Source organism: Clostridium cavendishii DSM 21758 (assembly GCF_900141845.1).
Taxonomy (GTDB): Bacteria; Bacillota; Clostridia; order Clostridiales; family Clostridiaceae; genus Clostridium_AG; species Clostridium_AG cavendishii.
Map to the genome: position 1 here is coordinate 1 of NZ_FQZB01000023.1, position 57,671 is coordinate 57,671.

General features: G+C 27.9%; 43 protein-coding genes, 2 tRNA genes, 1 pseudogene and 1 riboswitch (1 of these 47 running past the window's edge). Of the genes and pseudogenes, 7 read left to right on the top strand and 39 right to left on the bottom strand.

From position 1 onward, the window contains the following. From BUB01_RS20780 to BUB01_RS20795, 4 genes and pseudogenes are all read right to left on the bottom strand, one after another. A partial coding sequence (locus BUB01_RS20780; RefSeq protein WP_072993065.1) for a TIM-barrel domain-containing protein occupies positions 1-3,429 on the bottom strand: 3,429 nt, incomplete at its 3' end. A gap of 445 nt (positions 3,430-3,874) precedes the next feature. Continuing rightward, positions 3,875-5,889: pseudogene (gene ptsG, locus BUB01_RS20785) on the bottom strand (glucose-specific PTS transporter subunit IIBC). Positions 5,890-6,055: 166 nt separating this feature from the next. After that, on the bottom strand, positions 6,056-6,907 hold the full coding sequence (licT, locus tag BUB01_RS20790; RefSeq protein ID WP_072993067.1) for a BglG family transcription antiterminator LicT: 852 nt from the start codon (positions 6,905-6,907) through the stop codon (positions 6,056-6,058). Positions 6,908-7,141: 234 nt separating this feature from the next. Beyond that, entirely contained in the window at positions 7,142-8,059 is a 918-nt protein-coding gene (locus BUB01_RS20795; protein ID WP_072993069.1) for a metal ABC transporter solute-binding protein, Zn/Mn family, read from the bottom strand. Between the two features lie 391 nt (positions 8,060-8,450). On the opposite strand from BUB01_RS20795, the gene BUB01_RS20800 reads away from it, so the two are divergent. Next, a complete protein-coding gene (locus BUB01_RS20800; protein WP_072993071.1) occupies positions 8,451-8,846 on the top strand; it encodes a hypothetical protein in 396 nt (131 codons plus the stop codon). 131 nt (positions 8,847-8,977) lie between these two features. Here the strand turns inward: BUB01_RS20800 and BUB01_RS20805 are convergent, their stop codons facing one another. Continuing rightward, entirely contained in the window at positions 8,978-11,755 is a 2,778-nt protein-coding gene (locus tag BUB01_RS20805; RefSeq protein WP_072993074.1) for an ATP-binding protein, read from the bottom strand. Beyond that, the gene (locus BUB01_RS20810; RefSeq protein WP_072993076.1) at positions 11,745-12,887 is read right to left on the bottom strand and encodes a metallophosphoesterase family protein; all 1,143 of its coding nucleotides are present in this window, start codon (positions 12,885-12,887) and stop codon (positions 11,745-11,747) included. Before BUB01_RS20810 ends, BUB01_RS20805 begins: the two co-directional genes overlap by 11 nt. A gap of 262 nt (positions 12,888-13,149) precedes the next feature. On the opposite strand from BUB01_RS20810, the gene BUB01_RS20815 reads away from it, so the two are divergent. Next, the gene (locus BUB01_RS20815; protein ID WP_072993079.1) at positions 13,150-16,074 is read left to right on the top strand and encodes a C1 family peptidase; all 2,925 of its coding nucleotides are present in this window, start codon (positions 13,150-13,152) and stop codon (positions 16,072-16,074) included. Positions 16,075-16,352: 278 nt separating this feature from the next. Here BUB01_RS20815 and BUB01_RS20820 read toward each other — a convergent pair whose 3' ends face one another. The 6 genes from BUB01_RS20820 to BUB01_RS20845 form a co-directional block, all read right to left on the bottom strand. Continuing rightward, a complete protein-coding gene (locus tag BUB01_RS20820; protein ID WP_072993081.1) occupies positions 16,353-16,535 on the bottom strand; it encodes an alpha/beta-type small acid-soluble spore protein in 183 nt (60 codons plus the stop codon). Between the two features lie 153 nt (positions 16,536-16,688). Continuing rightward, positions 16,689-17,519: a polysaccharide deacetylase family protein gene (locus BUB01_RS20825; RefSeq protein WP_072993083.1), complete on the bottom strand. Its 831-nt coding sequence runs from the start codon at positions 17,517-17,519 to the stop codon at positions 16,689-16,691. A gap of 239 nt (positions 17,520-17,758) precedes the next feature. Further along, positions 17,759-17,834: transfer RNA gene (locus BUB01_RS20830), tRNA-Trp, on the bottom strand. Between the two features lie 142 nt (positions 17,835-17,976). Continuing rightward, positions 17,977-18,052, bottom strand: a tRNA-Trp gene (locus BUB01_RS20835). Positions 18,053-18,277: 225 nt separating this feature from the next. After that, complete coding sequence (locus BUB01_RS20840) at positions 18,278-18,898, bottom strand: CBS domain-containing protein (protein WP_072993086.1); 621 nt, start codon at positions 18,896-18,898, stop codon at positions 18,278-18,280. 74 nt (positions 18,899-18,972) lie between these two features. Further along, the gene (locus BUB01_RS20845; RefSeq protein WP_084109094.1) at positions 18,973-19,890 is read right to left on the bottom strand and encodes a metal ABC transporter substrate-binding protein; all 918 of its coding nucleotides are present in this window, start codon (positions 19,888-19,890) and stop codon (positions 18,973-18,975) included. A 201-nt stretch (positions 19,891-20,091) separates the two neighbouring features. On the opposite strand from BUB01_RS20845, the gene tsaE reads away from it, so the two are divergent. Genes tsaE through BUB01_RS20865 form a run of 4 tightly spaced genes read left to right on the top strand, consistent with a single transcriptional unit; the run spans position 20,092 to position 22,170 of the window. Beyond that, positions 20,092-20,556 (top strand): tRNA (adenosine(37)-N6)-threonylcarbamoyltransferase complex ATPase subunit type 1 TsaE, encoded by a 465-nt coding sequence (tsaE, locus tag BUB01_RS20850; protein ID WP_072993089.1) that lies wholly within the window; start codon positions 20,092-20,094, stop codon positions 20,554-20,556. Continuing rightward, positions 20,550-21,254: a tRNA (adenosine(37)-N6)-threonylcarbamoyltransferase complex dimerization subunit type 1 TsaB gene (gene tsaB / locus BUB01_RS20855; protein ID WP_072993092.1), complete on the top strand. Its 705-nt coding sequence runs from the start codon at positions 20,550-20,552 to the stop codon at positions 21,252-21,254. Before tsaE ends, tsaB begins: the two co-directional genes overlap by 7 nt. Further along, positions 21,254-21,694, top strand: a complete 441-nt coding sequence (gene rimI, locus BUB01_RS20860) for a ribosomal protein S18-alanine N-acetyltransferase (protein ID WP_072993097.1) — start codon at positions 21,254-21,256, stop codon at positions 21,692-21,694. The genes tsaB and rimI overlap by 1 nt, the downstream gene beginning before the upstream one ends. Before the next feature lie 56 nt (positions 21,695-21,750). Continuing rightward, the gene (locus BUB01_RS20865; RefSeq protein WP_072993100.1) at positions 21,751-22,170 is read left to right on the top strand and encodes a VOC family protein; all 420 of its coding nucleotides are present in this window, start codon (positions 21,751-21,753) and stop codon (positions 22,168-22,170) included. A gap of 165 nt (positions 22,171-22,335) precedes the next feature. Here the strand turns inward: BUB01_RS20865 and BUB01_RS20870 are convergent, their stop codons facing one another. The 4 genes from BUB01_RS20870 to tex all read right to left on the bottom strand — a co-directional run bounded on the left by BUB01_RS20870 (position 22,336) and on the right by tex (position 28,233). Then, positions 22,336-23,721 (bottom strand): LPXTG cell wall anchor domain-containing protein, encoded by a 1,386-nt coding sequence (locus tag BUB01_RS20870; RefSeq protein ID WP_072993103.1) that lies wholly within the window; start codon positions 23,719-23,721, stop codon positions 22,336-22,338. 496 nt (positions 23,722-24,217) lie between these two features. Beyond that, on the bottom strand, positions 24,218-24,829 hold the full coding sequence (locus BUB01_RS20875) for a hypothetical protein (protein ID WP_072993106.1): 612 nt from the start codon (positions 24,827-24,829) through the stop codon (positions 24,218-24,220). Between the two features lie 319 nt (positions 24,830-25,148). Then, positions 25,149-25,739, bottom strand: a complete 591-nt coding sequence (locus BUB01_RS20880) for an ECF transporter S component (RefSeq protein WP_072993109.1) — start codon at positions 25,737-25,739, stop codon at positions 25,149-25,151. 135 nt (positions 25,740-25,874) lie between these two features. Further along, positions 25,875-25,994: riboswitch (FMN riboswitch) on the bottom strand. Between the two features lie 73 nt (positions 25,995-26,067). After that, positions 26,068-28,233 (bottom strand): RNA-binding transcriptional accessory protein Tex, encoded by a 2,166-nt coding sequence (gene tex, locus BUB01_RS20885; RefSeq protein ID WP_072993112.1) that lies wholly within the window; start codon positions 28,231-28,233, stop codon positions 26,068-26,070. Positions 28,234-28,372: 139 nt separating this feature from the next. Between tex and BUB01_RS20890 the strand changes: the two genes are divergently transcribed. Then, positions 28,373-29,731, top strand: a complete 1,359-nt coding sequence (locus BUB01_RS20890) for a M28 family metallopeptidase (RefSeq protein WP_072993115.1) — start codon at positions 28,373-28,375, stop codon at positions 29,729-29,731. A 128-nt stretch (positions 29,732-29,859) separates the two neighbouring features. Here the strand turns inward: BUB01_RS20890 and BUB01_RS20895 are convergent, their stop codons facing one another. From BUB01_RS20895 to BUB01_RS21005, 23 genes are all read right to left on the bottom strand, one after another. Further along, positions 29,860-30,213, bottom strand: coding sequence for a PqqD family protein (locus tag BUB01_RS20895; protein ID WP_072993118.1), 354 nt, complete (start codon positions 30,211-30,213; stop codon positions 29,860-29,862). Positions 30,214-30,233: 20 nt separating this feature from the next. Next, positions 30,234-32,177 (bottom strand): OPT family oligopeptide transporter, encoded by a 1,944-nt coding sequence (locus tag BUB01_RS20900; RefSeq protein WP_072993121.1) that lies wholly within the window; start codon positions 32,175-32,177, stop codon positions 30,234-30,236. 143 nt (positions 32,178-32,320) lie between these two features. Further along, entirely contained in the window at positions 32,321-33,163 is an 843-nt protein-coding gene (locus tag BUB01_RS20905) for a carbohydrate ABC transporter permease (protein WP_072993124.1), read from the bottom strand. Continuing rightward, entirely contained in the window at positions 33,163-34,023 is an 861-nt protein-coding gene (locus BUB01_RS20910; RefSeq protein WP_072993128.1) for a carbohydrate ABC transporter permease, read from the bottom strand. The genes BUB01_RS20905 and BUB01_RS20910 overlap by 1 nt, the downstream gene beginning before the upstream one ends. A gap of 77 nt (positions 34,024-34,100) precedes the next feature. Further along, a complete protein-coding gene (locus BUB01_RS20915) occupies positions 34,101-35,408 on the bottom strand; it encodes an ABC transporter substrate-binding protein (protein WP_072993131.1) in 1,308 nt (435 codons plus the stop codon). A gap of 322 nt (positions 35,409-35,730) precedes the next feature. Next, positions 35,731-37,422: a flavin monoamine oxidase family protein gene (locus BUB01_RS20920; protein WP_072993134.1), complete on the bottom strand. Its 1,692-nt coding sequence runs from the start codon at positions 37,420-37,422 to the stop codon at positions 35,731-35,733. A gap of 128 nt (positions 37,423-37,550) precedes the next feature. Further along, positions 37,551-38,294: a CPBP family intramembrane glutamic endopeptidase gene (locus tag BUB01_RS20925; protein WP_072993137.1), complete on the bottom strand. Its 744-nt coding sequence runs from the start codon at positions 38,292-38,294 to the stop codon at positions 37,551-37,553. A gap of 191 nt (positions 38,295-38,485) precedes the next feature. Then, positions 38,486-38,764, bottom strand: a complete 279-nt coding sequence (locus tag BUB01_RS23025; RefSeq protein WP_072993140.1) for an STAS domain-containing protein — start codon at positions 38,762-38,764, stop codon at positions 38,486-38,488. 3 nt (positions 38,765-38,767) lie between these two features. Beyond that, complete coding sequence (locus tag BUB01_RS20935; RefSeq protein WP_072993143.1) at positions 38,768-40,807, bottom strand: methyl-accepting chemotaxis protein; 2,040 nt, start codon at positions 40,805-40,807, stop codon at positions 38,768-38,770. A 27-nt stretch (positions 40,808-40,834) separates the two neighbouring features. Beyond that, positions 40,835-41,221: an ATP-binding protein gene (locus BUB01_RS20940; protein WP_072993147.1), complete on the bottom strand. Its 387-nt coding sequence runs from the start codon at positions 41,219-41,221 to the stop codon at positions 40,835-40,837. 11 nt (positions 41,222-41,232) lie between these two features. Then, on the bottom strand, positions 41,233-42,678 hold the full coding sequence (locus BUB01_RS20945; RefSeq protein WP_084109097.1) for a SpoIIE family protein phosphatase: 1,446 nt from the start codon (positions 42,676-42,678) through the stop codon (positions 41,233-41,235). A 340-nt stretch (positions 42,679-43,018) separates the two neighbouring features. After that, positions 43,019-44,848: a tetratricopeptide repeat-containing diguanylate cyclase gene (locus BUB01_RS20950; protein WP_072993153.1), complete on the bottom strand. Its 1,830-nt coding sequence runs from the start codon at positions 44,846-44,848 to the stop codon at positions 43,019-43,021. Positions 44,849-45,075: 227 nt separating this feature from the next. Then, on the bottom strand, positions 45,076-46,296 hold the full coding sequence (locus BUB01_RS20955; protein ID WP_072993155.1) for an NAD(P)/FAD-dependent oxidoreductase: 1,221 nt from the start codon (positions 46,294-46,296) through the stop codon (positions 45,076-45,078). Between the two features lie 3 nt (positions 46,297-46,299). Further along, a complete protein-coding gene (locus tag BUB01_RS20960) occupies positions 46,300-46,743 on the bottom strand; it encodes a 4Fe-4S dicluster domain-containing protein (RefSeq protein ID WP_072993158.1) in 444 nt (147 codons plus the stop codon). A gap of 188 nt (positions 46,744-46,931) precedes the next feature. Beyond that, complete coding sequence (gene cooS, locus BUB01_RS20965; RefSeq protein WP_072993162.1) at positions 46,932-48,830, bottom strand: anaerobic carbon-monoxide dehydrogenase catalytic subunit; 1,899 nt, start codon at positions 48,828-48,830, stop codon at positions 46,932-46,934. Between the two features lie 269 nt (positions 48,831-49,099). Beyond that, entirely contained in the window at positions 49,100-50,263 is a 1,164-nt protein-coding gene (locus tag BUB01_RS20970) for an alpha/beta hydrolase (RefSeq protein ID WP_072993165.1), read from the bottom strand. A 127-nt stretch (positions 50,264-50,390) separates the two neighbouring features. Then, positions 50,391-51,164 (bottom strand): helix-turn-helix domain-containing protein, encoded by a 774-nt coding sequence (locus BUB01_RS20975; RefSeq protein WP_072993168.1) that lies wholly within the window; start codon positions 51,162-51,164, stop codon positions 50,391-50,393. Between the two features lie 29 nt (positions 51,165-51,193). Further along, positions 51,194-52,210, bottom strand: a complete 1,017-nt coding sequence (locus BUB01_RS20980; protein WP_072993171.1) for a sensor histidine kinase — start codon at positions 52,208-52,210, stop codon at positions 51,194-51,196. Beyond that, complete coding sequence (locus BUB01_RS20985; RefSeq protein WP_072993175.1) at positions 52,207-52,878, bottom strand: response regulator transcription factor; 672 nt, start codon at positions 52,876-52,878, stop codon at positions 52,207-52,209. The genes BUB01_RS20980 and BUB01_RS20985 overlap by 4 nt, the downstream gene beginning before the upstream one ends. 100 nt (positions 52,879-52,978) lie before the next feature. Next, positions 52,979-53,365, bottom strand: a complete 387-nt coding sequence (locus BUB01_RS20990) for a carboxymuconolactone decarboxylase family protein (protein WP_072993178.1) — start codon at positions 53,363-53,365, stop codon at positions 52,979-52,981. Positions 53,366-53,448: 83 nt separating this feature from the next. Further along, positions 53,449-55,440 carry an ABC transporter permease gene (locus BUB01_RS20995; protein WP_072993181.1) on the bottom strand — a complete coding sequence of 664 codons (1,992 nt, stop codon included), beginning with the start codon at positions 55,438-55,440 and terminating at the stop codon, positions 53,449-53,451. After that, positions 55,430-56,197: an ABC transporter ATP-binding protein gene (locus BUB01_RS21000; RefSeq protein ID WP_072993184.1), complete on the bottom strand. Its 768-nt coding sequence runs from the start codon at positions 56,195-56,197 to the stop codon at positions 55,430-55,432. The genes BUB01_RS20995 and BUB01_RS21000 overlap by 11 nt, the downstream gene beginning before the upstream one ends. Positions 56,198-56,653: 456 nt before the next feature. Beyond that, positions 56,654-57,671, bottom strand: partial view of an acyltransferase family protein gene (locus tag BUB01_RS21005; RefSeq protein WP_072993189.1) — the 3' portion only. 230 nt of this gene lie beyond the right edge of the window; only the last 1,018 of its 1,248 coding nucleotides appear in the window; its start codon lies off the right edge, out of view; it ends in the stop codon at positions 56,654-56,656.

The window sequence follows — 57,671 nt, forward strand, 5'->3', positions numbered from 1 at the left end:
TGGTATTATTGATTCAAATGCATAAACATCTGCTAAATTATCTCCATATAGCTGAACTGTAACTTGGTCTCCAGCTTTTACATCTTCCTTATCATATTTAGCATATAAATTACCCGCTACTTGTTTTCCTGATGAAGCAAGCTTTGGTTCTATTTTTGATGCTACTTTTGCAACATCAAATATTCCAATTAGATTATCCTTATTAAAATCACCCTTTGATACGTAATTCCAATCATTATCCCCTTGTTTAACTCTATAATAGTTAACCATAAAGTTTAAATCATTAATATCTACTTTTTTATCCGCTGTAACATCTTCTTCTGGTGCTACTACTTCTCCATTAGCTTTAAAGAATTGTAATTCTACAGCAGATGCAAATCCTCCATTACCTTTTAAAATCTCAACCTTGAATGATTTAGCGCCTTTTACAGTTTCAAACTTTAATTCATGAGGTAACCCTGTATCTTGTAATTCTAAATTTTCAAATATCTTTGTATAATTTTTTCCATCTGTGCTTGCATATAAATTTATATTTCTCCAAACACCATTGCCGCCCTTATCTCTTGGATAATAAATTATCTTATTAATGTCATAAGGTTTAGCTATATCAACTTTTAATTCATATTTATTTTCTTTTTTGAACCAATCTGTATGCCATAAACTTCCTAAATCTCCATCTACAGCCTTAAAAGCGTCTTCTCCTGGCTGTTCACTGTTAGCTGTTGCACTTAATTCTTCTGGATTTACAGAGTTTTTATTTCTATCTTCTTGAGTTTCTCCAGCTATTTCATTACTCCATTCACCAACTTTAGTTTTATTTACAGCCCTTACTTTATAACTGTGTTTTGTAACTGGATCTAATCCTTTATGAACATAAGGACTCTTCACATTTTCATATATTGCTCCATCAACCATTATGTCATATGAAGTAGCATTTTGTACGGCATCCCATTTTACTGATATTTCATTATCCTTAATATCTGTTAATGCAACATTTTGTGGAACATCTGGAGTTACTAATGATTCATCAGCCTTTTCCACATCATTATTAAATTTGTCTAATTCTATTTGTAATGGTTGGTTAACAGCTGTAGCTTTAGTTTTTATTCTAACTACTCCCCCTTGTTCATTTGGATCAAAGTACCATGAACAACATGCTGTCTTTTCCCATTCTTCTTTGTTTGCAACTTTCTTTAATTCACCTTGTCCACAATTTCCATCAAGATCACAAGTATCACTATTAGCTAATTTTATAGCAACCTTTTCTGGATCAACTTTTGTATGAACTACAAATTCATGTTTTCTATACTCTGCCATTCCCTTGTAACTACCTTGAGTTTCGTTAACTCTTATTATAGCTTTATCAGTTCCTTCTGTTGGAGCACTAACTTGAATTTTAGTTGTAGCATATTTACCTGACCTGTGCTCTTTTGTATTTCCATCATCTTCATATAGAGTATATTCAGAATGTCCATATGGATAAACATTTAATGTTAAAGGATATTTATCACCTGGCATTTTTTCCCCATCATAATTTGCTTCTGGATACATAGGTATTATTGCTCCAGCTTTTACAAACACAGGTAATGTATTTATATCTGCCTCATATCCATTTAAGAATTTTCCTCCTTGATACTGTTTTCCAGTCCAAAAATCTATCCATCTTGTATCTTTAGGGAAATAGATTCCATTTCTTATATCAGGTTTTGTTATATCATCTTCATTTCCTTCATAAATAGGTGCAACTAAAAGGTTTTCACCTAACATAAATTGATATTGAGTATCTTTTCCTCTAGTTATAGGATCATTTGGATACTCCCAAACCATAGCTCTATCTATTGGTGCACCAGTTTTATAACTCTCTGCTGCTGTAGTATACATATATGGAGTTAAAGCTTGTCTTAGTTTTAAATATTTTCTATTTATGCTTGTATAAGGTTCTCCATATATCCAAGGTTGTTTGTCTTTTTGAGCCCAACCGGACATATTTATCATGGTTGGTATAAATGTCTTCCATTGAAGATCTCTTGTATACGTTTTAGCTTTACCACCAAATATTCCATCAGTATCTGAACTTACATATGGCATACCTGATAATCCGCCACCTATAACAGAAGGAATATGGAATCTTATATACTCAAAATTACCACCTGTTTGGTCTCCAGTCCATACTGTAGAATATCTTTGAGTTCCAGCCCATCCACATACAGCCCATACAAATCCTCTCGAATCAGAATTATTTTCAATTCCTTCGTAAGCTGATTTTGTAGCATCTAAACCATATTCATATCCAGGTCCTACCCATGCAACATCAAGTTTACATACTCTTGTACCTATCTTTCCAACTTCCTCTTTTATCTTATCAACACCATTTTGTGTCCATAATCCAACTTTAAAGCCTTGTTTTCCAGCCTCTTGTACAACTTTATCTAAATTTTCATATCCACAACCATATCCATCATTAGGTAATATCCATCCACCAGGCATATCTAAATCCCTATATTTTTTTGTAACATTTAAAACATCAGTTGTTGTTACTTTACCTGGCTTATTTTTATCACCTGTATAACTAGGATTTTGAGTGTTATAACAGTCTGCATCACCTACTCCAAACCCCCATCTTGGAAGTAAGCTTGGTCTTCCAGTTAGCTCTGTGTAACTATTCATAGTCTTTTTTAAATCTCCAGCAAAATAAAACGCATCGAATCTATTTTCATCGTGTTTCATTATACCAGTCTTTTTAAAACTATAATCACCAGCTTCAAATGTATTTCTAAATACACCATAACCTGCTGTACTCATATAAAATGGAACTGGGTTTGAAACTGATCCATCATTCCAATGTGAAATTTTTAATCCTATATGCATATCTTTATTTTTATGTGAGAAGTAACCATTTTGAACTCCACACCCATAAAAATCTTCATCATCTTTATTATCTAAAGTTTGCTCTGTAGCTTGTCCGTTATATTTTAATGGTTCTTTTTCTTTCCATATTTCTTTTTTATCATCTTTATCATACATTGCAAATTTTAATGGCTTTTTATATGCACGAAGAACTGTTGATTCTGTAGCTATTTTGTAATATTCTCCCTTATCCTCAACCTTTGGTTCTACACCTTTATAATCTTTCTTTGCTATTATTTTTTCTTGTGTTGGATCTTTAAATTCTCCTTTTGGGTCCATCCAGATTCTAAATACATCATCTTTTAGAAAAGTAACTTGTACTTTTTCTGGATTTACAGAAATATCTACTTTATTTCCATCCGTTTTAACATCCTTGATGTCACCTAAAGAAGTATATCCCTCACTAGAAACTTCATTCTCTGCCGCCATAACGTTTACACCGCTAGTAACAACTAACGATGTTACAAAAGTAAATGTTGATAGAGTAGCGACTATTCTTTTCAAGAATAATCTCTTTTTCATAATAACTTCCCCCTTTATTTTTCAAATAACATATAAAATACCAATGGTAATGTCGTCATTACCAGTTAAAATATAAAAAAGTATTATTTATATTTTATTCCAATATTTTATACATTAATTATATAATATACCTATATTTCATAAATTGTCAAAATATTTTTTTATTTTCTTAAAAATATTTTTTATTATTTATTTTTGTCATTTTTACTATATTTTAATTATAAAAAGTATATTTTTGAATACTTTTTATAATTAAAATAAATATTTACCCGAAATATTATTATCATTTTTTCTTTTCAATAATAAGCATACTTAATATTATAATTTCACATTATCTTTTTAACTGGTCATTACAAGTTTCTTTTTATAGTTACATTTTATAAATTTCTATTTTATTATAAATAAAAAAAGCAGATGAATAACTTACTATCCATCTGCTTTTTTGCTATTTATTCTTATGAATTTGAACTACATTTTCTTTACATGCCTTAACTTTTTTATGTGTTTTAAAATATATAAACTCATCTTCATTAAGATTTGTAAAGATTATCGGAACTGCTATGGACTTATTATTTTCTTTTATAAAATCCAAGTCCATCTTAGCTATTAACTGTCCTTTATCTACTATATCTCCTGTATCTATAAAAGCTTCAAAACCTTCACCTTTTAGAGATACAGTATCTATTCCTAAGTGTATCAAAATTTCTCTTTTATCTTTTGTTTCAATCATTATTGAATGCTTTGTACTAAATATATTTTTAACTACTCCATCTACAGGAGAAAACACTTCCCCATTTTCAGGAAGAATCATAAATCCATCTCCCATAATTTTTGTAGAAAAAATATCATCTGGGACATCTGACAAATCTCTTATTTCACCACACATTGGTATAAGTATATTATCTTTTTGTCTTTTCCCCGATTTTATCTTGAGTTTTTTAACTACTTTTTTTCTGTATTCATTCCTGACATTACATCTCTAATTTGAGATTTTAGTGTATCTGACTTAGGTCCAAAGATAGCTTGCATGTTGTCCCCAACTTGCATAACTCCTGCAGCTCCTAATTGTTTTAATCTTTCTATATCAACCGCTTCTTTGCTATTAACTGTAATTCTTAATCTTGTAATACAAGCATCTAAGTTTTTTATGTTTGAAGGACCACCAAAAGCTTCTAAAACTTTTTCAGCTAATTCTGTTCCTTCAACATTTATATTAGTATTTTCTTCTTCATCTTCTCTACCAGGAGTTTTTAGATTGAATTTTCTTATCATAAATCTAAAACCAAAGTAGTAAATTACTGCAAACACTAGGCCCACAACTATTACTAAATACCAAGGTGTTCTATTTGGTAATATACCAAATATGAAATAATCTATAAGACCACCTGAGAATGTCATACCAATTTTAACATTTAATATATGCATAGTCATGAATGAAAGACCTGCAAATATACAGTGAATTCCAAATAATACTGGCGCTACGAATAAGAATGAAAATTCTAATGGTTCTGTTATACCAGTTAAGAATGAAGTTAATGCTGCTGATGCCATTATACCTGCAACATATTTTCTCTTTTCTGGCTTTGATTCATGTACCATAGCAAGTGCTGCTGCTGGAAGACCAAACATCATGAATGGGAATTTACCAGTCATAAATGTACCTGCTGTAAATGGTACCCCATCTCTTAATTGAGCAAAGAATATTTGATTATCACCTTGAACTAAATTTCCTGCTTTATCTATATATTCTCCAAATTGGAACCAGAATGGATTGTAGAATATATGATGTAGTCCAAATGGTATTAATGATCTTTCTATAATACCAAATATAAACGCTGCTAAAGTTTTATTTGTGTCTATCATACTGCTTGATAGATATAATAAGCCATGTTGTATTGGTGGCCAAACAACTGTAAGCGCTGCCCCTACTAATATAGCAGCTGCCGCAGTTACTATTGGAACGAATCTTTTACCTGCAAAGAAACCTAAATATTGAGGCAATTCTATAGCATGATATTTTTTGTAAAGAGAAGATGCTACTATCCCTATAATTATACCACCGAAAACCCCTGTTTGAAGTGTCGGTACTCCCATTACACTTGCATAGTTTTTACCATCTACTAAATTAGGAGTAATTCCAATAATAGCTCCCATAGTCTTATTCATAACTAAAAAACCAACTATAGCTGCAAGTCCTGCTGAGCCTTCTCCATCACTAAGACCAACTGCAACACCAACTGCAAATAATAGTGCTAAATTACCAAATATAACGTCTCCTGATTGTTCCATAATTTTAGTTATAACATGTACCCATGCTACATCTAACGAAGGGAATTTAACTAATAATTGAGTGTTTATTGCATTACCAACTCCTAATAATATCCCTGCTACTGGTAACAACGCAACAGGAAGCATAAGTGCTTTTCCTACTCTTTGTAGTACTCCAAATACTTTTTTCATCTTTGAATCTCCTTTCAATTTTTAATAACTAAAATATAATTGCTTTTTTATAAAATAAAGACCTAAACTTATTGTTTTAATTACTTGTTATAGGTATCTCACCTATAACAAGTAATTAAGTTTCAATAAGCTTAGGTCTTGCCTGCATAACCAGTAACAATCCTGTCTATTTACTTTTAATTACTGAAATTACCCTATGTATATGTAAGCTCAAATAAACAAGCTCATCATCAGTAACTTCATATTTATATTTTGTTTTTATAAAACCTTTTACCTTTAGTGCACATTTAAATGCTTCTTCATATTTTTCTTTTATTAAGTCTATAAAATTATTATCATCTGCCACATGCTGATTACCTGAAACCACTCTTTTAGCAAAGAACTTTAAATGAGTAAGTAACCTTTCATAATTAATATCATCTTCTTCATCATTAAATTCAACTGAATAGTGATATCTTATAATATTCAAAACACCTTTCACAACGTTTGTCATAAGCACTGATTCTTCCATAGTGTCATTATAACTTGCATTTATAATATGAAAAGCTATAAAACCAGCTTCATCAATAGGTAACTCTACCTTAAATTCAGAATTTATAAAATCTAATGCCCATTTACCTATCTCAAATTCTTCCCTATGAATTCTTTTTATTTCAATAAGAAGATTATTTTTTATAACTATATTTTGTGATAATCTTCTAAGTGCAAAAGCTATATGATCTGCTAATGATACATAAATATGTTTATCAAGCTTTTTATTTAACATTTTTTCCGCATAATTTACTATATCATCAGTTATTTCTATTATTTCCATAGGAATTTCACTCATAAGTTTTTTAAATTTATTTCCTATATCTTCGTTATCCACAATGAATCTTTTTTCAATTCTAGTCTCGTCTACCTCTTCGCCTGCTTTTTTCTTAAACGCTATACCACATCCCATAAGTATAGTTTCTTTATTAGTCGTAGGATCTAAGGTTACAACGACATTGTTATTTAAAATTTTTTCAATTATCATAGCAACACCTATCTCCTAACCTAATTTTATAGTTATCAAAAATAAAAAACCTAAATTAAAATCAACCTACTAAAAAGTAGTTATCTTAACTTAGGTATTGCCTGCAAATCAGTAACAATCCATACATTGTTTATACAGTAATAATATCATCCTCATACGCACAAGTCAACATATTTTTCATGAATGTTTTGATAATTGTTTATTAATTTAAAAAATTTATTGAGTTTTGTTTAATTATTTTAAACTTTCATAAATGTTATCTAAATTATTCTTCATTGCTTCAATATAATTTTTGTTATCCTCTTTATTTTCTAGTGTATATATCTTTTGAACCTTACCTCCAACTTCCTTTGCCAATGTTTCTGAAACCTTAGCACTATCTGAGTTTTCCATAAAAATAGTCTTTATGTTATATTTTTTTGTAAACTCTACTATTTCCTTAAGCTTTTGAGGTGTTAATTCACCTTCGCCAAATACATCCTGAGCACTTTTTTGTTCTAATCCAAAATCCCTACAAAGATATCCAAAAGCAGCATGACTTGTAACAAAATCTTTGTTATTAAGATTATTAAATCTTGAAGTATTTTTTTCAATAACTTCATCTATTGATTTTGTAAACTCTTTATAATTTCCTTCATAAAAGTCTTTATTTTTTGCATCTACCTTTACAAGCGCATTTTTTATGTTTAAAGCTTGAATCTTTGCTTCTTTTAAACTTAACCATATATGCGGATCTAATTTACCATCTGTTTTTATAGTATTCACACTTAAAGATGAATCTACTACTTCGGTTCTAACAATTCCATTATCAACGTGATTTACAGAATTTTTATTTTCAATTGTACCTAGAACTTTATCTATCCACTCCTCCATGCCTAATCCATTATAAACAAATATTTCAGTTTTATTTAGAGCTTCTAAATCTTTAGGCTTTGGATCAAAATCATGAGGTTCACTGCCTTCTGGAACGAGCGCTTTAACTTCTACCTTATCTTTACCTATTGCCTCTGTAAATTCTTTTAATGGATATATACTAACCATAACTTTTACTTTATCATTATTACTATCACTAGCTTCCTTCTTCTTCGTACATGAAAGTACAGTAAAAGAAAGCATTATAACCATACCTATTATTAATATTTTTTTGCTCATTTAAGCCCTCCAATTTGCAAATGACTTGCATTTTCTACATTTAGAATACTCCTCTTGTGAAGTTTTGTCAATATATTAAAATATTATTCAAGAATTTAACATTTAATATTATATATAAACCTCTCCTAACCCAATTATCTTAATCTTTAATTTATATATATTAAAAATCAGAAGAATTACTTATTTTTAAAATTATTTATATTTTTCATTAAACTTACAATAGTTTTTTGAAACATCTTAAAACTTAGAGTATTATTGCGAATTTCAGAGAAAACTATGTATTTTGTATACTTAACCTTTTTAGAACAATATAACTATTTGTTGAAAAGTTTACCTTTATTTGAAATGATTATAATTGTAGAATTATTAAATATATTAAGGGGGGAAAAAAATGAGTTTATCTATAAATAATGATTATGCAAAAAAAACTTATACACCTATTCCAACATCAACACAAAAACGCACTAATGATGATGAAGAAAAGATACAAAAAAAGAAAAAGCAACAAATTGTATCAGAAAAAGAAGGAAAATACTATTCTACATATGCTATTGATGAAAATGGAAAAAAGACCTTATTAAATAAGATTCCTGTCGAACAAGTTGAAAAAAAGAAAACTTCAAAAATTTCAATGAAATCTAACAAAACAAAATCTTGCGATTATAAAAAAGTGGGGAACACTATTATTGCTGCATTAAAATATAAACAAAATCTTCATGCAGAAAATAATAATGAAAAACCTTTCCAAGACTTAATGGATATTCTAAAATATTCAAGGGAATTTTAAACTAATATAAAAAAAAGAAAATGTAAGTAGATTTTTGTAATTTCAAATCTATTTACATTCTCTTTAAAATTCTCCACAACCATTCACATTGTCCACTTACTTACCTTGTATAAAACTCCTAGTGTTTATAATTATAGATTTATGAAATTAACCCCTAACTTATCATTTAAATACTCTCTCTCTCTATTTTGACAAGTAAATAGTATTACTTGCTTATGTCTTGATAATTCTATTAAAAGATCTAAAGCATTTTCAAGTCTACTATCATCATATTGTACAAATGCTTCATCAAGTATTACAGGAACTTCTTCCCCCTCAAAAATAAGATTTATAAGCGCTATTCTCAAAGATAAGTATATCTGATCTATGCTACCACTACTTAAATAATCACTTTTTAATAATTGATTGTTACTACTTCCTCTCACCTTTAAATCATAGCTTTCTGAAACCTTAACTTCTTCGTAGTTTCCAGAAGTTAAGGAATAAAACACTTCTCCTACCTTTTTATTAAGTAAAGGTCCAAAACTCTTTTGAACTTCTTTAAATGATTCTTCTAATACTTTTATAGCAATTTCTATAGCCTTTAGTTTTTTTTCATATGTAGCTATATTATTTTTTACAGTTCTAATATCCTCTTCTATTAATACAAGATTTCTGGTTCCCATATATGCAGTTTTTATAGCATTTTCCACATCTTTAATTTCTTTTTCTGTCTCTAAAAGCTCTCTTTGTTTTTCCTTTATCTCAAGTTCTAGTTCTTCTTCACTTTCATAAGAAAACTCTTCTGTTTCTTTTAAAATATCTTGAAGTTCCTCTGCCATAGCTTCTAAATCTCTATCCTTTAAAAGTACCTTATAAGTTTCCTCTGATGCCTTAAGTTGAGTTTCTATTTCTTCTCTTTGTTTAAGCTTTGTAAGTAATATGTCTGTTTCAGTAAATATCTCATCTAATTCTATGTGAGAAAGTTTAATTAATTCTAATTTTTCCTTTATTATATATAACTTTGATTCTATATCTTCATTAACATGCTTTAAATTAGATGTTATACTTTCCTTTTCAAATTTAAGACTCTTTAACTCAATTTCAAGCTCTTTATATTCTTTAAGCTTTTCCTCAAATTCATCTATATCAATTGTCCTAGTAAAGTTTAAAAGCTTGTTCACTACTTGTTTATTTGCTGCTAGTTTAAATTCTATTTCTTGAAAATCTAGCATATTTAAGGTATTTTTTTTCTCTTCTATCCTTAAATTAAACAAGTCTATTTCTTTGGATTTTTTCTCATAAATATTTATTGCTGATACAATCTCTTCATAGGACTTATAACCTAATTCATTTAAATAATAATTAAATTTACACTCTACCTCTTTTAATAAAGCTTTCAAACCATCTATCTCTACAAATTTTGATTTTTCTAACTTTGCAGCATCCTTAAATTTTTGATGTTTGTTTTTTAAAATAAAACCTACACCTAATACGATACAAATAAATACGCTTATCAAACTTCCTACAAATATATCAAGCTTAGAGGTTAAAGTTAATCCTACTGTTGAAACCAGAAACATTATAATTACTCCAAGAACAACTTTTATATAAACATCCTTACTTTCTAACTCCTTAAGCTTATTATCTATATTATAATCTAGCTTCTCTGAGCTTACCTTATGTTTTATAGTTTTTAAAAGCTCCTCATATTTATAAAAAGTTCTTTGTATATCTTCATAATATGAATCCAATCTATCATAATTAGAGAATTCATTTTTATACGTATTTATTTTCTTTTCTATGACTTCTATTTCTCTATTGGTACTTGAGATAGCACTAAGCTTTTCCTCCAAAGCTTCATTCTCTAAGTTAAGCTTTATTATATTCTTTTCTATGTCTTCTGGTAATTCTTCAAAGCCCTCGTAAGAACTTAATACATCAAGTTTATTTGCTAATATTTTATCTATATTCTCTAAACTTTCTCCTCTCTCATTTAAAATATCCTTTAAATTAAAGTAAAGTCTAGTTTCCTCTCTAAGTGAATGTATAAAATCCTCAGTAATTAAACCATCCTTTGTTAAAAGAATATCCTCAACTTGTTCCTTTCTATTTTTGAGTTCTTGATTCTTTATAAGATAATTAGATATTTCTTTGTATTCTTGTTTTAATTTTATCTTTTTCAGATAAGTTTTTGATACATATGCCTTTTTAAGATTCCTATTTAAAAACTCTCTATGCTCTTTTAAATCAATAAGTTTTGCCTCATTATTAAGATTATCTTCTGCAAGCTTTAAGCCTTCATGCCTTTCTTCTAACAAAGTGTGTAATCTAATCTTTAAAATGTCTAATGCCCCACTCTTTCTCTGAGTTATTATTTGTTTTCTTAATCCCTCTAAATTTGTCTGTGCCTTTTGATAACTTACACTATCTTCTCCACTTTGAAAAGTATTAGTTATTTTGTGCATTATCTCATCATCTTTACCATTTTGAACTTTTGCACCTAGCTGCTTAATTAATAATGTGTTTTCAAAACTTTGCGCATTTATAGATAGCATAGTCTTTCCTGGTTCATCATTTAATATATACTTTACTTCTTCACCAGTTATTTCATCTATAACTATACTTTCATCTTCTTTTTTAGTAGTACCAAACTTTCTTTTTAAGATTAAATCATTTCCTTGAAAGGATACATACATTTCACCATAAGCATTAGTTTGATTTATAGGTAAATATTTCAATCTTTCATTAGAACTCAGATCCTTAGATCTTTTAGAATTTAATCCAAAAAGCATAGCTTTCATAAAAGCTTGAATTGTGCTTTTTCCTGCCTCATTCTTACCATAAACAACATTAAAGCCTTTTTTAAACTCTATATCTTTATTTTTAAACTTACCAAAAGAAGAAATAGACAAACCTTTAATTCTCATCTAATGAAACCTCACCTTCTGATAAACTTTGAATACCTAACTTTAAAGCTAAATTCAATACTTCTTTTTCATCTTCATCTTCACATTCAGCTATTTCCTTTAATAGCTTCGAAGAAAATATACCCTTAATTGAAAATTCACCTCTTAAAGCTTCGTAATCAACCTTAAGACTTGTATTATCTATTATTTTTATAAAAAAGAAATTTTCCTTAAGCTTATTTTCTATAACTTTTTCTCTTATGATAAACTCTTCTGACACTTCACCCTTTAATATTATTTTAAATAGATCATCCTCCATTTCTTTACTACTTAGGCTAGAAATTATTTTGTCTTTAATTTCATCACTAGTAAATAAACCTGTTATATCTATTTCCTTAATACGATACCTTCTTTTGCATACAGGTCTAAATTCTAAGTTTACATAGTTTTTCGATACTTCACCTATAATTACCCCCTTGTCACCAAGCTCGTCAAAACCTCGAGCTTCTGGACATCCACTGTAAGCATAATAAGTATTTCCTACTCTATTAACATTAGAAAAACTATGTCTATGTCCTAGAGCTAAATAATCTACAGAACTTTTTTCTATTTGCTCTAAGGTTATAGGATTATATTCATTTCCACCTTCAGTTTGACTTATATCACCATGCAAAATCATAAGCTTTATATGATTCTCATACTTTTTATCAGCTATAAACCCCTTTAAATTAGAACTTTTTATATACTTTTCTTTAAAAGAGGCTCCATAAACTACAGTGTTAAGTTCAGGAATTTCAACAGCTTCTATATCCTCATTAAATATATAGACATTCTCAGGCCACTGAATCATTGAATAAAAAGAGTTAGTGCTATACGGATCATGATTTCCGGCCGCTATAAATACTTTAATATCATTTAAACTCTCCATAGCACTTCTAATAAACTCTAGAGTACTTTTTTCTGCAGTCAAATTGTCAAACAAATCACCAGCAATAAAAAACATATCAACTTTTTCAGATTTAGCAACCTTAATTATCTTACTAAAGGTTTCTTTTATTTCTTCTTTTCTTATTTCACTTATCTCTCTTGAAAGATCCCCAAAAGGAGTATCAAAGTGCAAATCTGCACAATGCAATATTTTAATAGCATTCATTACTTACTCACCTAATTTCAAACAGAACTTTTGTTCTTATTTTACCATTAAAAATGTACAAAAAAAAGTGTAAGTAAATATTTTATTTAACTCTTTACTTATGTTTACTTAAGTTGTAAAATATTGGTGAAAAGACTTCTTTTTTCGCGCTTATTGAAAACGTATACTATGCTTTATAATCTATAATTCATTATGATATTCCTTTATTCGTACATATTAAACACTCTAAAAAGTGTTTAAAATAAAAAAAGGATGTGATTATATGAAAACTAAAAGACTTTCAATTCTTCTACTAACTTTTGTTGTATTAACAACATCTTGTCAATTAGTTAATGCTCAATCACTAACTCCAAATGATAAAGAGCCTGTTACTGGATACACGGCTTTGAATTTATCTAAATTTCAAGATAAACAATCTAATATCAAATCTCGGGCTTTTGCTCCTTCTATTACAAAATTTCCTTCAAAATTTGATGGAAGAACAAAGTATTACAAAACCCCTGTTAAAAATCAAGCTAACTATGGTGTTTGCTGGACATTCTCAACCATGGCACTTATTGAAGAAAATCTTAAGAAAAACACTTTATGGGAATATGATATGTCCGAAGCTGATTTAAGTGCAAATAATAGTTTTGCTTACTTAAAAGGTGGTGATTTACTTTATTCAGCTTATGCTTTTTCTCATTGGAAAGGTACAAGCTATGAAAAAGATTATCCTTATGAACTTATAAACAAACCGCTCCCTAGTGGTGGTGAAATCCTCCCTCATAATATGCAAGCTATAACTTTCCAATCAAAATCAGATGCTACTGAAGAAGAAAAATTAGAAAATAAAGAAAATAATATAAAAAAGATTAAAGATGGTATATTGAAATTAGGTGCTGTTAATGTAGGTACTCACTGGGAAAAAATTTATGAGAATGGTAAAAATTATTGTTATAATGGAGCCTCTCTTCCTAATCATGCCGTTACAGCAGTAGGTTGGGATGACAATTATTCTAAAGATAACTTTCAAATGAGACCTACACATGATGGTGCCTGGATTATAAAGAACTCTTGGGGTCCTACTGCTGGGGAAGATGGCTATCATTATGTTTCTTATGATGACACTATTGTAAATGACTTTGCTCATACAATAGAAGATATAGACCTAAAAGAAGATTATTCTTCAAATTATGAAGCAGATTTTAAAAACAAACTTAATGAAGATGAAGCTATTTATACATTTAAAGTAGATAAAGATAATGAAGAACTTAACTTTGTAAATGTTCAAAGTGTTTTTAGAAACGATACTTTTGATGTATATGTAGAAGAAGACTATGACAAAAATGGTACTAACTTAATATCAAACAAACATTTTGGACAAGCATCCCTTGAAGGAGCTGGATATACTAGAGTTGTTAACAATCAAGGTTTAAAACTAACAAAAGGAAAAACCATAGCTATAATGATAAAATCAAACAATATAAGCTATTTTGATAAGATCGATACTAAAGATCAATACAACAGATTATTTTTCAATAGTATAACAGCCGTCACTAGACCTCAAACAACTATCAAACCACGCAGCATATCCTTAGATAAGACTAATATAAAATTAGCTCCTGGAGAAGATACTACTATATCTACAATATTTGCTCCTGAAAATACTACTTATAAAAAAGTAACTTGGACAACTAGTAATCCTGATGTTGCTACAGTTGATTTTTATGGTAAAGTAACAGGTGTTACACCTGGTAAAGCTACTATAAAAGCAATTACTAAAGACACTGGTCTTGAAACTTCTACTAATATAACTGTTGAGGATAAGGAACTAATTCTTGATGATTCCTTAAAAGAGGCTGTATCCTCTTCCTTACAAAAACCTTCTAATACTAAAATAAATGCTAGCGATATGTTTGAAATCAAGGACTTAGCTATAACTAATCCATCTTCTGATATTAATTCTCTATCTTACTGTAAACAATTACAAAAATTAAGTATTAAAGATACAAAAAATAAACTCGTAACTTTAGATCCACTAAAAAAGATTTCTACTTTAAACACATTAGATATTCAAAGTAACTCAATAAACTCAACAGCTCCTTTAAACAAGTTATACAACATCCAAAATTTAACTATCAAGGGTTCTATATCTAGTCTAGATGATATAAAAAATTTAGGTTATATTAAAAATTTAGATTTAAGTTCAAACAAAATATCAAACTTAGAAGGTATCGAAAAGCTTTTGAGAATAACAGATTTAACTTTAAATTCTAACCCTATAGTAGATTTAGCTCCTTTGAAAACTTCTAATTTCCTTCAAAACTTAAACTTAAGCAATACTCAAGTTTCTGATGTTTCTGTTTTAGCCACTTTAAAGAGGGCTAAGAGTGATTTGAAAACTCTAAATCTTGATAATACTCGTGTAAGCGAAACTAGTTTGCCTTGTCAAGCTCTTAAATCTTATGGCGTTAATATAAGTGCAAAAAACACTAACCCAATTCTTGGTGTTGCTTCATTAGTTGTTGATAATCCTAATAATAACGGAAACTATACTCTTACTGTTAATATTCCAACTAATAATAATGCTTCTACATTCGAAGTTTTAGAAAATGATAAAGTGATAAAAAAAGGCACTGTAACCCAAAAAGGTTCTTCTATAGAAATTCCAATTACCTCTAAAGAAAATGGAAAATATAACTACAAAGTTAAACTATATTTATCTAACCAAACAACTACAAGTAATATAATTGTTGTTACAGTTGATAAAAATACCCTTAATCCATTAGTAGGCAAATTAAAGGCTAAAGAGACTACTAATCTTGGAAATTACACTATAACTGTAGATATTCCAACTAACAGTAAAGCAACAAACTATAAACTATATGAAAATGGCAACCTATTTAAAGAAGGTACCGTTAATAATTCAGCTCTTTCTTTTACAGAAAGCTTACAACAAAAAACTATAGGAACCTATTCTTATACTATTGAAACAATTAACGCTTCAGGTAAAACTATGAGTTCTGAGTTAATAGTTAATGTAGTTAAACCAGAAGACATTGCTGAACCATGGTCTAATGGTACTTTTTATAACATTGGTGATCTTGTAATATATAATGGAAAAGTATATAGATGTGTTCAACCTCATACTTCCCAACCTGGTTGGGCACCTGGAAGTCCATCATTATGGACAATCTTTAATTAATAATACAATTTATCTATTAACTGCAAAGATTTAATTTTACTTTCTAAAAAGTAAGTTACTACTTATTTAAATTGATTTGTAGAATTATATAAGGGTGATTAAATTTAAAATTAGTTTTATGTTTCTAGGTTATGAAAAAAAGAGATACAATAAATTTGTATCTCTTTTCCCGATATTAGAATACTACTTTAGCCGGTTTGGTGGTGTTCCCTCCATAGCTATTCCTCCTAATTTTCTTAATAATGAAATTTTTTAGTTTTCATCATAAGTCAGGTTCATTATTTTAAGTGTTGTTCGTATTCTTCTACCATTCTTTTAACCATTTCGCCTCCAACTGAACCACATTGTCTTGAAGATAAATTTCCATTATAGTCACTGAATTGTACTCCTAGTTCGTGAGCTACTTCTGTTTTAAATGTGTCTAACCCATGTTTTGCTTCTGGAACTATTGTTCTTGACATAACGATTACCTCCTCTTGGCTATGGTTTATTTGTTAAACATCATCAAAAATTATCTCTTGTTGATGTTTACACTATTATATTATCCCGTTATAAGTTTATTAAACTATAAAAACAAATCTAATTTAGGGGTCTAATTCTTCTATATGAATATTTTACAATGTTGCAAACTCATAGCCTTGATTAGTAAGATAATCTATTATTTCAGGTAATGCTTCATAAGTAGTTTTTTTAGTCTCCATATCATGCATCAATATTATTATTTTTTCCTGGTTTCCCACCGTATTTTTAATTCTATTTATTAATTTCTCTTTTGGAACATTGAGTCCTTCTGCATCTCCATTTAAACAATTCCAATCATAAAATTGATAGCCTTCTGCTTTAAGAGCTTTTTTATAATCTCCATATCTATCAAAAGCACCACCTGGAAATCTAAAAATCTTTTTAATATATTTATCTCCTAATACAGATTTTATTGCTGAATCTGTAGAGTTAACCTCATTTAAAAAACTATTCATATTGGCATATATTTTTTTATATTCATGAGTATATGAATGATTTCCTATAGAATGCCCTTCCTCATATTCCCTTTTAACTAAATTAGGATATGCTTTAATATTTAAACCTACAAGGAAAAAAGTTGCTTTAATTTTTTTTTCTTTTAAAATTTCTAAAATTTTAGGTGTTATATTACCAGAAGGTCCATCATCAAAAGTTAAAAAAGCCTTTTTACCTTTTTGTTTCATAGGATTACTAGTGACATTTTTTATTTTATCAAAAGTAGTAATCATATTTGTTGCAAAAAAATTTTTATTTTTAAACATGTGCCATTGACAAGGATTGATTACCATTAATCTATTTACTTTACTATTAGAAAACTCATTATATTTTAAATTTCCTAATATTGAAATAGAAGTTATAACCATTATATAAATAATTACTCTTATAGCTTGCTTCTTTACCCAAAAATTCACTCCTATACTCAAGACTATATACCTCCAAATTAAAAGCTTTTAAATTTAGTCTTACTAAATATATTTATGATTTCAATAAAAGTATATATTCTTAAATTAGCATTAAATAAAAAAATACTTTTATACATTCTACAAAATATGGAAGTATAATAAGCATATGATAATATAAAATAAAAATTCTAAATTCGAAAAGATTTAGAATTTTTTACATGTAAAAAAAGTTCAAATTTTTCAATTTGAACTTTTAACTATGGCAGGGGCACGAGGACTTGAACCCGGAACCAACGGTTTTGGAGACCGCTACTCTACCAATTGAGCTATACCCCTATATTATATACTAAATATTAACATAATTTGTTTTTAAAATCAAGCGCTTGTCTAATTTCATTAACTTTATATAACACACAAAATAAAGCTAATAAAACTTTTAAAAACAGCTTAGATTACTAAGCATATTGTGCATAAAAAATGGCAGGGGCACGAGGACTTGAACCCGGAACCAACGGTTTTGGAGACCGCTACTCTACCAATTGAGCTATACCCCTTTAGCACAATAACGATTATATAATAAAAAATAACATATTGCAACATTTTTTTATAATAAATTTATTTTTTCATATAGTTTAATACTTTTTATAGCTTTTAACCAAAATAATACTTATATAAATTTATTTCAAATAATTTCATAATTTTTCAAAAAATCTGATGCATATACTTGTACACTAGATTTAAAAAGGAGAAAAATTAAAAATAACTTTTCCCCTTTTATTCTATAAAACTTTAAAACCGGCTTCTCTTACCTTAATTTCAATTTCATCCAATTTTTCTGTTCTCATTCTTACAACTATTTCTCTTACATCTGTAACACTCTTAGGATCTACAACCACAAAGCTTATTATATCTGCATAATTCTCTGTTAATATTTTAGAAAGCTTTGATATTTGTCCTGGTACATCAAAAGCCATTACAGCTAGTCTATCGCCTTTATTAAGCCCAAACACATTAGTGAACTGTTCAAATACTCCATGATGAGTTATTATTCCCTTAAACTCATTAAAATCATCTACTACTGCAACAAAGGATATGTTCATTTTTTCTAAAAAAGCTACAGCACCTTCTAAATGTTCTTCTGCATTTATAATTGGTATATCTTTTCTTAATAGGTGAGCTACCTGATAATCTTCAAGCAAACTTTTTTTATCTTCACCATTATTGAAGTAAAATTCATATATTGCATTTCTTGAAATAGCTCCTTTAAACTCGCTTCCATCAACTACAGGTATAGATAAAAATCTGTTTTTTTCCATAATCTTCATAGCCTGACCTATACTTATAGTTGAACTTATAGTTGTTAATTTGTCTACAGAAAGCATTATACTTTTAACTAACATTATCATAACCCCCTCATATTTCCTTATTTATATTTTATCACCTTTTCAACAAAAAAAGTACTACTTAAATCCAATTAAGTAGTACTTTTGGTAATATTTTCTTTAAACAACTTTTGTATAGCTTTTAAATACTCTTGATAATTATCAAATAAATAAGGCGCTGGTAAATTTAACTGTTTAAGGTTTAATTTATCTGCTAAAGCTTTATCATATTCGCCATAACAAATTAAAAGACCATTTTTCCCTTGTTCTTTACCATTTATATCTTTTATTCCCTTATCATCTATTTTGGTGTCTATCTTAGTTACATTTAAAGCTAAATAATTATTTAAATAATCTAAATCATCTGAAAAAGTATATAAATCAACTGTTTTTAAATCATCCTTTAATTTTATTACTTCTTCCTCATTAAGCTCTAAAGTATTTTTTGCAGATTCATAATTTTTTTCATAAAATTCTCTATTTTTAGGATCTTTATCTTGTATTGCACTCTTTAAATTATATAGCATTATTTTATATTCTTTTGGCGATAATACAAAATTAGGATTTTCTTTAATTTCAAAGTTATTCACAACCTTCGGAGTATCATAACTTAAAATTTTTATACCTCTTGATGTATTTATAATTCCTACCTTGCCTTTTTTTAGCTTTGATATAAAATCATTCATCCAAGGCTCATTACCACTTCCAGCATATAAAAACAAATCCATATTAGATATATTTTCTAATGTATCTTCTGTAAACTTAAAATCATTACATTCTTTTTTATCTTTAAACATGTATTGAACATTATGTTTATCTTGGGCTATATCTTTAGCCATGTTATAGATTATCCTATCCGTTGTCATTATATTTAAGTAAACTTCTCTTTGCGCTACATCACTTGCTAACGTGGCTATTGCTACTGGTTTTTTATTTAGGTTTAGAAGCATGAAAAATATCACATTAACTATTATCATAATAAATGTTATCTTTTTAATATTTATTTTCACTTTTTGAGTCTCACCTCTCTCCAACACCTCTATTTTATATCTTTTCTAAAATTATTTCAAATCTATTTTATTATTATATAAATTATTGAACAAATTTATGTTATTATATTTTATGATGTAATTTTATTATAATACTTTTATATTCCATACTTTAGGGATAAAATGTTAAGGTATTATGAATTTTTTAGAAAGGAGTTTGTTATGGAATTTTTAATAGATAGTGTTGAAAAAACTCTTGAAATAGGGAAAAAATTAGGTGAACTTGCTAAGCCTGGAGATATAATTTGTTTAACCGGAGATTTAGGTACTGGAAAAACTCATATAAGTAAAGGTTTCGCTAAAGGACTTGGAATAGATGATCATATAACTAGCCCAACTTTCAACATAGTTAATGAATACCATAGTGGAAGACTTACCTTATATCATTTTGATGTTTATAGAGTAAATGACCCTGACGAAATTTATGCTATAGGTTTTGATGAATACATATTTTCTAATGGTGTAAGTTTAATAGAATGGGCAAATTATATAGAGGAACTTATCCCTAATGAATACCTTCATATTCACATAAAGAAAGTTCCAGAGCTTGGTGAAAACTTTAGAAAAATTGTTTTGACAGCATATGGCTCAAAATATGATTATATAAAGGAGTTAAAAACATGTTAGTTTTAAGTATAGATTCTTCATCAAACGCAGCAACTTGCGCTATAGTAGATGAAACTTCTGTTTTAGCTGAAATTGCTTTAACAAATAAAAAAGAACATTCAGTATTACTTATGGATTTAATAGATGGCTTATTAAAACAATGTAATCTTACAATAAAAGACATTGATGGTTTTGCAACAAGTAAAGGACCTGGTTCTTTTACTGGTCTTAGAATAGGTATGGCTACTATAAAGGGGCTAAGCTTTGGTTCTAACAAGCCATGTGTCTCTATAAGTACTCTCCAAGGACTTGCTTTTAACGTTTCGCACTTTAACGGATTAATTTGTCCTATAATAGATGCCCTTAGAAACAATGTATACTGTGGTATATTCAAATTTACTAATGGTAACCTTGTCAGCCTTACTGAAGAAGCCTGTCTATCTTTAGAGGAAGTAATAAACAAAGTTAATGAACTTAATGAAGATGTAATCTTCTTAGGTGATGGTACATTAAAACATAAAAATGTTTTATCAGAAAAGGTTCCTAAAGCTAACTTTGCAGTTAACAACTTAAATTATACTAGAGCTTCTTCAATAGGTAGTTTAGGTCTAGAACTTTTACAAGCAGGTGTCCATGATGACTTGAATATCTCAGCTCCTGTGTATCTTAGAAAATCCCAGGCTGAAAGAGAATATGACAAGAGAATGGGGCTAGATTAATGGATTTTAAAATTTCTAAAATAAACCATGAAGATTTGGATGATTTAATGGAAGTTAATAACTTAAGCTTTAATATTCCTTGGAGCAAAGAATCTTTTGAAGCAGAAATTAATAACAAGCTTGCACACTATTTTGTAGCTCATGTGGATGACAAAGCTATAGGCTTCGGTGGAATGTGGCTAATAATAGATGAAGGGCATATAACTAATATTGCCGTTCATCCTGATTATAGAGGGTCAAGTATAGGAGATTCTATACTAAAAACTATGCTAGATTATTGCATTTCTAAGAATATTACTGCTATAACTTTAGAAGTTAGGGCTTCTAACACTATAGCTCAAAACCTTTATACTAAACATGGCTTTGTTACTGAAGGAATACGTAAAAAGTATTATGAGGACAATAGTGAGGATGCCATTTTGATGTGGAGGCGATGGTAAAGTGCAAATAAAAATTTGAACAACAATTATAAAACTTTATTTAGGATGGTGAAAATATGGTTCAATCAATTATTCATATAGCTTTAGTTGTTAAAGACTATGATGAGGCAATAGAATTTTATACTAAAAAACTTAATTTTACATTAATTGAAGACACTTATCAAGTAGAACAAGATAAACGTTGGGTAGTAGTATCTCCCCCTGGATCAAATGGGACTACAATCCTACTTGCAAGAGCTTCTAAACCTAATCAGGAAGACTTTATAGGTAATCAAGCAGGAGGTAGAGTTTTTCTATTTTTAAAAACAGATGATTTCTGGAGAGATTATAACGATATGCTTTCAAAAGGAATAGAGTTTGTAAGAGAGCCTAAAGATCAAGATTATGGAACCGTTGCTGTATTCAAAGATTTATACGGTAACCTATGGGACTTAGTTCAACTGAAAGAAAATCATCCTCTTTTTAAAAGAAACTAAATACGTTATAAAATCGCTTCAACTGTAAATTCCATAAAAAAAGAATGCTAGAAATTAAAGCATTCTTTTTTTTAAAATATACCAATTAAGTTTTTTAGCATAATTCTTTTATATTTATTTGTTATTACTTAAAACATATCTTATAAAATAAGAATATTAATTAATCTATTTTTCTTTATATAATACAAAGCTTCCTGAAACCACAAATAACAAACCTAATAAACTTATTAAATTCTTATTCATATTTGAACCAGTTTGAGGAAGTTCTTTTTTAGTTTTGATAATTGGATTATGTTTTTTTTCACCTTCACTACTGTTCTTTTGTGCGTTAATAACATTAGTAGTAACCTCTGGAGTTTCTTTCTTTGTGATACTATTATTATCTTTATTACTATCAACAGTATTATTGTTATCCTTATTATTCTCTACATTAGTACTACTACTTAAATTTATTGTAGTAAATCCTTTAGAACCTGCAACAGTTAAGTGAGAATCATCATATACATATAGTTGTTGCATTGAAGAATCGACTTCATACATTGGAATTAAATCGGAACCAAGAAATTTACATACAAAAGCTTTATTATTTTCTTTTGTAATAATCCAAGCTGAACCATTAATATCTGATGTTACTTTATTAAAGTCTTTTATTTTGCTTTCTTTTGTTAATTTATAAGTATTGTTTATCCAAGAATATTGTTCTATGTAATAACCTTTAGTAACATAAACATTATCACCAACTATACTTAAATCAGTAAGATAATAATAATCATCTCCTAGAGTATAACCACTGTTTTTTATAGAACATGTATTATTAAACACAACCTTACTACCAGACAGTTTTACTATTCTTAATTCATCTGCATTTAATACTTTATAATTGTTATTATCAGAATTAACAATGTTACGTTGAATCATTTGAATATTATTGTTCTTATCAAAAGTAACTGAACGAATTGAAAAATCTTTTTCAACATATTCAAATCCTTTATAATTGAATATTCCAGTATAATTCTTTTCATTATATTCAGATGGATTAAAAATATAATATTCATCACCGTTATTATCAAAAGTAATCTTAATATCTAATTCATAATCTATTAGATTAGTATTGTATTTCTTATTTATAATATCAAGTGCCGCTAGCTTAGCTGCATAGATATTATTATGTAATTCTTCAAGTTTATTATTATTAAAATTATATTTATATTGTGATGAATAAAAGCTATCCCCTATGACTTTACCAACGTCTATTACAGACTTTGAAGAAAATGGAATATCCTTCTTTGCTGAATTATTCTCTATAATTGCTAAGTTAGAAGAATTATTTGAATATTTATAGTAGCCATTTTCTAAAGTTTTATCTGAATAATTGATAAGAGTTTTATCTTTATATTGCGCTGCAAAATTAATATAAAGCTCATTATAGTTTAGATATTTAGGAACTTGTACTTTATCTGTAGTAATGACAGCAAATGTATTTATAGGTAGTACTAATATTATAAATACATATACTAATGGTAAAAGTAATAATTTTTTAATTTTTTTCACAACATGTCCCCCTAAAATAAAAATTGTATTTAAATTTTATAACAGTGGTTCTCATATTGTAAAGCGGTTTATTTATCCATATTTAATCGTTCCTATATTTAATAATATTTTTAGCTTCTTGTCCATAGGATAGATATTTATATGTTGACTTTATAATATTGTTTTTTCTAGAAACAATTATCCTTATATATCCTTCTGTGTATTTATTATCTTCTACCAATTTAACCTTTCGAGCGCTTATTTAATCTAAGCAAATTATTCCTATAGGCTCTTTTACCTTTATCCCTTTTACATTATTAAAATTATCTTTGATATTTTAATCTAAGTCATGTATATTTAAAATTCCAAAGGCTAGCATGATTTGTAAATTAGCAATCATTTTAAATTTTTTATATACTTTTAAATATATTTATTCTGTAATTGTATAAATACTACTGACAATAAAAAACTCCTTCTTACGAAATTCCGCAGAAAGGAGTTTTAAAATAACTATTTATTACTTCCTCTTTTTTAAAAAATCACCTATCATATTATTAAAATTTAATTCACACGATATATTAAGTTTATCATCAACCACTTCGGCTTTTGTAAAATTAATAAATTTATTCTTTATATATATTTTTTCATTCTTCTCATCAACAGTAAAATCCTCTGATGAATTATCACTCAATACCTTTAATACTTTGCTATTTGGAATTTTTATCTTCCCTAAGTAAGCATCTATTAATTTTAAAGAAATTGCTCCATTTTCTTCTGAAACCTCAAAATTTGACGTATTAACAGTATCTATAAAACCGATAACTTTTGTAGGTATATATAGAGTTAATTTATTTTCTTTAAATTCTAACTTGAATTTCTCAAACTTAGTTATATCTTTTATTACTTCACTTGTATTTACTTCATCAAGTTTGATACTTACACTTTTATTGTGTATATTAACATTTTTTAAGTTAGATATTATTTCTACAATATTTTTTTTATTTATATTTTCAAACTCAATATTTTTTTGTGGAAAAACTAAATATACTGCACCACAACTACACAAAATTAGTATTATTAAACAAACTACGATTTTATTTTTTTTATTAATTTTACTATTCTTAAACATTTATCATTTATACTCCAATCTATATAATATTGTAATTAATATGCATATTATTTCAAATTATGTTTACCTTAAATATAATAACACTACTTATTTTTTTCTACAATTAATCCACTAAATATAAAATTCATTAAATTTTATAATATGTAATATACTATTTTATTACTATAATATCTATCTCTATTAAATATATTATAAATAAGAAAGAAGTTAAAAGCCTCTTAAACTCTTAACTTCCTTGTCTTTAATTTATAGAAAAATATATAAATTAGTAATGATTTAATACCTAAAAGTATAGTTGAAAATTTATATACTTTTCTTTTTATAATAAAGCCTTTTTATTATTTTCTTTTAAACTTTCCTTCTTTATCACAGGTAATATTCCTTTATATAAAGCTAATGTTGCAACTGATACTACTGAACCTTTTATTAGGTTAAACGGCAAGATTACTGTTGATACAAAAACTGCTACATTACCAAAATTCATTTTAAACATTTTTGCATACATAGGTAGTAATACAAAATAATTTAAAAGTGATGCAAAAACTGCCATAACTACAAACCCAATAATTAATGAAAGTATAGTTTGCTTTCTGTCTTTACCTCTCTTATATATGCTAGCTGAAGTAAACACCCATACTGCTCCTACAGAAAAGTTTGCAAGCTCTCCTATCATTGCTGATCCACTACCTTTTATTAAAGCATATATTAAATTCTTAATCAATTCTATAACAACACCTGCTACTGGTCCTAGAATAAAACCTCCTATTAAAGCTGGTATATCAGATAAATCAATTTTTAAAAATGGTGGAAAACCTGGAATAGGGAAATCAAAGTACATTAGTACAACTGCTATAGCCCCTAAAAGAGCTATTTTAATTTGTTTGTTTAATCTTTCATTTACATTTTTCATGTCTAAAACCCTCCAAAAAATTATTTGGATTGTCTGGGGCCTTAGTATTAGAATTAGACCAGCTATTCAAAAAAGCCCTGATAAATACAACATTTACCAGGGCTTTAAAGTACAATTTCAGAATAATCCTAAGACTATTACCTTCTTCCATCCAGACTATACTGTCGGCCTCGGAATTTCACCGAATCCTACGAAAAATTTCGCTCGCGGGCTATAACCGCCGGTGGGGACTTACACCCCGCCCTGAAGATAATCCTATTAAGTTTTATATTTCAATTATATTATCTTGTTTAATTTTTGACAAGGTCTTTTTTGAATTTTTTTGAAACTAATTAGTTTCTTTTTTCATAGATAAAGATATTCTTTTTCTCTTTTCATCTACTTCTAATATTCTAACTTCTACTATATCTCCAACACTAACAACGTCTAACGGATGTTTTACAAACTTATCTGCCATTTGACTTTTATGCACTAAACCGTCTTGATGAACTCCAATATCTACAAAGGCACCAAAATCTGATACATTTCTAACAGTTCCCATAAGAGTCATTCCTGGTTTTAAATCCTTTAAGTCTATAACTCCAGATTTTAATATTGGCTTAGGTAATTCTTCTCTAGGGTCTCTACCAGGTTTCTTTATTTCCTTTATTATATCTATTAAAGTAGGTTCACCAATACCTAATTTCTCTGCTAAAACCTTTGTTCCTATATTATTTACTCTAGCATCTATATCTACAAGTTTTCCATTTTTTAAATCTTCTTCTGGATAACCAAGCTCTTTTAGAAGTGCTTTAGCCGCAGAATAAGATTCTGGATGGACACCTGTATTGTCTAAAACTTCTTTACTTTCCATGACTCTTAAGAAACCAGCACATTGCTCATAAGCTTTTTGACCAAGTCTCTTAACCTTTAAAAGCTCTTTTCTAGTTGTAAATTTACCATTTTCTTCTCTATAGTTTACTATATTTTGTGCTATAGATGCATTTACCCCTGAGATATAACTAAGTAATGATGGCGTTGCTACATTTAAATCTACACCTACATTATTAACACAGTCTTCTACTACACCAGCTAAAGATTCATCTAATTTCTTTGGTGTAACATCATGTTGATACTGACCCACTCCTATTGATTTAGGATCTATCTTAACAAGTTCTGCTAAAGGATCTTGAAGTCTTCTTCCTATTGATATAGCACCTCTAATAGTTACATCTAAATCTGGATATTCCTTATTTGCAAGTTCTGATGCTGAATAAACAGACGCTCCCGCCTCTGAAACTATAACATAATAAACCTCTTTTCCTGTTTCCTTTTTAATTTCGGTTATCATTTCTGCTATAACTTCTTCTGATTCTCTAGAAGCAGTTCCATTCCCTAATGATATAACTTCTACATCATACTTATATATTAATTCTTTAAGCACAGCTATAGTTCCTTTAATGTCATTTCTAGGTAATGTTGGATATACTGTAGCCTTTTCTACGAACTTTCCTGTATCATCTAAAACAGCTACCTTACACCCCGTTCTAAATCCTGGATCAAATCCCATAACTACTTTCCCTTTAATAGGTGCTATCATAAGAAGTGCTTTAAGGTTAGCTTTAAATATATCTATAGCTCCTTGTTCACCTTTATCTGTAAGCTCACTTCTTATTTCTCTTTCTATTGAAGGATAAATAAGTCTTTTTAAAGAATCCTTAACTGAAGCTTCTAAATATTTATCTGTTTCTTTATTTCCTTTAAGTACTTTTCTATTTAAATAATCTATTATAATATCCTCATTAACAGTTATCTTAACTGAAAGTATTTTTTCTTTTTCTCCTCTATTTATGGCTAGGATTCTATGAGAAGGAATAAATCTTACAGGTTCCTTATACTCATAATACATCTCATAAGGTGTAGTTTCTTCTGAACTTCCCTTAGTTTCAATAACACCTTCCCTATTTACATAGCTTCTTATCCATTTTCTATAGTCTGCTTCATCTGAAATCATTTCACTTATTATGTCACCAGCACCATTTAAAGCATCTTCTATAGAATTAACAGCTTTTTCTTCATTTATGTATTTAGCTGCTTCTTCATTTATATCTCCTCTAAACTTGCCTTCAAATATAAGCTCTGCTAAAGGCTTAAGTCCTTTTTCTGTAGCTATAGTAGCTCTAGTTCTCTTTTTTTGTTTATAAGGTCTATAAAGATCCTCTACTTCTGTTAATATAGTACTTTTTAATATATTTGCTTTAAGCTCTTCAGTAAGCTTTCCTTGCTCCTCTATAAGTCTTATTACGTCTTCTTTTCTAGCTTCTAAATTTCTTAAATAAGTTAACCTTTCAAAAAGATTTCTTAAAACTTCATCTGAAAGACCACCAGTTACCTCTTTTCTATATCTAGCAATAAAAGGCACAGTATTTCCATCATCTAAAAGACCTATTACGCTTTCAACCTGTTTTAATGAAATATTAAGTTCTTTCGCTAAAATATCATTTATAATATTCATAAAGCCCTCCTAAATTGTATCTACCTAGTTATTATTATATTACTATTAACAATTAATTCAAGTTTTTATGAGCTTTATAGAATATATACTAATATATTTACATAAAAATAAACTATAACTTATGTAAGGAGAGCTCTTTATGAGAAATTTTATAATAAAGCTAATTAACTTTTTTGTATGTTGTACACTTTTTTCTTTTATAACACTATTAGATTCTACACAAGAGCTTAAAGCATTTGATAAAAATAAGGTTTTAGACTCTATAAAATATCTTGCTTCTGATGAATTAAACGGACGTTTGTCTGGCAATTCTGGAAATTTTAAAGCTATGTCATACATAAAAGAAGGCTTTAACCAAACTAAGCTTTCCCAATTTAATAATAGCTACCTTTCTCCATTTCAGGTTAATTACCCTGTTAAAACTAATGGTAACCCAGAGCTTAAAGTTTATGATAAAAAAGGAAATTTACTCAAAAGTTATGAATATAATAAAGACTTTAAAGAAAGTGGTTTAAACTTTAAAACTAATTCTCTTACATTTACTTCTAAAGATAAAATAAATCTATATCCTAGATCTTTTGAAATAATCCAAGGTGATAAAAGCTTTTTATTTTATACTGCTAGATTTAATGATTTTCCTTTTAGAAGCTCATTCATGTATGATGCTCGAAGTGATTTATATACAATTTTGTCTCCTGAAACATTTAACGATCTAATAGGCTACTACAAAAAAGACTTTACTATTACTTGCAACTTTCCATATAAGGTTGAAAATACTACAATCTATAATGTTGTTGGCAAAATTAAAGGAATAAATCCTAAACTTCCTCCATTAGTACTAACCGCCCACTTTGATCATGTTGGACAAGATTTAAATAATACAACTTATAAAGGAGCTTTGGACAATGCATCTGGAACAGCTTTTTTACTAGAATTAAGTTCATATTTAAGAACTCTACCACCACCTGAAAGAGATATAATCTTTGTAGCATTAAATGCTGAAGAATTTGGGCTTTTAGGTTCTAAAGACTTTGCTGAAAAGAACAAAGGGCTCTTAAAAGATGCTACTGTAATAAATTTTGATATGATAGGTAGTGATTATAAAATACCACTATCAATTATGAGTGGGAAAAAGGTTCCTAAAGACTCAAAATTACCTAAGGAATTTGAGAGCTTTTGCAAACAAAATTCGATACCAACAAGATTACTTTTTGAAGATTCTTCTGACCATGCTAGTTTTAATAATGAAGGAATAAATGCAGTAACATTAAGTGATGGAGATTTAAGTAAAATACACACACCCGATGATAATTTTGAATTTATACGTCCATCTGCTATAGATAGAGCTTTTAAAGTTGCTTGGTTTAAAATAGATAGTCTTTGTTATTCATATCTTCCACTTGAAATATTAAATATGAAATATGTAAAAATAAATGGCCTTATTTTCCTAGGATTTCTTGTAATAGCACTATTTATAAAACCTAAAAAAACAGAGTAGTAGCTTAAAAGTAAATTTAATTTTAAAAACTTTAAATTAAATATTATTAAATTAACTAAAATAAGGTATGCTAAATTATTGTATATTTTAGCATACCTTATCTTTTATATATTAATTTAAAAATTTGATTACTGATTATTACTTTGAAACTTTATCCAATTTCTTCTGTTTAAATATCTTAAAAATAAAATTAACCTATTAGTCATATTATCAGAATCACTTGGGAATTTTGAATTTAACATATCTAATATTTCTAAAACATTCCGTTTACTATCCATAATACTCCAAACATAACTACCTATTTCATCTAATTCTATATCTGTTACTTTAGGTTTCTTAAACACTTTACTAGCAAACTTTTCTATAAATTTATCATGATAAAACATTAAATATATTTTTCCCTTTCTTTCCTCATAAGTACTATGTTTTTTTATAGGAATATAAAGCATAAAGTTTTCTTTATTTTTTTCTCTAGGTTTCATTATAACAACTCCAAATATTATTAAGCTTTTCTTTCTTTGACTACAAAGCTATAGAATATAAGTATTAAAACAATAAACATAAATAGTGCAAATCCTTTACTAGCCGAAAGAACTGGTATTATTTTAGGACCTATTCCTACAGTATCAGCTAAGCCACCTGCTGTTAAACCAGCAACTAATATTCCTACTAGCGCATCTCCAGCAACTAAACCTGAAGAAAATAATACTCCTAATTCTATTTTTTGTTTTCTCAACTCATCCTTAGCTTTAAATTGTTTTTCTACAACTAATCTTATAATTCCACCAATTAAAATAGCTGAACTTAAGCTTATTGGTAAATATATACCAAGAGCAACTGGTAAAACTGGTAATCCTAGAAGTTCAATAACTATTCCAAGCGCAGCTCCAACTAAGACCAAAGTCCAAGGAAGCTGAGCATTCATAACACCTTGAACAACCATTGACATCAGAGTAGCTTGAGGTGCTTGAAGTCCCTTATCTCCTCCAATTCCATAAATATTAATAAGTAAAAGCATCGCTGCTCCACCTGCGATAGCAGATATAATTAACCCTATAATTAAACCTAACTCAACATTTTTTGGTGTTCCGCCTATAACAAAAGTAGTTTTTAAAGCTTGTGAAGTACCCCCAGCAACTGCTGTAGCAACACAAACAATAGCTCCAGCTAATATTGCTATTATCATACCTCTAGTTCCAACTACCCCTATAGCCTTTAGTATAGCTGTAATAAATAATAAAGTTGCAATTGTCATACCTGATACTGGATTATTAGATGCTCCAATAATACCACAAATTCTAGCAGAAACTACTGCAAATAAAAATGAAAATATTACTGCAAATATAGCCCCAACTGGATGAATTGATAACATAGGTAATAACCATGCTAATAAAAATACCAATATAGCCGCACCTAAAACATAAGTCATTGGTAAGTCTAACTCTGTCCTCTTAACCTCTCCATGTGAACCACCCATTCCACTTAATGCCGCCTTTATAGATTTAAATATAATTGGTATTGATTTTCCTAAACTTATAAATCCACCTGCTGCAACTGCACCAGCCCCAATATATCTAATATAATTTCCTCTAACTGCACTAGCTGACATTTGTGCAATTGGTATTGTAGATGGAAATACAGCTGTTTGAAGCCCTTCTCCAAAGAATTTTATTAATGGAATAAGACCAAAATAAGCTATTACAGCTCCAGAAAACATATACGTAGCTGCTTCTATTCCAACTATAAACCCTACTCCTAGTAATGATGCTAAAGCATCTATTCCATACATACTTTGAAAGATATTTTTCCCACTTTGAACTATATTTATATCCCATGTAGGACTTTCAGACCATAATAATAATCCACCTGATAAGAATTTAAATAGCCCACCTCCTGCTAGACCAGTAGCAACATTTTTGAATCCTTCACCTCCTGCAGTTGAGTTTACAAGAACTTCAGATGCTGCCATACTTTCAGGATAAGCTAGCTTACCATGTTCTTCAACTATTAAATATTTTCTAAGAGGAATAACAAATAAAATACCTAAAACCCCTCCTAAAATAGTTACAAGAACTATTTGTAATATAGTAATTGTTTCTCCCCAAATAACTACTGCTGGTAAGGTAAATACAATTCCCCCAGCTAAAGATTCTCCTATTCCTGCAACACCTGCAACTAAATTTGCCTCGAATATGCTTTTTCTCCCCATAGCATATAAAAGAGCTGTTCCCAAAATAGATGCTGGTATAATGGCTGCAATAGTCATACCAACTTTTAAAGCAAGATATACATTTGCAGCTGCAAATATTGCCGCAAGTATTGAACCTATAAGTATAGATGCTATTGTTAACTCTGGCAATGCCTCATTAACTGATATGTAAGGTTTATAATTTTCTCCATCCACTCCTCCATAAGCAGCTTGAGAAAGACCTTTTCTGTCTGCCATAAAAATCTCCTCCTTTTTATTAATTTAAATATTAAACTTACTCATAGTTAATATGCTAAATTTCCCTTAAAATAATACAAAGAAATATGAAAAAATATAAGCTACGAAATATATATTTTTTTATATCTCGTAACTTATATTATTTATGACTTAATACTTCCAGCTGTAATCGATTTTATTATATGCTTTTGTGCTAGAAAGTAAAATACTATTACTGGAATTATAGTAAGCACTAGACCTGCTAAAGCAAAATTCCATTGCTTTGTATATTCTCCAAAGAAAAAGAAAGTTTTAAGGGGTATTGTCTGCGTTGCTGGTTTATTTATTACTAGGGATGGTAATAGGAAGTCATTCCAGATCCAGACGACATTCAATATAGCTACTGTTATAGTTGTAGGTTTTAAAAGTGGAAAGATTATATACCAAAATGTTTTAAACTTACTACATCCGTCTATCATCGCTGCATCTTCAAGCTCTCTAGGTATACTCTTTAGAAAACCATGATATAAAAATATTGATAACGATGAACCAAAACCTAAATACATAAATATAAGGCCACCTATATTTAGAAGATTTAGCTTACCCATTATTCTTACAAGAGGTAGCATTACAGCTTGAAAAGGTATAAGCATAGCTGCTATAAACATATAAAATGTTATTGTACTTGTCTTTCCATTGTTTCTTTCAAGAACCCATGCTGCCATAGATGTAAATATTATTATTACTACTACACTTGTTGCTGTTACAAATATTGATATTCCTAAAGTCTTAAAAAATTGTAATCTTTCAAATGCAGATTTATAATTATCTGTAGTCCAAATAGCTGGAAAATATAATGTACTTTCAAAAAGCTCTCTTTTGCTCTTAAATGAATTTATAAAGATAATATAAAAAGGAGATAAAAAAAGTAATGCTAATAATATACCAAATATACCTAAAACAATATTATTAAACTTCAATTTAGATCTTCGTTTTTTCTGTTCCATTAAGCATCTACCTCCTTTCTCTTAGAAAGATAAACTTGTGTTAATGTAATAACTGCAACTATTATAAAAAGAATAAATGCTTTAGCCTGTGCTACTCCCATTTGATTAAATTTGAAAGCTGAATCATATATGTTCATAGCCATCATCTGGGTAGAATTAGCTGGACCTCCAGCAGTTAATGAAAGATTTTGGTCATATAATTTAAATGAATTTGATAAAGTTAAAAATATACTTATAGTAAAAGCTGGTCTAACTAAAGGAATAACAATATGTTTTAATCTTTGAAGCTTTGAAGCTCCATCTATTTCCGCAGCTTCAAGTAAATCTTGAGATATATTTTGTATAGCTGCAATGTATATAACCATAAGATATCCTGCCATCTGCCAACTCATGAGTATTACTAATGCCCAAAATCCAGTCTTGCCATCTGATAACCATCCCATAAGAGAATTATTTCCTGTAGCCTTTCCTATACTTGCAAATACCTCTTTAAATATGAATTGCCATATGAATCCTAATATTAATCCCCCAATTAAATTGGGCATAAAGAATATAGTCCTAAGTAAATTATTTATTTTCAAATTTCTAGTAACTAATAAAGCTAGCCCAAATCCTAAAAGATTTAAAACTATAACCGATACAATAGTAAACTTTGCTGTAAAAATAAAAGAATTAAAAAAAGTCTTGTCACTTAAAGCTATAGAATAATTTTTAAATCCTATAAAAGTTAAATCTGATTTAATTCCATTCCAATCAGTAAAAGAATAATATATTCCAAAGAAAAAAGGTAATAATACCACTACAAAAAATGCTAAAAGTACAGGCAACAAAAATAACCAAAAACTTATTCTTTTTTTCATAAGCCCTCCTATAATTTCAAAAAGTGTGTTTGCATTTTATAATTATTAACCTTTAGCAAACACACCTAAATTACTTATTACTTATTTCTAGCTTCACCCCAAGTTACTTTTGCATTTTCAACAAGTTTATCCCAAGTTAAATCCCCTGCTATATATTTTTGAATATCATTTCCTAATTTATCCTGACCCCAGCCAGTTGGATATCCCATAAATACCCACGGACTTGTTTTACCTTCATTTGAATACTTTAATATTGCTTGGGATAATGGATCTGCTGGTTTTAAATTATCTCCATCATAACCTTTAAATGCAGGTATAAAGTTAAAGTCCTTTATTATCATTTCTTTTCCTTTATCTGAAGTATATAACCAGTTTAAGAAATCCTTAGCTGCTTTTTTGGTAACATCATCTTTCTTGCTATTTATAGCCCAATACATAGGTACTCCTACTGGAAGACAACCTTCTTTAACTCCATCTAAAGACATAGGTACAAAACCTACATTCTTAGCAACCTTTTCATCTACACCCTTTATTCCACCATAAGCCCAGTTACCTTGCTGAATCATAGCAACCTTACCTAATGCAAATTCCTTTTCAACTTGTGTAGGATAAGTAACACTATTTATTGATTTATTGCTTCCATCCGGCTTATATGCATATTTAATTTGTAGATCTAACAATTTCTTTAATTGCTCATTATACTTAAAGTCTATAGTCTTAGCTTCAAAAGCCTTCTTAACATCAGTAAATTCACTACCAAATGCTACATTTGAAAGATGCAATCCTGTAACCCACTTTTCACTACCTGGAAGGCATATTACTGCATCTAATCCTAAATCTGCTTTCTTAGAGTCTAATGTAGCACAAGCTTTCTCTAAATCTGCATAAGTCTTTATAGTTTCTCCATCTATTCCTACCTTAGAAAAAATGTCTTTATTGTAAATAAGTCCATATCCCTCTTGGTTAAATGGCATACCTACTATTTTTCCCTCATCCATCTTAACAGCCTCTAAAGTTCCTGGGAATGCTTTATCTATCCATGGTTCTTTAGATAAATCTTCAAGCTTTTCTTTCCAGTCTATAGCATCCTGAGTTCCCCCTATATTATATATAGCTGGTTCCTCACCTGATGCAAATTTTGATTTGAGTGCAGCCCCATAATCGTCACCACCACCGATTGTTTGTATGTTTATTTTTACATTCTTATTTATACTTGTATATTCTTTTGCTGCCTTATCAAGTGCATCCTTAGCTTCTACCTTAAACTGAAAAATATCAATTTTTACATTGTCCTTCTTCTCTTCTGTCTTAGTACCACAAGCAACTGCACTTAATGACAAACTTAATACACATGCCCAAGCAATAACCTTTTTTACCTTTTTCATAAAACAATCCCCTCTCAGTAATCGTTTGCGCAAAAGTTCAATAAAAATCCCTTTAAAAGAATTTATTTTATTTACCCTTGTACAATTAATTTTTCTTCATTAAATACTTATGATATTTTAATTAGTAATATTACTAAAGTTATTTATATTAATTGAAAATTTTTTTATAGAATTTTAATATTAAATCTTAATTTATTAATTAAAAACATATTATTTCCCTTAAATAACTGTATAAATTAAAATTGAAGGTTAATTTTATCTAATTAAAAAAGATAACATTTACCCTCAATTCTCCACTTTCACTTTTAAATTATTTTAAACTCTATAAAATACAACAATACTTAACTATATCATTTGCAGCTTTCATTCCACTATTTAAAGCTCCCTGAATCCAACCATGAGCAAGTGAAGTATGTTCACCTGCAAAATATATCCTGTTATCAAACTCTGGTTTTATAGCATCATATACAAAAAGCCTATGTTGTTCAGGCATTAAATAGCAAAAGCCTCCATTAAACCCTCTTTCATTGTTCCAGTCAACATTTTTATAATCTTTTACTATTGAATCAAGATAACCCCTTTCAAGATTATGCACTTCCTCTAATTGTCTTTTTATTTCATTTACTTTTAAAGCATTATCTACCTTTCCTAACCTTATAGAATCCTGATTTAAATTATAAGAAGCCAACAAAACTCCAGGACTACTCACAGCATTATATTTTTTATTTTTATTAAGTGATTTATAACCTGGATACCATATAGTTGTAATTGGCAAATCAGTATATGAACCTCCACCTACTATCCTCTCCTTAGGCCCTCCTTTTTCCCAAAATCTTTCGCTACACATAAAAAGAGTTTTCTGGCTTGAGGTATAATTTAATTCTCTTATAGCTTGCATTTTTTCTGTGCTAAACATAGGATTTAAATTTATGTTACAAAAGCTAGAAAAAGGATTTGCACAAATGACAAAATCAAACTCTCCTTTAAAAGCATCCTTCTGCTTCCTATTTTTATACTCTAATATAACCTTATTCCTTTCAAAACCCTTATATATACCTGTTACAGTTGTCCCAGTATTAAAAACAACTTTACCTATATCTTTTTCTTCAATATTACAATATTCTCTAGGCTTTTTAGATATTAATGAATTATAAAATGCGAGTGGTAAATTAACCATTCCATCAACTATCTCATATCTATAAGCATAATCTATAGTATAATTTTCTATAAGGTTCTCTAAATAGCTATTATAATAAAGTTCTCCAAGCATTGGAACAATGTTCGATATTAAATCTATCGCTCCTTTACTTAAACCCATTTTATTGAGCATCTTTCTTATACTTAAAGAATCCATATATTCAATCTGAACAGAATATTGTTTTTTTATTTGTAATAGCTCCTTTCTTATCTCTGGTTCTAATCTCAATAAAGGTGTCATAGTTGCATAATCAAGTAATTTTTGCCATGGTGTAACTTTTTCTCTTTCCGTCAAATCAAACTGAGGATAAATCTTCTCCATTACACCTTTTCCCTGTGCATCATTTCTTACTCTTGTATTTCTTACATAAATAAATGTATTTTCATTATATTGGATAAAAGGTCTAGTATTTAACTTAAATAAATTTATATAATGCCAAACTGTTTGATGACTTACAGGTATTCTCATAGCTCCAAACTCACCATATAAATTTCTATACTTATCAAAATAATAAGTATAAATTCTACCTCCAATACGTTTCTCATCCATCTCAAATATGCTGATATCAAAACCAACCTTCCTTAATTCAAAAGCAGCTGCTAATCCTGCAAGACCCCCACCTATTATCCCAACTTTAAGCCCTCTACATTCTATTTGTGAACCAATAGTTCTAATATCCTTTGGAGGATTAAGTAATTCTATTATATTATCAAAATCTTCGCTATGCTTAGCTTCATCTAACGCTATTTTTATCATGTTATATCTTTCTTCATCTGTTGGACTATTTGGCTGGATATATCTACTCTCCCGCTCCAACCTATCTCAACTCCTTAAAAACAATACGTCTACTGTTTAATATATTATTTTTTCTAAAATAAAAGACCAATATTGTACTGTGGAATAATCCTACTAGCAAAATATCGATCTTAATTTAGATATTAAATTTAGATATTTTTTTCATAATCTTTCTTTAAGTATTTATGCCTAACTCTAAAAACTATAATTACTACAAAAATTATAGTAATTAAAGAAATACTTGCAGCCTCTAATCCTAAAAAAGTAAAATTTTGTGGATTAATTAAGTAAGTTAAAATAGCATTTGGTAAATTAACTAAAAATGCTATTAATAAGTTATTGCCAGATAATTTAAAAGCTAAAGCAAACATCATACCTACTAAAAATAAAGTTGAAAGCATTGATAAGCTTCTAAAGCTTGGATATCCTAAATGGTATAAGGAAAAGGTTAAGCCTGATAATATTATTGCTGGTATTGTCCCAAAAATCTTTTCATATCTAGTTTGAAAAAAACCTCTAAAAAGAAATTCCTCAAAAAATGTTGTCATTACTAAAGGAATTGTTAAATATATCATTTGATTAATAGATACCATTTCAAAATGTTTAGTTTTAAGCTGTCCACCTACTGAAAAAACAATAAATACACTAGCTATAATAATTCCTTTTAAATCTAACTTTTTAAAACCTAACTCTTTTAAATCTGCTTTCTCATATTTAAAAACATATATTAACGGAATTATTAAACTCAATAATAAACCATATCCACCTTGATAAAAAAGATATTGTAACCATCCTCCAAAAAAGTTTGCCATACTATTTACTATAATAATAAATACTAAAAGAACTATGCTTAATAACAAAAATTCATTTCTTTTTAAATATTCTCCTTTCATCCGTACACCTCCAAAACTACTATTCAATAACTATCTTTATCATTTATGCATAAGGCCACAAATTCATTTATTTTCATATTATGATATTCTAATATCTTTATTCACAAATACCCCCATTAATATTATTATATTACAAAATTGTAAATTTTAAAAAGGAACCCATTAATTATGAGTTCCTTCCATACAACTATTTAAATTCCAAATACTTTATCTAATCTTGTTAGATTAAAAATCTTCATAACCTGTGGATCATTAACTGAATAAAGTTTAACACTCCCATTTAATTCATTACATTTCTTATAAATGGTTACTAATACTCCAAGGCCTGTACTATCAATAAATTTACAGTTTTTAAAGTCAAAAGTAAAAAATTTTTCACCTTTATTTATTAAGTTATTTATTTGTTCTCTAAATTCATCTGCCTCATCTACAGCAAAATTTTCTGGTATTACCATATTTATTTCATTCATCTTTTACACCTCTTTAATCATAAATTTTTCTACAAGATTATTTAAACTATTTGCCATAGCGCTAGTCTCTTCAGCACTGGCAGCCAAATTTTGAATCGCTGCTGATTGTTCTTCAGTAGATGCAGAAACCTCTTCACTATGTGCTACTGTTGTTTCTGCAATAGTTGCAACTGAGTCTATAAGTTTTACTATTTTATCAGAACTTGCAACTTCATCTCTAGTAACATCTGCTATTGAATTAATATCTTTCACTATTTGCTCTACTGCACTTATTATGTTAATAAAAGAATCATCCGTTTCACTTGCTATAACTACCCCATTATCTACAGCTTGTTTACCAATACTCATCGATTTTACAGCTTTATCTATTTCCATTACCATTTCGTTTACTAATGAAGAGATTTCATTAGAACCAATATTAGTTTGCTCTGAAAGCTTACGTACCTCATCAGCGACTACTGTAAAACCTTTTCCATGCTCTCCAGCTCTAGCCGCTTCAATGGCTGCATTTAAAGCTAATAGATTTGTTTGAGTTGAAATATTATTAATTGTGCTAATAATTCCATTAACTTTTTTAGAAAGTTCATTAAGCACTTCTAAAATTTCAGCTGTTTCAGTAGTTACTTTATTAATGTCTTTAATAGCTGCAACCGTTCTATTAACCTTAACCCTTCCCTCCTTAGCCACACTCATAGTATTTTCAGAATTATTTTTTGCTGTACATGCTCTATTTTGGGCTATTTGAACTAAACTTGAAAGTTGAACTAAAACTTCCGAAGTTTCAATTATAGAATTATTTTGATTTTCTGCATTTGCTGCCACTTCCTGTATACTAGAAGTAATTTCTTCGGTGGATGTATTTATTTCTTCACTAGAAGCTGATATTTCTTCTGAGGATGCCGTAAGCTCTTCGGAACCCTTTCTAACATTAGCTATTATTTCTGTTTGATGTTCAATCATTCCATTAAAATATTCACCTAAAGTTTGTATCTCATCTCTTGTCCTTATATCAGCTCTCCCTGTTAAATCACCATCTCCGGCTTTAATCATTAAATCCTCTAAATGCTTAATTGGTCTTATTATATTTCTTGTTGTAAATAAATAGCTTAATGCTACAGAAATAATTAAGGCAATTACACCTATAATTACAGTATTTATCCTAATTGCTCTTGCTGGAGCCATATATTCATCATAATTTGCAGTTATTACTACTACAAAATTGTTAACTGGTGTGAAGCTTACAAATTTATATGCTCCCTCATAAGTGTAATATCCTGAATCCGTTTTACCAGATTTCATTTTATCTACTAACGCTTTTAATTCAACATTAGTTGTTTCACCTGCATTTTCTTTAAGTATTTTTTCATTTTTAGGATGATATACAATCAATCCATTTTTATCAATCATATATGCATAACCGCTTTCACCAACTTTAACCTTAGCTACATCTTTACAAATACTATCAAATTTAATAGTACCAACTACAGTACCCACAATTTTATCATTATATTTCAATGGATAAGCTATTGCCATTATAGGCTTTTGGGTTACTTTTGATAATAAAATATTACTTACATTTTTCTCTCCTTCTAATGCCTTTTTTACATATTCCCTATCACTTAAATCTATATTACCGGTTACATCACCACTACTAACTACTACTTTACCTAAACTATCTGTAACAACTAAAGTTTCAATTAAGCCGCTATGTTGTAGCTGTATTGTTTTTAGATAGTTATTATCATCTTCTATATCTTTATTTGAACCTGATGCATTTAAAGCTAGACCTTTGTCTAAGCTTAAAATGTTAACACAATTCTCTACTCCTTTAATTGATTCCTCAACAATTTGTGATGTTTGATTAGTATTTTGTTTTAATTGTTGTTCAATTGAACTTTGCATAGATTTTGAAGTAATAATAGATGAAAAAACACCTAAGATAACTACTACAATAGTTATAATACTTAAAAATAGTAGAAACATTTTTGTACTTAGACTCTTCTTCTTATTTGTATCTTCTTTTCTTTTTAACTTCTTATTCATAATTCTTCTCCCGCCATACTATAATATTTACACCTTTAACTGTTTTTGCAGAATTAAGACATTATTTTTTACTTCCATCTTATCTGCTATACTACTTATAATAAATAAGCCCCTACCACTATTACTTAATATATCCTCCTCTAAAGCTGTATCATATATTTGTGTCTCATGAAATCCATTCCCACAATCCTCTATTTCAAAATTTATATATGTACCATAATAAAAATATCTTAAATATATAGGTTTATTCTTATCCCCTTTATTTCCATGTTTAAAAGAATTTGTTAAAGCTTCAGTGAGCATTAATCTAATATCAAAGCCATCATTACAAACACCTAAATCACAAATAATTTCATCTATAGTTTCTTTATATTTAGATAACCCATATAAAATAAATTCACCCTTCCTCCTCACGATACCACTCCTTATTTTATTTCTAATGCAACTAATGTACAGTCATCCTTCAATCCATCTAACTCCGTTAACATATTAATTAAAAAATTATTTAAATAATTTTTCAGCTCACTTATGTTACTAGCTTTGTAGCATTCTTTTTCCATTTCATCATGAAGTATGAAATCTAATCCATCCGTAAAAAAATAAAATTTATCTTTTGGTTTAAAATTAATTATTATTTCATCAAATAGGCTATCTTCAAACATACCTAAAAAAGGACCTCTTACAACTTTTTTTTCATATTGCTCATTTGTCTGAAAAATAAATTCATTAATTCCTGCGCCTACTACTATTGATCTATTATTTTTAAAATCCAATTTAAAACAGCATGCTGCAATATAACTATCCCCCAAATAGTTGACTATTTTACTATTTAAATAATCTATTATAGTATTAGGTTCCTGACTATTTAAAACTGCTTCATTAAATAAAACATTACATGCAGATATATTTAGAGCCGCTGTAAGTCCTTTCCCTTTCACATCTCCTATTATGCCAATAACACTATCTTCATCAATTTTATTTATATTATAGAAGTCACCACTCACTGTTTTTGCTGGTATATAAATTCTTTCCATATAAGCCTTATCCTTTAAAGGAAACTGTTGCTGCAAAGCCATTTTCTGAATTTTAGCTACTGAACCTAAACTGCTTTTCATTTTAGTAATTTCTCTCATTATAGAAAGAATTGCTGGCTTTTCTTTATACAATATATAACTTGAAGATACTTCAAAATCAACTAATCTTCCATTATCTAAAAGAACCTTGTAGTCAAATATTGTTTTAGTTTTTTTAGACTTCAAAATTTTTTCCATTCTTTTTTCTATAACCTTTTCATAGTTTGGAACTAAGCTATGAATATTTTTTCCGATAACATTGTTATAATATTTCGATGCTATCTCATTAGCTAAAACTATTTTATTATCCACAATAATAAGAACGGGTTCCGGAAAGATATTGAAAATCTCCTCATATTTTTCTTGGGTCTTTTCTAACTTATTCTCAAAAAATTCTTTTTCAGTAATTTCCCTTAACTTCTTAACAATCAAAATTGGATCACCACTATAATCTAATATAGGTCTATATATACACTCCATATATTTGTTAAGTTCTTTTATATATTTTTGAAATTTTTGAGTTTCTCTAGTTACAATTGCCTTTTGATGAAAACATTCGTTACAATCTTGTCCTATATTTAACACTTCACACAACTTTTTCCCATGTATTTCATCAGATGTTTTATTATAATATCTATACAAAGTTTCATTACAAAAAATAATTGTTTTATCTAAATTACATATTGCTACCATATCAGAAATATTATTTATTCTTGCTTTAAGAATTTTTTCATGAATATGCATCCATTCATTCATATCCTTATTTTTGTCAATGTGTTCTCTTTCAAACTTTTCCACACTATTCACCTCTATATTCTTATATAATTATTTGGCTATTCTATTTTTTATGTTTTATGACATTTTAAATTATATTAAACATTATATTACAAATCTAACTATTTTAAAACTAGTCCAAAAGTAATAAAAAGAAGAAATTTACAATATTTTTTACTATTATCCTATTTTAAGTAATAAAATGTTATATTTTATTATAAATATAATTAATTAATTTAAAAATCTAAAAGCCATTAATTTTACTTTTAATAAAGCAAGATATTCTTATAATCCGACTCATAATTATAAACAATTTCTATATAAAAAAATACAAGCTTAATTATAATAATAAGCTTGTAAAAATTTATATTTCTATTTTATTTTTTCCGTTACTCTTTGCCTTATATAAAAGTTTATCTACCTTTTCTATAAAAACATCTATTTCACTTCCGTCATAACTCTTAAATCCCCCACTGATACTTATCTTAAGCTCTTTATTAGGCATATATTTAAAAGTTTTTCTCTCTATTTCATAGCGTATGTTATTTATAATTTCTAAAGAATTTATATATGTTTTTTCCCTAAACACTATTATAAATTCTTCTCCTCCAAATCTAATAATAAAATCATCATTAGTTATATTTTCTATTAATATTTTACTTATTTGTTTTAAAACAGTATCCCCTATAATATGTCCAAATTTATCATTTATATTTTTAAAATCATCTATATCTATCATAGCCATTTGAAATTCTTCTTTATTATCTATTAATTTCTTAAGTTTTCCATAGCCAAAAGATTTTGTACAACACTTAGTTAAATAATCTAAATTAGCTAACTTTTTAAGTTTTTCCTCACTTAATTTTCTTCTTTTAATCTCAAGAAATAACCGTTTAACCATTATAGTCATTATTACTGTTGATAATATTAAAACTACTAACAATGAATTTTTAAAATTATTCTTTACTAGTATTGCATCCTTTTCCCTTTGAAGTGCTTCTAATTTTTCTTCATTCACTGTATTGTTTATATCTACTATAGAACTTATCAAATTTCTTATAGTATCTTCACTAAAACGTTTTTCACTATTTTCTAAATAATCATCATAGTACTTTTTATAATCAAAATCTTTAAATTCATATTTTATTGCTAGAATATCTTTTGCTTGTTTAGCTGCATCTACACAATTGTTATTAGCTTTAAAGCCGTCTAAAGCTTTATCATAATATATTTTTGCATTTTTAAAATCTTTTATTTTTACATAATAATCTCCATAATATCTATACACATATAAAATATTTCTATTATCCCCTACTCTATTAAAAAAATCCTCAGCTTGTTTTAAATAAGATAGAACTTTGTCCAATTTATTACTTTCAAGATTTGATATAGCTAGATTTATAGCCATTCCATCACTTATATCTGTACCATTTTCTTTATCATAACTTTTATATGACTCATATACTTTATTTGAATATTCCTCTAATTTCTCTTTATCCTTTATCATTTCATAATAAATTAGTTTAGAATACAGAACCTTTATTTTCATATCTTTATTCAATTTCTCTTCATCAAATTTCTCTATTTCATTAAAATATTTTTTAGCTTTATCCTCTATTGAATTTTCTGCATATATTTGTATGAAGTTTGCATATATATTTAGTTTAATATCACTCTCATTATAATTGAATATCTCTTTTAATCGTACCCTATCCATTTTAATCATTTCTATAAATTTATAAGAATATTTAAGTCCTTCACTATAATTTTTAATATCTAAATAATATTCTGATCTTTCCATATATAGATTACATAATGGTGCTTTTCCATATTTATCTGATTTATATTTTTCTTCTGCCATATCATAATACTTATCAGCTTCGTTATTATCACCTTTAATATTATAGCAAAAAGCCAATGCCTGTAATTCATTTCCTTGTTTTATCAAATCATTATTCGATTTATATTGTTCCTTTAACTCTTCAATTTCTTTATCTACTCCTTTAACAGCTCTTTTTTCTGTTATATTTAAAAATTTTAGAGTATCATCTAGTATAGTTTTTTGCACTTCAATTTCATGATTAACCTTTTGCTTTTCCATGTTATTAAATAATATATAAACAGCTAATATAAATATCATTACTATAATTGCTATTAATACTAATGTTCTCACTTTATATTTTTTATTAAACATTAATGTAACCCTCTGTATTCTTATAATTTATTAAAATAATTAATTCTATACTTATAAGTATACTTAATACTTGTAATTTCTTCAATTATTTTTAATAAATTCAATTTTATGTAAATAATCTATATAACTAATAAATTTCATATAAATTATTACTTTTTAACTTTAACCATAGTTATCATAATATACTAGAGCAGTACTCCCCTTAAAAAGCACTGCTCAAATTTTATCTAATATGAAAAAGCTCCATCTCTTTTTATATTAAAGAAATCACTATAATCTATATCAAATATATTCTTATTTATTTTTTGAATAGAATGTTTATTTTTAATTAGCTCAGCTAATACGCCACAATAAGAAATATCGCCCTGTAGAATAGCTCCATAAATCACATCATCTTTATGAATGATTTTTTTATATACATTTCCTCTTTTGAATATATCTACATTATATGAATCATCTGGAGCATTAATTAATCCTATAGAAACTGAAGGGACTCCAAAGAAATTCATAGAATTTTTAAATCCAAATTCATCATCAATATATTTTTCGTGTCCACTCATATTGTATGCTGCAACAGTAGCTTGTTTTACTGCAAGAGGCCAAATACCAATTTTACCAATTACATCTCCAGCTGCATAAACATCTTTATAAGAAGTTTCACACTTTGAATTTATTATAATTCCTCTGTTCATCTTTTTACTATCTTCATTTATAAACGAAGTATTTGCTCTTACTCCAGCCGCAACTATTACAATATCACCATTTATTATAGATCCATCTCTAAGTTCAACCCCCTGTACCATTGAACTCTCGTTTATAATAGCCTTTGTAACTCCAACACCTGTGTATATTTCTCCCCCATGCTTTATTATTTCTGTTTTATACACCTTTGAAGATTCTTCATCTAATTGAAGAGGTAAAATTCTTGGTGCCATTTCTACTATTTTTACTTTTATACCTTTTTCAATTAGTCCATAAGCAGCATCTATAGCTACTAATCCCCCGCCTATTATTATTGCACTTTTAATCTTCGTTAAGGATTCTTTTATTTGCAATGCATCTTCAATATTTCTTAAAACATAAACATTCTCACACTCCCTTAATCCCTCTATTGGAGGAATAGTTGAACTTGCTCCAGATGCAATAAGCAATTTATCATAAGCTATAGATTTATCATCTTTTGTAACTATTATTTTATCCTCAACGTTTAAATTAATTACTTCTGTTCCCTTTATCCAATTAATATTATACTTTGAAAAGAAATCATCTTCTATAAAACTAATTCCTTTAGTATCCCTAATTCCCCCAATAACAAGGTGTAACATACATCTAGAGTAAACTTCTTCATCTTTAGATACTATAGTAATACTTGAATATTTGTCTAGTTTTCTAAGTGTTTTTGCTGCAGTTATTCCAGCTGCACTAGCACCAATTATTACATAATTCATATATTAAACCTCCTCTAAATAAATTGCTCCAACAGGACAACTCTCTATACAAGCTGGAGTTTTTCTATCAGGACACATATCACATTTTACTATATGTTTTTTTGTAACTTCATCTGGTTTTAAAACTCCAAATGGACAAGACATAACACACATATAACAATAAGCACATTTGTCTTTATTATAAGTTACATACCCTGTTTCATCGTCCTTTGTCATTGCACCACTCATACATGTTTCTACACATTTAGGTTCATCACAATGTCTACAAAATATAGGAGTAGGTTTATTTTTTGAATCTAATGTTATCCTTGAGCACGCCTCATTATGCTTGTCACTAAGATTTAATTTATATATAGATTTGGAAATTGTACTATGCTCACACATACATGCAACTGTACAATTCATACAGCCTGTACACGCATCTTTATTTATCATAATTCTTTTCATTAACCACACCACCTGCAAAATAATAAGGATTCAATCATAGAAATGCTTTACATAAGCAATCAAAAAAAGTGAATAGTTGAAAATCGAGAGTTAAAATTCACTTTTTTTAAGTTTATAATTTTTTCAATAAATATCTTTAACTCTCAACTTTCAATTCTCAACTAATTCCTATTTAAAAATTTAAATTTCTATTTATTAATTCCTAGACCTTCTCTTCTTGCTATTATTAAGTCTTCAAGAGTCTTAGCTGTTGACTGTACATCATTATCAAGAACTAAGTGTCCACCTGTAATATCTTTAAGATCTTCAGTTAACACCTTATTTACTACATCACTTCCAGTTATAAATGGAGGAAGTGCTAAATGTAGAGGTAAGCCAAGTGCTAAACCAAAAGCACCATCCGCAAGTGCTTGTTCTTCTAACCATTGTGGAGCAGAAAGTACAAGTGGTAATTGAGGAATATCTACTCCTATAAATCTAGCAAGTTCAGTTGCTACTATTTCTAATCTTCCTATAGCTAAACATGGTCCAAAATTTAATACCGGAGGTATTCCTAAGCTCTTACATACTTCTTTTAAATTATCTCCAGCTAATTCAGCAGCTTCTGGACTCATCAATCCTACATTTTCAAGTCCACCTGATGAACATCCAGCAGATAAAACTAAGATATCCTTCTTAATAAGTTCTTTTGTAAGTTCTACTGTAAATACATCATGTCCCATAGCCGTTAAATTTGAACAACCTACAACCCCTGCTATACCTTTAATCTTTCCACTAACTATTAAATCAACTAGAGGCTTCCATGATCCGCCTAAGAATTTTTTTAATGAAGTTTCTGATACCCCTGTTATTGTTGTCTCATTTCCATGTTCTTTAGGTATTGATATTTCTACTTTACCTCTTCTATTTGAATAACTATCCATAGCGGCTTTTATCACTTTGTCAGTTATATTTTCTCTTTCTTCAAATGAGTATTCAATAAAATCAGCATTTGCTTTCTTAGCTACATCATCAAGACAAATCATCTTAACTTTATACTCATCAGCAATAGGTTCTATTCCTGGTAAAGTACAATTAAATTCTGAAACAACTAAATCTATTGCTCCAGTTGCAAGTACAGCTTCACTTGTAAAGTTATTGCCAGCATGTCCTGAGAAGACTTCTTGATAGTGAACACCTCTTAGTTGAAGATCTTGTCCTACGCATGTACATCCAACTAATCTAAATCCGTTTGCACCAAGTCCTTTAGCTAAAGCTTTAGCTTCATCAGTTATAAGCTTATCTTGAAGATGAGAAATAACTGAATGTTGGTGTCCTGTTATCATAATGTTTATATAATTTTCATCTATTACATTTAGTCCTACCTTCGCAGCAGTAATTTCAGGTTCTCCTAAAATTACATCATTAACTAAGTTAGTTAATGTTAATCCGTATAAACCTGTTGATATTCCTAATTGTAATGAATGCATTAGCATATTTACTGGATCTGAGTTTAAGTTAGTTGAAGTTTTTACAACCCCATCAAATACTTCTGATTTTGCTCCTCCAGGTAATATGTTTAATTTTTCCCATAATTCATATCTTGGCTCATATGCAAGTTTTTTAACTAATTTCATATTTTCATATTTAGGTTTATATAAATCAGATAATATAAGATCAGCAACTTTAATTGCTTTCTTATGATTATCGCTTTCTTCAATTTCAAAAATTTCACATAAATGATTTAAAGCATTTAATCCTTTAAGTTCACCTCTTGATTCGCCTAATTTCTTTAAGTTTAATGCTGTAGTCTCAATAACATGAATATAACAACCTGACCCTGATGCTACAGCTCTTAAAAAGTTTCTAGCAACTATTGTATGTGCGTCTGCACCACAAATCCCTCTTGGAGCTTTTGGAGTAATTCTACAAGGTCCGTTAGCACATAGTCTACAACACACACCTTGTAAACCAAAGCCACATTTAGTTTTTTGAGTTTCTACTCTATGATGAGAAGTTTCTACATTAAGACCTGAGATAAAATTAGTAAGTTTTTGATCTGCAGATGCACATAAAGTACAGCTTGAACAACTTGAACAACTTGACATAAATAAAATCCTCCTTAAAAGTACACAAATATAGTGTATTTTATTCTTAAAAAAAATTAATATTATTAATCACACAAAAGTATACCCAATTGGTATACTTATACTATATAACCATATTGTAATAGTTGTCAATTATTTTTAATAACTTTTAGTATAGAATAATTAATATCCTATTAAAATATTTATAATTACTACAAATATTTTAATAGGATAAACATCTTTCATATTTCATAAAATATCAAAAATTAAATACTAAGCTTATACATAGACTACATTTTTATTCTTTCTATCCAATTAATCATGGTATCTAAAGTAAGTTTTGTATTACCCATATTACAATGATTAGATGCGTTTTCTTTTCGTGTGAAAAGACGAAAAGTTAAAGACGCTACTTTGCTTAAACACTCTAATTCATCTTTAAATATATTATAATTAATAAAGTGGTCTTCTGTTGCACCTATAATAAGAATATCTTGATTTATTAAATGTCCAACATCAGTTATTTTAAACTTATCAAGTTTTCTTGTATATTCATAAGGTGACTTAGCATTATATGCATACATACCATGCTTAAGCGCCCATTCTACTGTAGAGTCTTTCTTCGCTCCTATATTGAAAATCATATTAATTATAGGTGCTGCATGCATTTTCATTAATCTTCTTAATATTTTTTGATCTACATCTGGCATAGTACTCAATATAACCGATAAGAAATTAGGAAAAATAGACCATGCTATAACTCTTTTTATCCTTTCTTCATAAGCCGCTGCTCTAGGTGCTAACATACCTCCTAAAGAAGCTCCTATAATAGTTACATCATAAAGATCAAAATAATTAATAATCTCTGTTACAGGCTTCTCCCACTCATGAGTAAAATGTTTCTTCTGAATTCTCATAACATTTCCTTGTCCTGGTCCTTCGAAAAGATATACATCGAACCCATTTTCCGCAAAATAAAGCATTGCAAAAAATAACTCCTCCATATAAGAATCATTTCCTCCATGAAGTAAAATAGTATCTTTTTTATCTCCTACTGCTTTTGTATATAAAACTGGTAATTTCACTTCTTCATAAGGAACCTCATATTTTACCACGGTTCCATCTTCAAAATATTCTTCATAATACTTGTAAAACATATCCGAGGCTAACTTATAATACTTTATTTTGTCTTTATCATCATCATACATAAAGAATTCGCTCATTCTATAATAGGCAATAGCCTCTTTTATTCTTCCTTCATTTACAGCTTGATTTCCTATGATTATTAGTTCTTTTTTCCATGTTGCACTATCCTTAATTTTATGTGAAATTCTTTTTATATCTTCTAAATTACCTTCATTCCACATAATTATACGATTTAGCTGAAAATTAAAATTATCCTCATCATTCAGATTATATATTCCTTTCGCAAAAGTAATTTTGTCTTTCTTCATATTTTCCACTTCCCCTTACCATAAAAATTAAGACATAGTCCTCTATGAGACTATGTCTTAATTATAACTAACTAATACAAATTGAACTTCTAAATAAACGCTAACTTTGAATTTTAAATTTTCTTTATTAATCTATAGGGATAACTCTTACATCTTTTCTAATTTCATTTGCTGATATTCCAAACATATTTTTATTAGTTGTAGCAAAATGTGAAGGACTGTTAAACCCTGCCTTTATAGACGCATCTGTAATATTTTCTCCATTCAATATATACTCGTAAGCCTTTCCTATTTTCATAATTACTAAAAAACTACTTAATGATGTTTGAGTTTCTTCCTTAAACAAATGGGATAATCTACTTTGAGATAAAAATACCTTATCAGCTAATTCTCTAATAATTCCTTCTGTAATTTCTTCTTTCTCTTGAAGCAATTTAAGTACTTTTTTCACTCTCTCATCTTTTATATGAGGTTTCTTTATATTTAAATTACATATGTTTAATATTTTTTCGTATACATCATAATATTTTTGTTTTATCTTCATAATATCTTTTAAGGATAGAATCTCATTAATCCAAACCCTTTTTATTTCTTTTAACTTTTCTACATTCAAAGTATAATAATTATTATTTTGCAAATATTTATCCTCTATTTCCTTAGACATATCAGTAGTTTCATCAAATAAATAAACTAACATCTCATTATCATAGCTCTCTATAGTATGCATCACATTAGATCCTATAATAATTCCTCTACAAATAATTTCCTTATCTTCTATTATACATTTAAATTCTTTTCCTAGACTTATTATTAAATGTTTTGCCCAATGTTTATGTTTTTCCGGATAATTATAATCAACAAATAAAAGTACATGATCTATGGTATAAAAAATATCTGTCATATTATCACCTATCTAAAATTTTAATAAACTCATTCTTTAAAAAGTAGCATATTTGTTAATGGAAATATTAATGTGACCTTAGTCCCTTTGTTTACCTTAGAATCAATAGTAATTTTCAACCCTAATTTTGAACAGAGTTTTTCGCATAGATACAACCCCATTCCCGTACTTTTACTAAACATTCTTCCATTTTCACCAGTAAAACCTTTTTCAAAAACTCTATTTATATCTTTATCTATTATACCTATTCCATTATCCTCTATTGTCAACATTACAGAATTCTCTTTTTTTAATGAATATATTTTTATAATTGGTGATTTATTATTTGAATACTTTATAGCATTACCTATTAGTTGATTTATAATAAAATCAATCCATTTTCCATCAGTATATACAGTTTCAGTAATATTTCCTATATCTATTTTTATTTTTTTATGAATAAAATCTCTATAGTTCCTTTTAACTACTTTTCTTACTATATCATCAAGATTAATTTGTTTTATGATATAATCTTTACTAACATTATTACTTCTAGAATAATACAATACTTGCTCTACAAAGCCTTCAATTTTATCAACCTGGAAATCTATTTTATTAGTTATTTCATTTTGATTATTCGCAATTATTAATTTTGCAGAAGCTATTGGTGTTTTAATTTCATGTACCCAAGTTTCTATGTATTCTCTATACTCAACCTGCATATCCTTATAATATTTAACATGTTCATGCATCTCTCTACTTACTTTCTTAAGTATACCATTAAGCTTTTCTCCCTCTATAAAGTTTGGTTCCTTTATCATCTCTGGAAGTAAATACTTCTTATCCAACTTCTCTAATATACCTTCAACTTTATCATAATATTTTTTATAGTTTATAAATTCATAAACTATATATGAACCTAAAGGTAAAAACCAAATACAAAAAACAAAAAAAATAAAAACTAATTTAATATTAATAACAAGAAGTATAACTGCTAATATAATAAACATTAATATGTTTATTAATATTATAAATATTTTATCTTTAATAAATTCACCTATACTCATGGCATTATATACCCTAGTCCTCTTCTTGTTTCTATTGGATTTTCTATACCTATCTCTTCAAGCTTTTTTCTTAATCTATTTATATTAACATTTAAAGTACTATCATCTACAAAATAGTCTGATTTCCATAAATATTCCATAAGCAAATCTCTTTTTACTATATTGCCCTTATTCTCTATCAAGTAAGAAAGAATTTTAACCTCGTTTTTAGTTAACTCTAATGACTGCTTTTTATAATTAACAGTTGCATTTGAAAGATTCAAGCTAAAATCTTTATAATTTAATACATTATTAGTTTTAAAATTTCCATATGTTCTTTTCAATATGTTAGTTATTCTTGCTAATAATATTTCTGTATTATAAGGCTTTGTTACAAAATCATCTGCACCTAAATTCATGCTCATTAATTCATCTACATCACTATCCCTGCTTGTAACCATTATAATAGGTATATCTGAATTCTTTCGTATCTCTCTACATATATAGTAACCATCAAATACAGGAAGATTTATATCTAGTAATATAAGACTTGCATTTTCACCTTGAACATATTCTATTATGTTATTAAACTTTATAGGAGCTTTTACTTCATAACCATATTTCTCCAGAAAATTTTGTAATTCTTCTCTAATAACTTCATCATCTTCAATAATAATAATTTTTTTCATTACTTTTGCTTACCTCTCTACATAAAATATAGGATTATTTTTAAGTGAACTCCATATGAAGTTCACTTAATTTGTTTTCTGAAAATATTGTGATTTACTATCATTGATTTTTGCTAGTTAAATTCATCTCTTGTACTCTCTTTTCTGCTGCTTTAATTGCTTCAACTCCTGTTTTACATAACACATTAATTCCTTTAACACTGGTTACAATCACAAACGCTTCTACTAATTCCTCCATAGTTAAGCCAGCTTCTACAGCGGCAACAGCGTGTGACTTTGCACCACTTAATTCATCATCCAAACTATCCAATATTGTAAAAATTAATTCTCTTGTCTTTTTAGGCAAATGTCCATTCTGAATAGATTCACGCATTGTTAAATATCCTTCTAATCCTTGTGGAGAATATTTAGAAAGTACTTCAGCAAAAGGTGGGTTCCATTTTAATTCTTCTTTATAATAGTTAAGTATATTTTCAAAATCCTTCATAACTAAAAATAATCTCCTTTTTTATCTTCACTTTACATCACAAACATTTCTTAACTATTATAACATTATTTTTAATACATCCGTTAGATACTATTTTTTACTATGTTTTTATACCCTGAATATGTTGTATAGAAATATACAATATAAACTACCATAAATACTAAAGTTGTTATTAAAACCGAAAATTTAATATCTATTTCAGTAAATGCACCTACCTCTTTATCAATTATCGTAACTCCAATAACTGAATGCATTAATGCTAGAATTACTGGAAGACTAAAATATACTAAGGTCTGAATAAAAATTGTTTTATTTATCATCTTCTTATTTGCACCAATTCTCTTTAATGCTTTATACCTTTCTATACTGTCACTAGCTTCTGATAATTGCTGAAGCGCGAGTATAGCCATACTAGTTATTAAAAATACTATACCTAAATACATTCCCATAAATAATGCTGCAGTTGAGCTTCCCTTACTCTTATTATAAAGATCATCTTTTGAAAAAGAATTTATATTGGGAATGTTTAAATCTTTATACTCCCCTTTACGGTTATCCTCTTCAATCTTTGTATACTTTTTATTATTTTCTTCTCTATTTTTATCTGAATACATTACATTAAGTACTGATGTAAGGTTCTTATCATAATCAGATAAAACCTCATCATTTATAACTATTGCAAAAAAATTATCCGCAAACATATAAGTATGAAGATTATCTTCTATTATCTTATCATTTTTAACTAAATATTCTTTATCTTTAATATAAACTTTATTATTATCTTTTAACCTTTCATTAACTGGTTTAATAAGCTTATTAAAAGTTGATAAGAATAAAACCTCGTCCTTATTTAGACTTACTTCTTGCTCACCCTTAAGCTTTAACATTTTGTTATAATCAGATATTTTTATAAGTTTCCCTCCATAATCCTTATAATCTTCATCTGTAACTTTTAATAAGTTTTCTGCTGTTCCATCTAAATAATATTCATTAAGAACTTCATACTTTTCATTTCCACTTTTCTTAAAATTAATTTTTTCTAAAATATCCTCTATGGACTCTTCTTTACTATGATTATATACTGTTATACTAGCATCAAAAGGTGTCTCTTTTTCAAGTCCTATCTCATAATCCTTTTTAAGAGATATTCCTGTAGATAACACAATTATCGTAATAAATAACATTAAACATATTAAAGACATTGATATAAAGTTCGTATTAACTTTACTATTTATTTGTTTTACTACGAATATATTCAAACCTTTTAAATACAAATTCTTATTTTTATTTACTATATATAGTATAACTCCAGATAAGCTAAAGAAAAATAATACTGTACCTACTATTGAAAGAACTAGTGCTGGAATAAACATGTAATTTCTTGAATCTAAACCTATCTTTAATAAAGATTTATATCCAAATGCAAGCGATGCTACACATAATACAAATGATATTATATATATAACTGGATTTTTAAATTTTATATTTTCATTTTTTCTACCAGCTATTAATAGATCGATTATTTTATATTTAGAAATAATAAATACATTAAATATCATAACAAGCAAGAACATTATTCCAAAATATAATATAGTTTTTCCTATAGCACCTGTTGAAATAGCAAATTTATATTCATCCATTCCAACCTCAAATAATTTTAATGTAAAAGTAGCTAATCCTTGTGATGCTCCAATACCTATTATAAGTCCTGCAATTAGTGATATAGCTCCAACTATACATGTCTCTGTAACCAAAATCCTAGATATTTTCCTTTTTCCCATACCTAAAGTCATATATATCCCTAATTCTTTTTTACGTTTCTTTATCAGAAAATTATTTGCGTATAATATTAGACTACCTAATATTACTGATATAAAGACTGATACATATGCCATAATATCAATTAATCTCTCCATATTCTTTGCATTTGAAGATTTAATATCTAAAAGAGCCTTTTGTGAATCTATAGAGTTAAAACTATAAAATATACAAACAGCTAATATTAGTGTTAAGAAATATATAGTATAATCTTTAAAACTCTTTTTTATATTTTGAGTAGCTAGCTTAAAATACATTGTTATCATCACCTCCAAGAAGAGTGATAACTTCTATAATTTTATTAAAGAACTCTTTTCTACTATCATTTCCTCTTACTAATTCGCTAAAGATTTGTCCATCTTTAATAAACAATATTCTATGAGCATAACTTGCTGTAAAAGAATCATGAGTAACCATAAGTATTGTAGTCTTTAAGTCTCTATTTAGCATCTCAAATCTTTCAAGTAATAACCTAGCTGATTTTGAATCTAGCGCTCCAGTTGGTTCATCTGCAAGTACTAAGGATGGATTGGTTACTATCGCTCTTGCTGAAGCAACTCTTTGCTTTTGTCCACCAGACATTTGATAAGGATACTTTTCTAATACATCAATAATATCTAAATACTTTGCTACTGATTTTATCTTTCCATCTATTTCTGAACTCTTTTCACCTTTTATTGTTAATGCTAATGCTATATTCTCATAAGCTGTAAGGGTGTCTAATAGGTTGAAGTCTTGAAATATAAACCCTAACTCATTTTGTCTAAATTTATCTAATTCTTTTGACTTTAATCTTGTAATATCCTTATTATTTATCTCTATTTTTCCTGTAGTAACATTATCTATAGTTGATATACAGTTAAGTAGTGTAGTTTTACCACTTCCCGAAGGTCCCATTATTCCAACGAACTCTCCTTCCCCTACTTTAAAACTTATATTATCTATAGCCTTTGTTACATTATCTTTACTACCATAATACTTCTCTATTTTATCTACACTTAATATATTTTTCATTTTTAACTCTCCCATTTTTATATTTTCACTAGTGATTTTTTAACTTTATCTTATGTAATTTATTTTATACAATTCCATCTATGGTATCAATTTAACTACATTTCATTAACATTACATTTTTGTTATGTTATTATATAAAAAACTTCTTAAAGTTTACTCTAATATTATATAAAATTAATATGTATTATCTAAAACTTATGTATATGTATAAATAAAAAAATAATATAAGATTTTAAATATGAAAAATATATTTTAACATTATTTATTTTAATAATCACATTATTAACAATAAAACTAATGTTAATATACAGACAATCAAACTCAAAAGTATATAATTTTAAAATAGTGTAATTATATTAAATTTATAATATACCAATTTATAAAAGTAATATAATTACACTTCTTGTAAAAATTATAGAATTAAATTTGTAAATATTATTTTAAACTTATCCCTTTTTATCCTTTCCTACTATGAGCCTTATCCAATATTGGTTTCTCAACAAATTTATATGATATAGTAGCAATCAAATATGAAATTCCTATTATAGATAAAGATATTAAAAGCCATGTTCCTATATCATTTATAGCCATATACTGCATACCATTGAAAAATTTAAGATATACAACATTCATAACTAAATAATGCCATATATATAACCCGAAGGAAACTTTTGCAGTATACTTAAAAAACTTATTATCTAATATTTTTCCAAATATATTTGAATGTGTTGCTGTAATTAATGTTATAGCAATAAGTACTTGGAAATATGGAAAGAAATATGGCTGATTTTGAATACTATGACTAAACTCTGGTGCATATCTTAAATTCCAAATTAAAATAAATGCACTTACTAATGATATAGCACTAATTATATCAAATATCCACATTTCTTTAAGATGCTTTAATTTATCATTTATTGAAAAAAGCTGTGTAGTAATTCCTGCAGCCATTATACCTATAGAAAATTGTGCAAAAAATCCTACTGGATTATAGTTTGGCATCCAAGACTTAGCTCCCCCTATAATTCCAAACTGCCATCCCTTATTTACATCATCGGTTGCGAAACAAATCTGAACTAACTGATTCATAACAAGTATTAATATAAATACCCCACACCAGTATAAGATTGCTTTTTTAAAGGATCTATTCTTGCTAAATTTATATAATATACTCATAAATATAGGCATCAAAAGATAACAAAATACTTCAAAACTAATAGACCATAACGGACCATTTATATCTGTTGGAAAAAATGTTATATAATGAAAGCCAGATGTAAATGTTGCAGCTGCTAAAACCCTCTGCCAAAGATATTGTACATTCATTTTGAATGCTAACATTACTATAACTGAAGCTGCAAGTGCTATATAAAAACCTGGAACTATACGCGCTGCACGTCTTATAACATAATTTTTTATATTAGGAAAACTTTCATTATTCAAATACTTTTTCCAAAATGGATATGCAAGTAAA

Excerpts from the sequence above, each read along its gene's own strand:
- BUB01_RS20805 (WP_072993074.1), bottom strand. The coding sequence starts at position 11,755 with ATGAGAATTAAAGGTTTGTCTATTTCTTCTTTTGGTAAGTTTAAAAAT.
- BUB01_RS20795 (WP_072993069.1), bottom strand. The coding sequence starts at position 8,059 with ATGAGCAAAAAAATATTAATAATAGGTATGGTTATAATGCTTTCTTTT.
- BUB01_RS23025 (WP_072993140.1), bottom strand. The coding sequence starts at position 38,764 with ATGAATGAAATAAATATGGTAATACCAGAAAATTTTGCTGTAGATGAG.
- BUB01_RS20800 (WP_072993071.1), top strand. The coding sequence starts at position 8,451 with ATGAGTTTATCTATAAATAATGATTATGCAAAAAAAACTTATACACCT.
- BUB01_RS20875 (WP_072993106.1), bottom strand. The coding sequence starts at position 24,829 with ATGTTTAAGAATAGTAAAATTAATAAAAAAAATAAAATCGTAGTTTGT.
- BUB01_RS20905 (WP_072993124.1), bottom strand. The coding sequence starts at position 33,163 with ATGGAACAGAAAAAACGAAGATCTAAATTGAAGTTTAATAATATTGTT.
- BUB01_RS20880 (WP_072993109.1), bottom strand. The coding sequence starts at position 25,739 with ATGAAAAATGTAAATGAAAGATTAAACAAACAAATTAAAATAGCTCTT.
- BUB01_RS20935 (WP_072993143.1), bottom strand. The coding sequence starts at position 40,807 with ATGAATAAGAAGTTAAAAAGAAAAGAAGATACAAATAAGAAGAAGAGT.
- BUB01_RS20970 (WP_072993165.1), bottom strand. The coding sequence starts at position 50,263 with ATGAAGAAAGACAAAATTACTTTTGCGAAAGGAATATATAATCTGAAT.
- tsaB (WP_072993092.1), top strand. The coding sequence starts at position 20,550 with ATGTTAGTTTTAAGTATAGATTCTTCATCAAACGCAGCAACTTGCGCT.
- BUB01_RS20810 (WP_072993076.1), bottom strand. The coding sequence starts at position 12,887 with ATGAATGCTATTAAAATATTGCATTGTGCAGATTTGCACTTTGATACT.
- BUB01_RS20980 (WP_072993171.1), bottom strand. The coding sequence starts at position 52,210 with ATGAGTATAGGTGAATTTATTAAAGATAAAATATTTATAATATTAATA.
- BUB01_RS20820 (WP_072993081.1), bottom strand. The coding sequence starts at position 16,535 with ATGTCAAGAACAATAGTTCCAGAAGCAAAACATGGGTTAGACACATTT.
- tex (WP_072993112.1), bottom strand. The coding sequence starts at position 28,233 with ATGAATATTATAAATGATATTTTAGCGAAAGAACTTAATATTTCATTA.
- licT (WP_072993067.1), bottom strand. The coding sequence starts at position 6,907 with ATGATAATTGAAAAAATTTTAAATAACAATGTCGTTGTAACCTTAGAT.
- BUB01_RS20865 (WP_072993100.1), top strand. The coding sequence starts at position 21,751 with ATGGTTCAATCAATTATTCATATAGCTTTAGTTGTTAAAGACTATGAT.
- BUB01_RS20975 (WP_072993168.1), bottom strand. The coding sequence starts at position 51,164 with ATGACAGATATTTTTTATACCATAGATCATGTACTTTTATTTGTTGAT.
- BUB01_RS20840 (WP_072993086.1), bottom strand. The coding sequence starts at position 18,898 with ATGTTAGTTAAAAGTATAATGCTTTCTGTAGACAAATTAACAACTATA.
- BUB01_RS20955 (WP_072993155.1), bottom strand. The coding sequence starts at position 46,296 with ATGAATTATGTAATAATTGGTGCTAGTGCAGCTGGAATAACTGCAGCA.
- BUB01_RS20895 (WP_072993118.1), bottom strand. The coding sequence starts at position 30,213 with ATGAAACCTAGAGAAAAAAATAAAGAAAACTTTATGCTTTATATTCCT.
- cooS (WP_072993162.1), bottom strand. The coding sequence starts at position 48,830 with ATGTCAAGTTGTTCAAGTTGTTCAAGCTGTACTTTATGTGCATCTGCA.
- BUB01_RS20985 (WP_072993175.1), bottom strand. The coding sequence starts at position 52,878 with ATGAAAAAAATTATTATTATTGAAGATGATGAAGTTATTAGAGAAGAA.
- BUB01_RS20995 (WP_072993181.1), bottom strand. The coding sequence starts at position 55,440 with ATGTATTTTAAGCTAGCTACTCAAAATATAAAAAAGAGTTTTAAAGAT.
- BUB01_RS20925 (WP_072993137.1), bottom strand. The coding sequence starts at position 38,294 with ATGAAAGGAGAATATTTAAAAAGAAATGAATTTTTGTTATTAAGCATA.
- rimI (WP_072993097.1), top strand. The coding sequence starts at position 21,254 with ATGGATTTTAAAATTTCTAAAATAAACCATGAAGATTTGGATGATTTA.
- BUB01_RS20815 (WP_072993079.1), top strand. The coding sequence starts at position 13,150 with ATGAAAACTAAAAGACTTTCAATTCTTCTACTAACTTTTGTTGTATTA.
- BUB01_RS20910 (WP_072993128.1), bottom strand. The coding sequence starts at position 34,023 with ATGAAAAAAAGAATAAGTTTTTGGTTATTTTTGTTGCCTGTACTTTTA.
- tsaE (WP_072993089.1), top strand. The coding sequence starts at position 20,092 with ATGGAATTTTTAATAGATAGTGTTGAAAAAACTCTTGAAATAGGGAAA.
- BUB01_RS20915 (WP_072993131.1), bottom strand. The coding sequence starts at position 35,408 with ATGAAAAAGGTAAAAAAGGTTATTGCTTGGGCATGTGTATTAAGTTTG.
- BUB01_RS20890 (WP_072993115.1), top strand. The coding sequence starts at position 28,373 with ATGAGAAATTTTATAATAAAGCTAATTAACTTTTTTGTATGTTGTACA.
- BUB01_RS20960 (WP_072993158.1), bottom strand. The coding sequence starts at position 46,743 with ATGAAAAGAATTATGATAAATAAAGATGCGTGTACAGGCTGTATGAAT.
- BUB01_RS21000 (WP_072993184.1), bottom strand. The coding sequence starts at position 56,197 with ATGAAAAATATATTAAGTGTAGATAAAATAGAGAAGTATTATGGTAGT.
- BUB01_RS20900 (WP_072993121.1), bottom strand. The coding sequence starts at position 32,177 with ATGGCAGACAGAAAAGGTCTTTCTCAAGCTGCTTATGGAGGAGTGGAT.
- BUB01_RS20990 (WP_072993178.1), bottom strand. The coding sequence starts at position 53,365 with ATGAAGGATTTTGAAAATATACTTAACTATTATAAAGAAGAATTAAAA.
- BUB01_RS20950 (WP_072993153.1), bottom strand. The coding sequence starts at position 44,848 with ATGTTTAATAAAAAATATAAAGTGAGAACATTAGTATTAATAGCAATT.